Raw genomic sequence first — 57,671 nt, 5'->3', positions numbered from 1 at the left:
GCTATGACATTGTCGTTAACCTGCAAGGCGACGCGCCCCTGACACCCGCCTGGTTCATCAGCGATCTGGTCGCGGGCCTGCGCGCCAATCCACAGGCCGATGTGGCCACGCCTGTCCTGCGCACCGAAGGGCAGATGCTGACTGCTCTGCTACAGGACCGGCGCGAGGGGCGCGTCGGTGGCACCACGGCCGTGTTCGGTGCGGATCACAACGCGCTTTATTTCTCGAAAGAGGTGATCCCGTTCACCGGCCGCAGCTATGCGCCAACCGATCAAACACCCGTTTTTCACCATGTGGGTGTTTACGCTTATCGGCCGGACGCTTTGCGCGACTATGCCCGCTGGCCACAAGGCCCGCTGGAACAGCTGGAAGGGCTGGAACAACTGCGTTTTCTTGAACGCGGTGTGTCGATGCTCTGCGTCGAGGTTGCGGCGAAAGGGCGCGAATTCTGGGAACTCAACAACCCTGAAGACGTTGTTCGAATAGAAACAATGTTGCGCCAAATGGCCCGTCCCTGAGGGGAAAGGCACTCGATTGTTGCAATTTCGACTTATTATAGCCCCGAAAACGGGGTAACTTCGGCCCGTTCGCGGGTCAGCAAAGGCACCAAGATGAAACGTAGAGTTACCAAAGCCATTTTTCCGGTCGCAGGGCTGGGCACAAGGTTCCTGCCCGCGACGAAATCGGTTCCCAAGGAAATCATGACTTTGGTGGATCAGCCGTTGATCCAATACGCCATCGACGAGGCCCGCGCCGCGGGGATCGAGGATTTCATCTTTGTCACCTCGCGGGGGAAATCCGCGCTTGAGGATTATTTCGACCATGCGCCCGATCTGGAAAACGCCCTGCGCGATGGCGGCAAGGATGAGTTGCTGCAAATCCTGCGCAATACCTACATGGAAAGCGGTGCCATCGCCTATATCCGCCAGCACAAACCGCTGGGGCTGGGCCATGCCGTGTCCTGCGCCAGCAAGCTGATCGGCGATGAACCCTTCGCCGTGATCCTGCCTGATGATGTGATCGCCGCCGACAAGCCCTGCCTGCAGCAGATGGTCGAGGCGTATCAGGAAACCGGCGGGTCGATGGTCGCCACGATGGAAGTGCCGCCCGCGAAAACGTCGTCTTACGGCGTGCTGGATATCGCCAGCCAGAAGGGCCAGATCGTGCAGGTCAAGGGCATGGTGGAAAAACCCGCCCAAGGGACGGCTCCGTCCAACCTTGCGGTGATCGGGCGCTACATCTTGACACCCGATGTGATGCAAAGCCTGGACAGCGTCGACCGTGGCGCGGGCGGGGAAATCCAGCTGACCGATGCGATCGCAAAGGAAATCAGCGCGGGCCGCGATGTGTTCGGCTACCGATTCGACGGGCAGCGTTTCGATTGCGGGTCTAAAGCAGGCTTTTTGCAGGCAACCGTTGCCTTTGCGCTGGCGCGCAGCGACCTGCGCGACGAATTGTCTGCTTTCCTTGCCGATATGCAGGCCAGCCGCAACGCGGCCCAATAACCGGCGGCGCAGGATCACCTTCATGCCGCTTGGCGATTTGTGGATGGCATACCGGATGCGCTGGAAACGGCGCCGGTTTCTGTTCCGCATCTGGCGCAAGCGGCGGCAGATCGCGCCGTTGCAGGACAGGACGGCGGCGATCCGACCCGATACCATCCTGTGCTTTGCGACCGTTCGCAACGAAATGGCGCGCCTGCCGCATTTCCTGCAGCATTACCGCAAACTGGGGGTCGGGCATTTCCTGATCGTCGACAACCACAGCGACGACGGCACCGCCGCCTATCTGGCGGCCCAGTCCGACGTGTCCCTTTGGTCGACGCAGCACAGCTACCGGCTGGCGCGGTTCGGGATGGATTGGCTGGGCTGGCTGCAATGGCAATACGGCCACCGGCACTGGTGCCTGACGGTCGATGCCGATGAACTGCTGACATTTCCCCATGCCGACAGCCGTGATCTGGGCGACCTGACGCGCCATCTGGACGCGCGCGGGATCACATCTTTTGGCGCGATCATGCTGGAGATGTATCCGAAGGGGCCCATCGCGGATGTGCTGCACGATCCGGCGGCTGATCTTTTGGAAACGCTGGCATGGTTCGACGCTGACAACTACCGAGAGAAAACTCACCCCATCTATCAGAACCTCTGGATACAGGGTGGCGTGCGCGACCGTGTGTTTTTCGCCGCAAGGCCGGAACGCGCCCCCACGCTGAGCAAGGTGCCGCTGGTGCGCTGGCATTGGCGGCATGTCTATGTCAGCTCGACCCACCAGATGCTGCCGCGCAGGTTGAACCATGTTTTCGACCGCGTGCAGGACAGGCGGGTTACGGGCGTGTTGCTGCACACGAAATTCTTGCCCGACATCATGCCCAAATCCCAAGAGGAACTGACCCGCCGCCAGCATTTCGAGAACAGCGACCTTTACACGACGTACCATCAGCATCTGGCGCAGGGACCGGACCTTTGGTGCCCGCAATCCCGCCACTATGACGGATGGGAGCAGTTGACGGCGCTTGGCCTCATGTCCAAAGGTGACTGGGATTGATATGACCCTGTTTGAAAAGTAGCCAAAGGCATCACCCGATTGGGATTTCTGACATCATACCGGCTGCGTTTGTACCGCAAACGATGGAAGCTGCGGGCCATGTTGAAGGCGCGCGAACTGCGGGCGGTTCAGAATCGCACCGGCAAAATCCGACAAGACGATGTGCTTTTGTTCTGCACCTTTCGCAACGAAGACCAGCGGCTGCCCTATTTCCTGCAATATTATCGCGATCTGGGCGTTGACCATTTCCTGATGGTCGACAACGACAGTGATGACGGCGGGCAGGACTTTGCGGCCGGACAGCCCGATGTGTCTTTGTGGCACACCAAGGCGGGCTATGGCGCATCGCGATACGGGGTCGATTGGCTGACCTATCTGCAAGACACGTATGCTCATGATCATTGGGCCCTGACGGTCGATGTCGACGAATTCTTTGTCTACCCGTTCTGCGACACCCGTCCGATCCGGGCGCTGGCGGATTGGCTTGATGCGTCGCAGGTTCGGTCGTTCGGGGCATTGCTGCTGGATATGTACCCCAAAGGTCCGGTCAGCGCGCAGCCATATCTGCGTGGCGATGATCCGTTCAAGATCGCAGCATGGTTCGACACCGGCAATTATGTCATCAACCGCAACGGGCTGTTGCGGAACCTGTGGATTCAGGGCGGTCCGCGTGCCCGCATGTTTTTTGCCAACAAACCGCGTCAGGCACCGGCCTTGAACAAGATCCCCTTTGTGAAATGGCAGCGCGCCTATGCCTATGTCAGTTCAACACACATGATGTTGCCGCGCGGTCTGAACCTTGTCTACGATCAGAATGGTGGCGAAAAAACCTCTGGCGTCTTGCTGCATGCCAAATTCATCGACACCTTCAGCGCCCGCGCGTCACAAGAGGCCGCCCGCGCAGAGCATTATGCCAGCGGGCGAGAATACAAATCCTACGAGGCGCGTCACGGTGCCGACCCCGATTTCTGGTGCGAATGGAGCGAGCGCTACGTCAACTGGCGCCAGCTCGAAGGTCTGGGGCTGATGTCCAAGGGGAACTGGGCATGACACTGGGAGTGGTCATGCTGGTGCATACGGCGTTTGACCGTGCCGAACAGATGATCCGGCATTGGTCTGATGCGGGCTGTCCGGTGGTCGTGCATGTCGACAGGAACGTGGGGCAGGCCACATACGATGCCTTTGTCGCGGCGGTCGCCGATCTTGCGACTGTCAGCTTCAGCCCCCGGTTTCGTGGGGAATGGGGGATGTGGGGTCTGATTGCCGCATCGCAGGCGGCGTCCCGGCAACTGCTGGCCCAGTTTCCCGATATCCGTCATGTCTATCTCGCCTCTGGGGCATGCCTGCCGCTGCGTCCGGTCGCTGAATTACAGGCCTATCTTGATGCAAGGCCGGACACCGACTTTATCGAAAGCGTCACCACCGGGGATGTACAGTGGACAATCGGCGGGCTGGACAGCGAACGATTCACACTGCGGTTTCCGTTTTCATGGAAGCGTCAGCGTCGTTTGTTCGATGTCTTTGTGCTGCTGCAGCAGACGCTGCGTCTCCGGCGTCGGCTGCCCAAGGGGATCGTGCCGCATTTGGGGTCGCAATGGTGGTGCCTGACGCGCAGAACGCTGACAGCGATCCTCGATGACCCGCGCCGTGTTGAATTCGACAGGTACTTTCGGCAGGTCTGGATACCCGACGAATGCTATTATCAGACACTTGTTCGCCTGCACGCGCGGCATATCGAAAGCCGGTCGCTGACGCTGGCCAAATTCGATTTTCAGGGCAAACCGCATATTTTCTATGACGATCATGCAGAGCTTCTGGCGCGGTCCGCCTGCTTTGTCGCGCGCAAGGTCTGGCCACGGGCGGACGGGCTTTATGCGAGGTTTCCCCGCCCCCCTGTTGAAGATCAGGCGCAGCCAGAGCCGCATACAGGCACAATCGACCGCATCTTCGCACAAGCGGTGGATCGTCGTACCAACGGTCGGCGTGGTCTTTACATGCAAAGCCGATTTCCCTTCATGGACCGCGAAAACGGGTTCACCGCTATGCCGTATTCCGTCTTGCAGGGGTTCGACGATATCATTCCCGATTTGGCAGATTGGTTGACGGCGCAGACCCGGGTGATCGCCCATGGCCACCTGTTCGCCCCTGACAGGGTCTATTTTGCGGGCGGTGGAACGACGTATCAGGGGGGGCTGTCGGATAACGCCCGTCTGCGTGACTACAATGCCAAGATGTTTCTGACCAACCTGATCTGGAACGCCCGCGACCAGCATCAATGTTTTCAGTTCGGACCGTCCGACAATCAGCCGATAAAGTGGATGCTGACCAAGGACACGCAAGCGAGCGTCTGGGTCGTGACGGGCGCATGGGCGGTGTCGCTTTTCCGATCGGGCCGGTCCGCCAGCGACGTCAGGTCAGAGGCCGCGCGCCTGCAACAGGTCGAAAACCGCTTTCTCAACGCTTTGCGGTCGCCAGAGGCGCGGTCACGGCGGCACATCATGACGCTGGCGGAATTTCTGGAATCGCCGATTGACGTCTTGCAGGGCATCATGGATGACATGGTCGGGCATCGCGCCGCGACCCTGAAAAAACCGCCTGCCATGGTCGATCTGGATGGATTTGCGCAATTCCTTCAGGATCTCAAGAATCAAGGGATGCACCCCTATCTTGCCGGCGAATTTGCCGCCGGAGACGCGATGCAGACCAGCCGACCCCGTCCGCGCAAACCTTATGTGATCGCAAAGAAATGACCCGGTTCGATTATTTCATCATTCTGGCGGATATGCGGACCGGGTCGAATTTTCTGGAATCGAACCTTGAGGCGCTCGACGGCGTGTCCTGTTTCGGAGAGGCATTCAACCCCGCGTTCGTCGGTTATCCAAAGCGCGAGCCCCTTTTCGGAATGTCCCTGCAGGATCGGGAAAACGACCCCCAAGCCCTGATCGACGCAATCAAGGCGGCGGAAGGTCTCTGCGGCTTTCGTTTTTTTCATAACCATGATCCGCGGGCACTGGACATCTGTCTTGCCGATCCGCGCTGCGCCAAGGTCATCCTGACCCGCAATCCGCTGGATGCCTATGTCAGCCTCAAGATCGCCCATGCGACCGGGCAGTGGAAACTGACCAATGCCACGCATGCCAAGACGCAGCAGATTGCCTTTGACCCGGACGAATTCGCCGCGCATCTGCGGGCGATGCAGGATTTCCAGAGGTTGCTGCTGCATCGCTTGCAGACCACCGGACAAACGGCGTTCTTTGTCGGCTATGACGATCTGCAGGATATCGAGGTTCTGAATGGACTGGCGGCATTTCTGGGGTCATCCGCGCGGTTGGCCAATCTCGACAAAAAGCTGAAAAGGCAAAACCCCGCGCTTTTCGCGGACAAAGTCAGCAACGCCGTGGAGATGGAAAACGCCCTGCGCAACCTTGACCTGCTGGATCTTGGACGCACGCCCAATTTTGAACCGCGCAAGGGCCCCGCGATTCCGACCTATGTTGCGGCGGCGCGGACCGGGCTGATCCACATGCCCTTGCGCTCGGGGCCAGAGGCAGATGTGGCGGACTGGCTTGCCGCATTGGACGATGCGCCGCCCATCAGGGATTTTTCGCAGAAGACACTACGCCAATGGCAGGAAGATCATGCGCCCTTTCGGCGTTTCACAGTCCTGCGGCATCCTGTGGCGCGTGCGCATGTCGCGTATTGCGATCGGATTTTGACCAAGGGACCCGGCCATTTCCCGCGCCTGCGCGAATCGCTGCGCAAGATACACAAACTGCCTGTTCCCGCCGTGGCCCCTGATCTTGACGATCCGGGCGATTATGGTGTCGAAGCGCATCGCGCGGGTTTTACCGCATTTCTGCATTTTCTGCGCAACAACCTTGCTGGTCAGACTAGCATTCGCGTCGATGCCGCCTGGGCAAGCCAGTTGACCCTGTTGCAGGGGATGGCGCAATTCAACCTCCCTGACGTGATCCTGCGCGAAGAACATCTGGGACGCGACCTACCGATATTGGCAGCACAGGTTGGCAGGCCGGATGCGCCCGCGCCTCAGCCCGTTCCGCACCGGCATACCGACTGGCTCTCCGCGATCTACGACACGACGATCGAGGCGGTGGCGCGCGACGCCTATGCGCGTGACTATGAAAGTTTCGGTTTCGGTAACTGGCGCTAGGCAGCTTGCGTGGATTCCACTGCCGTCAGGATCGTGAACAAGGTCACGGGATCACTGTTGGCACGCAATTTCGCGCAGACGGACGCATTGCGGAACGTGCGCGACACCAGCGCCAGCGCCTTGAGATGTTCCACGCCGGCGCTTTCGGGCGCGATCAGCGCAAAAACAAGATCGACTGGCTGCCGGTCCACGGCATCGAAGTTGAGCGGTTTTTCAAGCCGCAGGAAAAGCCCCTTGACCTCATCCACCCCGGCCAGCCGCGCATGCGGCAAGGCCACGCCATGCCCGACACCCGTGGGGCCAAGGTTTTCGCGTTCGATCAGCGCGTCGATGACGGCGGATGGTTTCAACCCGTAACAGGTTTCCGCCATCTCGCCGATATCGTGAAAAAGCCGCTTCTTGCTGGTGCAGGATGCAATCGTCTTGACGGCGTTCGACTGCAAGATCTGGCTGAGTTGCATATTGCGTCTTTCTTGTTCTGCCTCAGATCAACCGGCAGCGCGCGGGTCGATCCATCCGATGTTGCCATCGTCTCTTCGGTAGACGACGTTCACGCCGCTATGTTTCTCGTTTCTGAAAACCAGCACGGGCGCATTCGCGATTTCCATCTGCATCACCGCCTCTCCCACCGACAAGGACGGGATTTTGGTTTCCATCTCAGCGATGATCATCGCGTTGACGGTATCGTTCGCGCTTTCTTCAGACTCGTCACTTGGTGCGAGGATATAGGACCCGGCATCCGAAAGTTCAACCGGCGTTGAACGGCCTGCATGATGGTCCTTCAAACGGCGTTTGTAACGGCGCAATTGCTTGTCCATTTTCTCGCCGCTGCTGTCAAAAGCAGCATAAATTTCATTGGCTTTGCCTGTCGCCTGCGCGGTCAGTCCAGTGGACAGATGCACGACCGCTTCGCAGACAAATTCATGGCCCGACTTGGAGAAAACGACATAGGCTTCGGTGGGCCGACCGGCGTATTTGCTCAGGATGGCGTCCATTTCGGTGCGGACATGCGTCTGAAGGGCCTCGCCAATATCGATCTGTTTTCCGCTGATTTGATACCGCATCGTTTCTCCTAGGGTCTGGGCTCGCATGCCGTCCAGCAGGGCTGCCGGATGGCGCAGTGAGCGGATCGCGCTGTGTCAGTGAGTGATGTTAACCGTTTGCGCGCAAAAAGTTTTTTCCAGCAGGCTGACCGCTGTGTCAGCACGTCTGCGGGGAATGAACAAAGGCCAGTCATCCCTTATATTTGGCGGCAAAACCGGACGGCTTGTCAATGATCCTGTCAGTGCCGTGCCAAAAGAATCAATTCACCCGAAAGTTGTTTCCCAGATAGACCCGCCGGACGTTTTCGTCCTGCACCACCTCTTGTGTTGTCCCGCTCATCAGGACCTTGCCGTCATGCAAGATATAGGCGCGGTCCACGATCTGGAGCGTTTCCTGTACGTTGTGATCCGTGATCAGAACGCCGATCCCACGATTCTTGAGATCAGCGACAAGGTGCCGGATTTCAGCCACGGCAATCGGATCGACCCCTGCGAAAGGTTCGTCAAGAAGAACGTATTTCGGCCCGGCCGCAAGGCAGCGGGCTATTTCCACCCGCCGTCGTTCACCGCCTGACAAGGCCATGGCGGATGCGCGGCGCAGGTGTTCGATCGAAAACTCGGATAGCAATTCTTCCAGGCGTTCGCGGCGTTGGTGTCGGTCCTTCAGCGCGATTTCGAGGATCGACATGATGTTGTCTTCGACCGACATACCGCGGAAAATCGACATTTCCTGTGGCAGATAGCCGATGCCAAGCTGTGCGCGGCGATACATCGGCAGGGTGGTGACATCGCGCCCGTCGATGATGACCTTGCCGCCTTCGGGGGTCACAAGGCCGGCGATTGCATAAAAACAGGTCGTCTTTCCAGACCCGTTCGGCCCAAGAAGGGCCACCACCTCGCCCCGGCCCAAGGTGATGCTGACATCGCGGATCACCGGGCGTTTGCGATAGCTTTTGCGCAGGCTGATGATCTGCAAGCCGACATCGCCCGGCTGGATCGTGAGGGTGGGTGGCGGGGCCATCAATTTCCGCCTTGTTGCAGCACTGTCCGCACGCGCCCCTGCATCGTGGCGGTGCCGTCGGTGACGTTCACCACCATGCTTTCAGCGGAAATCGCGCTGGCCCCCTGCGTCAGCAACACATCTCCCGTCAGCGTCAGCAGGCCGGTGGTGATGTCGTAATCAGCGGTTTCCGCTTCTGCTGCTTCCTCGGCGGTCACGAACGTCACGTCGCCCGTGGCGATCAGCCGTGCGATCTGGCTCGTGTCGGTGCCGTAGATCACCTGCACCCTTGCCGCAGCAAGGCGGAGGTCACCCTGGGCGATCAGAACGTCGCCTTCGAAAACGGCGATCCCGGTTTCCTGATCGACTGACAGCGAATCCGACGTCACCTCGATCGCGGCGGCGGTATCGACCGCGATGCCGCCCAGATTGATATTGGTCTGTGCGCTGGCGGCACCGCCGATCATCGCCAGAAACACCGTGCAGAGGGCAAGAAATCGAAACACGTGATCGTATCCTTTTGCGGCAGGTCGCCTAGCCTTGGGGCATGTATATCAGCCGCACCCCGTCAGTGAACAGCATCTGATGGCGAGTATTGCTGTCATCTACCTGGAATGTCACCTGCCCTGCGGTCAGATTTCCCAGCGGGGCGCGGATTTCAAGCGATCCATCCGACACGACCATGCCGGTGTCCAGCGTGACGGTCAGGCCATTCGTTTCCATCGTATACCCGGTCGAGGTCTGGAGCCGCACCAGCCCGGAAAACAGGGCCGTCCGCGACCGCCCGTCGATTTCGCCGGTCACGCCCGTGACCACGAGGGTGCTGCCACCGGGGTTGTCCATCCGCAGGCGAAGATCTTCGATCCCGGCGGTGTCGAGACGGTCGGGCAGTGGCCGCGCGCTGCGCGCGGAAATCACGAGAACGGCGCCGGTATCGGTGACGCCGGAAAATTCCGGTGCGGTCAATTGTTGATCGCGCGCCAGCTCGACCACCTGCGCCATCGGAATGTCGGTTCCGTCACTTGGGCTGCGCGCGAACAGAAACAACGTGGACAAAAGAGCGAGCCCAAACAGCGGCAGCAGGATCTTGGCCCAACCGACCCATTGTGAATACAGATTATCGTTGGCACTCATGCCTATACGATACCAGCGCGCAGGCAGTCGTGGATATGCAAAACACCGGCGACCTGTCCGGGATTGGCGGGATCCAGCGCAAAAAGGCAGGTGATCTTGCGGTTGTTCATGAGATTGACGGCTTCTTCGGCAAGGGCCTGCGGCGACACCGTTGTCGGATCGGATGTCATCACTTCGCCTGCGGTGTGATCAAGCAGGCCTTTCATATGGCGGCGCAGGTCGCCGTCTGTGACGATGCCGACAAGCGTGTCATCCGATCCAAGCACGGCCGCGACGCCGAACCCTTTCTGGCTGATCACCAGCAACACCTCTGACATCGGGGTATCGACATGTACCAGCGGGATTGCGCTGTCGCGGTGCATCAGGTCCGCGACCTTGGACAATTGCGCACCCAGCTTGCCGCCGGGGTGGAAGTCGCGGAAGTTTTCAGGCGTAAAGGCGCGGTGTTCCATCAGCGCGATCGCCAGCGCATCGCCCAGCGCCAATGTCATCGTCGTCGAGATCGTCGGCACGATCCCCGTGCCGCACGCCTCTCCCAGCTGGGGAATGATGATCCCGACGTCAGCCTGCTGGATGAGGGTGCTTTCGGCGCGACTGGCCACGCCGATCATCGGGATGCCAAAGCGGCGGGTATAGGCGACAAGATCCGCCAGTTCGGGTGTTTCGCCGGAATTCGAAAGGACGAGCACGACATCGCCGCGCGTCATCATGCCCAGATCACCATGGCTCGCCTCGGCCGGGTGCACGAAATGCGCAGGTGTGCCGGTGCTGGCGAATGTCGCGGCGATCTTGCGCGCGATATGGCCGGATTTGCCCATGCCGGATACGATCACGCGGCCCTTGGCATTCAGCAAAAGCGCGACGGCGTCGGCAAAGGCATCATCGAGGCTGGCGGACAAGTCCCGCAGCGCGTCCGCCTCTTGCAGGATCACGCGCCGGGCGGTGGCGAGAAAGGGAACAGGATCAGCCATCAATGCGCAAACACGTCGGTTTCGGGCCAGCCGTTCAGATCAAGTGCCGCACGCGTGGGAAGAAAATCGAAACAAGCCTGCGCCAGCGCTGTGCGGTCTTCACGCGCCAGCAGCAGATCAAAGGCGGCCTTGAGTTGATGCAGATACAAAACGTCCGATGCGGCGTAATCCAGTTGGGCCGCGGTCAGCTTGGGTGCGCCCCAGTCGCTTTGCTGTTGGTGTTTGGAAATGTCGATGCCCAACATGTCCTGTAACAGAACCTTGAGCCCGTGACGGTCGGTGTAGGTGCGCACCAGCTTGGACGCGATTTTCGTGCAATAAACGGGGGCTGTGACCACACCGAAAGCGTTCAAGAGCGCCGCAATGTCGAACCGGCCGAAATGAAACAGTTTGAGAACATCGGGATTGGTGAGCATCGCGCAAAGGTTCGGGGCACCTGCTTGTCCCTTGCTGACCTGCACGAGATGGCAATCGCCGTCGCCGCCGGACATCTGGATCAGGCACAGCCGGTCACGATGCGGGTTCAGCCCCATCGTTTCGCAATCGATGGCCACGACCGGCCCAAGATCCAGCCCGTCCGGCAGATCGTTGTGGTAAAGAAAGTTCGCCATCTGTCTTCCAATCAGCGGGTTTCGTCGTTCCAGATACGAGGTAAGTCAGCAATGCTCAAGCTTCGTTGGCGAAAGCCAGCCCTTCGTCGATGATCCGGACCGGGCTTTTGGCATGCAGGAAAAGCCATCTCTCGAACTCCTTGGGGGGCATGGGCCGCGCAAAGCCGTAGCCCTGCCCCACCGCACAGCCCCGGTCCAGCAGGTGCTGCGCCTGGCCAGTCTCTTCGATGCCCTCCGCCACGACATGCAGCCCCAGTTCGGCCGTCAGCGCCAGGATGGCGCGCACGACACTGTCGGCACCCTGATCCGGCAAGGGCGCAACCAGCGACTTGTCCAGCTTGATCCCGGACAGCGGCAATTGCGTCAGCCTGCACAGCGATGCATAGCCGGTGCCGAAATCATCAAGCTCCAGCGCGATTCCGCATTCCGACAGGCTGTCGATATTGATCGCAGCCATATCGCCTGCGCCGTCGATCAACGTGGTTTCCAGAACCTCGACGATCACCTGATCCGGGCTCAGCCCCGAATTGCGCAGCCCCAGAAGAAAGCGTTCGATCAGATATGGATCGGCAATCGTTTCCGGCGCGGCGTTAAGCGACAGGACCGGATGCCAAAGACCCGCCGTCTGCCAGTGCATCGCGTGCGCCATGGCGGCCTGCCATATGGCGTGATCCATCTCGACAATCATACCGGCCCTTTCGACGGCGGGAAAAAACCGGTCGGGGTTCAACAGCCCGCGTGTGGGATGACGCCATCTTGCCAGTACTTCGACGCCATGCAGCGCCCCGTCGATCAAACGTATCTGCGGCTGAAACCAAGGCTCGAGTTCGCCATTGTGGATCGCATCGTGCACTTCCATCTGGAGCCGTTGTATCTGCCCGGCATTTTCGCGCAGCGCCGGTGTGAATTGTTGCGCCCGGTTGCCACCGTCGTTCTTGGCAATCTGCAAGGCCATGGCCCCATCGGCAAGCACGGCCAGAGGATCGGTCTGGCTGTGATCCATGACCAGAAAGCCGATGCTTGCCCGGACTTTGAGCCGTCTGCCGCGTACGTCGACTGGGTCCGCCAGCGCGGCCATCACCCGGCGCAGCATCTGTGCGGCGGGTTCATCCGTCATGATGACGAATTCGTCGCCGCCGATCCGTGCGACGATCTGGTCGTCGTCGACACAACTGCGCAGCGCCTGACCGATGGCGATCAGAACTGCGTCGCCGCAATCATGTCCGGCGGAATCATTGATCGACTTGAAACCGTCCAAACCGATGAAAAGAAAAGTCTGTTCCGCCGTTTTTCTGCGCGCCATTGCATCTGCCATCACCGCGATCAGGTGGCCACGGTTCGGCAATCCGGTCAGCACGTCGTGGTTGGTCAAATGCAACAACTGGGCGTTCGCCCGTTCCAGTTCGGCTTTGGAGTCCAGCAGGCAGGCCGCCTGTTCGCGCAAAGCGCGGATATGGGCCTGAACGGCCAGATGCGCAGGATAAAAGATGACAGCCGCCTCGGCCAACAAGACAAGCACCGCCGCACCAAGGATGACCCATTGCACCCGCCGCAGATAGGCCATGTCGTCCGGCGTGGCGGCCAGCCCGCTGCGCGTGAATATCTGCTGATTGACGCTGTGCATGATCACCAGCAGACCAAGAATGATGGTCAGCGCAACGATGTAATGCATCCAGAGCCGGTCCGGGCTGACGCGGATCAGGCGCGCTTTCACGCGGTCCGTTAGCTGCTGCAACATGATCATCCGACGAATCCCGCGGGTCTGGTCGGGTGAACTTGGTCCAGATTGATTAAGTTTGCGTTTAGCGCGGTCACATGACCGGGATCACATCGCCTGCATCAGATCGTGGCAACGGTTGGTATACTCGTCGCGCACCTCCATCGGCGGTCTGAGGCGGATCGAAAAGGCTGTCAGCAAATCCGGATCCTGCTTGCCGAAAAACCTGTCCGCCTCGGTGCGGGTGAAACCGGCGATCTGCACTGCCTCCAGCCATGCGGACAGTTTGTCGGCCTTCTTGATCTGGCGCTTGATCTGCACCGGCAATTGCGCGGGCAGGCCGAACCGCAGGTGGATCGCGGCGGTCAGGCGTTCATCCAGCGCGCCATAGCCAGGGCCAACCGCTGCCTTGACCGGGCTGATCATGTCGCCGATCACATATTCGGGCGCGTCATGCAGCAGGGCCGCCAGATGCCAGCGCACATCCGTCTTTGGGTTCTGCTGGATAAAGATATCCGTCACCAGCAGCGAATGTTCGGCCACGGTATAGGCGAAATCGCCTTTGGTCTGTCCGTTCCAGCGCGCAACGAAGGCAAGGCCATGCGCGATGTCGCCGATCTCGATGTCCATTGGCGTGGGGTCCAGCAGGTCCAGCCTGCGCCCCGACAGCATCCGTTGCCATGCTCTTGGTTGCTTCATCGCCGCTGCGCCTTAATTGGTTGTTGAGCGTTCTGCATAATACGCGACTTTGGATTGTGGCAACCCGGTCGCGATGCTATGGACCGCCAACCTTTTTTGCTGAAAGAGAAACCACATGTCGCTGGATTACATCGTCAAGGATATCGCGCTGGCCGCCTATGGCCGCAAGGAACTGGACATCGCCGAAACCGAAATGCCCGGCCTGATGGCGCTGCGCGAGGAATATGGCGCGGCCAAACCGCTGGCCGGTGCGCGGATCGTCGGTTCGCTGCACATGACGATCCAGACCGCCGTGCTGATCGAAACGCTGACCGCGCTGGGTGCCGATGTGCGCTGGGCGTCGTGCAATATCTTTTCCACACAAGATCACGCCGCTGCGGCGATTGCCGCCGGTGGCACGCCGGTGTTCGCGATCAAGGGCCAGACGCTGGAAGAGCATTGGGATTATCTGGATAAATCCTTCCAGTTTCCCGACGGCGCGAACATGATTCTCGACGATGGTGGCGATGCGACGCTTTACGTCCTGCTGGGTGCGCGCGCCGAAGCGGGCGAGGAAATCATCCCGGTCCCTGAATCCGAAGAAGAAGTCGTGATCAAGGCCCAGATCAAGAAGCGCATGGCGCAAAGCCCCGGCTGGTTCACAAAGACCCGCGACGCCATCAAGGGCGTGTCCGAGGAAACGACGACCGGCGTGCATCGCCTGTATGATTTGCACAAGAAGGGGCTCTTGCCCTTCCCCGCGATCAACGTGAACGACAGCGTCACCAAGTCGAAGTTCGACAACAAATACGGCTGCAAGGAATCGCTGGTCGACGGTATCCGTCGCGCGACCGACACGATGATGGCGGGCAAGGTCGCCGTGGTCTGCGGGTACGGCGATGTCGGCAAAGGGTCCGCCGCATCGCTGCAAGGGGCCGGTGCCCGCGTGAAGGTGACCGAGGTCGATCCGATCTGCGCGTTGCAAGCCGCGATGGACGGGTTCGAGGTCGTGTTGCTGGAGGATGTTCTGGACACAGCCGACATCTTTATCACCACCACCGGCAACCGCGACGTCATTCGCATCGAGCACATGCGCGAGATGAAGGATATGGCAATTGTGGGCAATATTGGCCATTTCGATAACGAAATTCAGGTCGCCGCGTTGAAAAACCACAAGTGGACGAACATCAAGGAACAGGTCGACATGATCGAGATGCCGTCCGGCAACCGCTTGATCCTGTTGTCCGAAGGTCGTCTGCTGAACCTTGGCAACGCGACTGGTCACCCGTCCTTCGTGATGTCCGCATCCTTCACCAATCAGGTGCTGGCGCAGATCGAGCTTTGGACCAAAGGTGAAGATTATCAGCCCGGCGTTTATATCCTGCCCAAGGCGCTGGATGAAAAGGTCGCGCGCCTGCACCTGAAGCGGATCGGCGTGAAGCTGACCGAACTGCGCAAGGATCAGGCGGACTATATCGGCGTCACGGTCGACGGGCCGTTCAAGCCGGAACATTACCGCTACTAAGCGCAATCATGAAAAAGCCGCCAGCCCGCGTGGGGTGGCGGCTTTCCGCGATGGCATTGCGCCAATCGCTGGTTCAGAACGTGTAGCCCACGCGCAGACGCAGGGTCGTGACTTCGACGTTCAGCGCGTCATCGTCGAATTCGTGATACAGAACCTCTGCACCGGCAATCAGATTGTCGCCGAACTTCATGTCATAGCCCGCACCGACAAGATAACCCACACCGTCCTCGACAGCGAAATTGCTGACCGGGCCCAGCCCGTCAGGCAGGACAGAATTGGTCGACGCCCCGACGACACCCGCGACACCATAGATCAGCCCGTTGCCGACGGGCGCGCCAATCCGCGCCTTCAGCCGTGCTGTCGATTCCACAAGCACAAGGTCAGAAACGTTATAGTTCGTTGCATCAAAGTCGAATTCCGCACCATAGACGATCCCGCCGACCTGATAGTTGTACCCTGCAAAGATACCTGTCGAGTTTCCGTCGCCGGGCAGTTTGGTGTTGTCCAACGGCTTGACTGTCGCCTCGATGTCCGAGCCGCCAAAGCTGATCCCACCATAAGCGCCGGTCCAGTCCTGTGCCATGGCTGCGGCGGGGGTCAGGGCGACGGCTGCGACGGTCAGTAGTTTTTTCACTGTCATGTTAAATCCTCGTGTTGCACCTGGCGCGACATGCGCCGAGGCAGCAGACACGCGGGCGCGGCCAACCGAGTTGCACGGGATGACGTTTTTGTGATCCCCGCCCGTGGAACTTGTTTCGACCGAGCCGCAGACGGAATGCAACGGATTGTAGAATATCCCCGCCTTGCCGCTTTTTTCTTTACCGATAGCGACAGCCCACCTTAACCTGCGTCCAGCGTGGCGGTGGGCCATTGCGTTTTAACAAGTAAACAAACACGGGGGACAATCTCATGGGTAAAAGAGACGATTTGATTGCGAAGTATGCGGAAGATCTCAAGAACAAATGCGGCATGACGCCCGACATGGCCTTGCTGACGAAAGTCACGATCGGCTGTGGTCCTGCGATCTATAACGCGGATTCGTCCACGGTTGCCGGGTCTCAGGCCGCAGAGATTGAAACCGTCAAAAACAATTTCCTGATCAAGAAGCTGGGCTTGAAAGACAGCCCCGAACTCGACACCGCGATCAATGCTGTCCTGACGACCTATGGCCAATCGGAACGCAACAAGTACCGCGCAGTCGTCTATTACATGCTGACCAAGCATTTCGGCAAAGAGGCCGTGTACGGCTAAAATTTGACTCGAAAAGTCAGCGCATCGCGTTTGGTCCGATTGGCAAGCCATGGTATAGCAAGCCCAGGCCAGTATGGCCCGGACCTGATATTCAATTGCGTGTGGTGGCTTGGGAGCACGCGGGGTGAAAGAGGGTTCGGCGCATGCCGGGCCCTCTTTTTCGTGGCTCAGGGCTGAGTTTCGCCCAAGGCACAGATGATTTTCCATTCTTTATCCGTGACAGGCTGCACCGACAGACGCGAATTGTTCACCAGAACCATGTCTTTCAGCCGCGCGTCCGCCTTGATCTGTTCCAGCGTGACAGCTTTGCCGAATGGCCGCACCGCCCGGATGTCGACGCAATCCCAGCGCGGATCATCCGTGGTACTGTCGGGGTGGCTTTCGGCGCAGACCTCGACGATGCCGACAATCTCCAACCCGCTGCGGGAATGGTAAAAGAACCCCAGATCCCCGTTTTTCATCGCACGCATGTTGTTGCGTGCCTGATAGTTGCGCACGCCGCCCCATTCTTCGCCCACGGCACCTTTGGCTGTCTGCTGATCCCAGCCCCAGACATCGGGTTCGGATTTGAACAGCCAATAGGCCATCAGCCGATCACCTTTTTCCACGCGCTCAGCGTGACATCCCCAAACAGTCCCGCCTTGGCATAGGGGTCGTTGGCGGCCCAATCCTGCGCTGCGGTAAGATCCGGCAATTCCAGAATGATCAGCGACCCGCACATCTGCCCGTCCGCATCCAGGATCGGCCCCGCGATTTCGACGACGCCGGTTTCGGCGACATAGGCCAGATGCGCGTCGCGGTTGTCCATCCTGGTTTGCAGGGCACCGGGTTTGTCTTTGGCAAGCAGGGCGAAACGCATCTATTCTTCTTTCAAAGGGCGCGACAGCAGGGCGTGCAGCGCGGTTTTCACATCGGTCCGACCTGTCGTAAGGTCAGCGACCACCGTGCATATTGGTAGGTCGATGTCCAGATCAAGCGCCAGTTGCCGCAGCGCGCGGGCGGTTGCGGCGCCTTCGACGGTGGTGCCGGCGTCGAAATCCTGCCCAGACCCCAGCGCCATCCCGTAACGGTAATTGCGCGACTGGTCGGATGTGCAGGTCAGCACCAGATCACCAAGGCCGGACAATCCGCCCAGCGTCTCGGCCTGTCCGCCCAGTTGCGTGACCAGCCGCTGCATTTCCGCGAACCCCCGCGTGATGAGGGCGGCACGCGCACTGTCACCAAGCCCCGCGCCGATCGTGACGCCTGCTGCAATGGCCATCACGTTCTTTAACGCGCCGCCCAGTTCCGCGGCGGTCACGTCGGTCGTGCGGTACAGTCGCAAGGTCGGGGTCGACAGCAGATGTTGCAGCGCGGCACCCGTGACGTCATCCGCACAGGCGATGGTCAGCGCCGTGGGCAAGCCGCGCGCGATGTCGGCGGCAAAGCTGGGTCCGGTCAGGATCGCGGCCGTTGCGTCGGGCACCAGATCGCGGATCGTGCTGGCCGGGCCTGTCATACGGCCAAGGTCGATGCCTTTGCAGCAGGCGACCAGCGCCTTGCCCGACAACCGCGCGCCATGCGCTTGCAGAAACGTCGTCAGCGCCTGTGCGGGGATCGCCAACAGCAGCGTGTCGCAGGCAAAAAGCGGCTCTAACGCTGCGGAAATCGCGATAGTGTCCGGAAGCGGGACGCCCGGCAATCGGGCGTTCTTGCGGCTATCTTGCATCTGTGTCACCGCCGCCGCGTCCCGCGCCCAAAGCTGTACATCGCGCCCGTCGCGTGTCAAAGCCACCGCCAAGGCCGTTCCAAAAGCCCCGGCGCCTGCGATCCCGATGGTCATGCCTTGGCCCCTTTCTTGCCGGACCCCAGCATCGGGGCGGCTGTTTTGTCCAAAGGCCAGCGCGGACGGGCCGACAAGGTCAGATCATCGCGCCGCCCAAGGGCCAGCAATTCCGCCCCCGCATAGGCGATCATCGCGGCATTGTCGGTGCATAGCGCCAGGGGCGGTGCCACGAAATCAGTGTCTAATCTGGCGCAAAGCTGCATCAGCTTGCCTCTGATCGTCTGGTTCGCGGCGACCCCGCCTGCGATGGCAAAGAAAGGGTGTGCGGGGTTCATCGCCAGATAGACCGCCAGCGCACGGCGCGTTTTTTCGACCAGCACATCGGCGATGGCCGCTTGGAAAGACGCGCTCAGATCCGCCTGATCCTGCCGCGTCAGCCCGCCCTTGGCGGCGACAACCCCGTCGCGCGCGCGCAGCATCGCGGTCTTCAGGCCGGAAAACGACATGTCGCAGCCCGGTTGGTTCAGCAAGGGGCGCGGCAGATCGAACGCGCGCGGATCGCCATCCGCTCCGGCGGTTTCAACCGCAGGCCCACCAGGCTGCGGCAGCCCAAGGATACGCGCGGTCTTGTCGAATGCCTCGCCTGGGGCGTCGTCGATGGTGCCGCCAAGGCGGTGGTAGTCATCCGGTCCCGCGACGATCAGAAACTGGCAATGCCCACCCGACACCAGCAGCATCAGATAAGGATAGGCGACGCGGTCCGTCAGGCGCGGCGTCAGGGCATGGCCCGCCAGATGGTTGACGCCGATCAGCGGCAGGCCAGTTGCCGCGGCCAAGCCCTTGGCGCACATGACACCGGACAGCACCCCGCCGATCAGGCCGGGGCCTGCCGTGACGGAGATGGCGTCCAGATCGGCAAGGCCTAGACCCGCGACGGCCAAAGCCTCCTCGATGCAGAAATCCAGCTTTTCGGCATGGGCGCGGGCTGCGACCTCTGGCACGACACCGCCGAAATCGGCGTGCAGCGCGGTCTGGCCGTAGACGACCGAGGACAGCACGTCATGCCCGCGCACCACGGCAGCGGCGGTATCGTCGCAGCTGCTTTCGATGCCAAGAACGGTCAGCGCGCGCGCCATGCATTGATCCTGTTGCGTGTTCGTCAAACGCAGGTAACATCGCGGCAGGCTGCAAACAATGGGATCCCGATGACACCTGTGCTGATCCTGACCCGCCCGGCCCCGCAGGCCGAGGCCTTCGCTGCCGATATTTCGGCGCGCTGGGCAGGGGCCGTGCGGATCATCCTGTCGCCGCTTTTGCAGATCATTCCTGTGCCGATCAACGCTGATCTGGCGGGGGCCAAAGGGGTTGTCTTTACCTCTGCGCATGGTGTCGCGGCGTCACGGACTGCAGACCTGCCGCGCGGTCTGCCCGCATGGTGCGTGGGCGAAAAAACCGCACAGCTGGCCGCCGACGCCGGTTTCGACGCTATCGCAGGGCCCGGCGATGCGGCGCGTCTTGCCGACAAGATCATCAACCGTCGTCCAACTGGCCCACTTGTCCATCTGCACGGCTTTCACACCCGTGGCGGGCTGTCTGAAAAGCTGACGAGCGCCGGAATCGCCTGCATCGACGTGATCGCCTATGATCAGATTGCCCAAGCGCTGACGGCTGACGCTTTTGAGGCGCTCCGCGGTGATGCGCCGGTGATATTGCCCTTGTTTTCCCCGCGGACCGCCACCATTCTCGAAGGCCAGAGCCCGTTCTCAGCGCCGGTGCATCTGATCGTGATGAGCACGGCCGTGCAAAGCGCCGCTGCGGCGATCGGCGTCCGAAGCCTGACCGTCGCGGCCACGCCCGATGCCGACGCCGTGGTTGCAGCAACGCTGAAGCGGCTCAGTGCGGTGGCCGAACCGGCGGCCTAGGGACCCTTGCTTGAGGATGGGTGAGAGGTCAGCTAGTCTGGCTGCAACCGCCACGCGTGCGCAAGGTAATGGAAAAGGGCGTTAAATGGTCAAACAACCTGCCAAAAGGCCCAGAGCCACCGCCAAACCGAAAAATATCCCAACGGGCAAGCCATCGGACGACGAATCGCATCGCGCCGCAGCGCCGGTCGCCGACACGATCCCGCCCGAAGTTTACCCCCGAACCGTGATGCCGTCGGAACCGGAAACGGCCGCCGAACCATCGTCTGCGGCAGTGAAAGCACCGGCGCCGGCCCCGGAACCCGCAACGGTCGCGCGTTCCGGCAGCGGGTTTGTGCCGATGCTGCTGGGCGGGGTGGTCGCCGGGGCCATCGGGTTTGCTGTCGCCAGCTTGACCACGCCTTCCGCCCAGACGGACCTTCAGGATACGCTGGCCGCGCAAAACGCGCGTATCGACGCCTTGCAACAACAGGTTGGTGGGCAGGCGAATATCGATCTTGCCCCGCTGGAATCCGGTCAGGCGGATCTCGCTACGCAGATCACCCGCCTGCAAGATGATCTGTCTGCGACTGTCGAAGCGCTTGAAGGACGGATCGCCACCCTCGAAAACCGGCCGGTTGCAGATGGCGCTGGTGGTACTTCCGCCACTGTTACTGCGGAATTCGAGTCCGAAGTCGCCGCGTTACGGGCGGAACTGACTGAACTTACGGATATGGCGCGCACCGAACTCGATACGGCCCGCGCCGAAGCTGCCGCGATTGAAGAAAACGCCGCCGCTGCGGCCCGTGCCGCCGCCGGGCGTGCGGCATTGGCGCGATTGCAGACCGCGATCGAAAGCGGGGCGCCCTTGGGGGCAGCGCTTGGCGATCTGGAACAGGTGCTGGGTGAACCTGCGCCCGATGCCCTGCTGGCCGCGCAGGACGGCGTGCCGACCCTGGCCGCCTTGCAGGACAGTTTCCCCGATTATGCCCGCGCCGCGCTGACGACCGCGCGCGCCGAAGGTGTGGCGGGCGAGGATGTGTCCGGTGTCGGGGCCTTCCTGCGCAACCAGTTTCAGGTCCGGTCCGTCAATCCGCGCGACGGCGACGATGTCGACGCGATCCTGTCGCGCGCACAAGCCGCATTGCGGGGCGGCCTGCTGAACGACACGCTGGCTGAAATCGCGCAATTGCCAGAGGTGGCACGCGCGGAATTGTCCGACTGGCTTGCCCTTGCCGAAGCGCGCGCCGATTCCATTGCAGCCATTGACGGGCTTGCCACATCCCTGAGTGATAATTGAAAGCGACACATATGCTCTGGTCATTGATTAAAATCACCGCTTTCATTCTGATCGTCACTGCGCTGACCTATGGCGCGACGATGCTGTACGAGGTTGATGGTGGGGCGACCATTGCCGTCGCGGGCATCGAATTCAGACTGACGACCCTGGAAATGGTGTTCCTTCTGGTGGCGCTTGTCGCGCTTGTCTGGCTTGGCCTGCGATTGCTGGCGTTTCTGGTGGCGACCTATCATTTCCTCAACGGGGACGAGACCGCGATTTCACGCTATTTCGACCGTAACCGCGAACGCAAGGGATACGAGGCGCTGTCCGAAGGCATGATGGCGCTGGCCTCGGGCGAGGGGCACCTGGCGATGACCAAAGCCGCGCGTGCCGAAAAATATCTGAACCAGCCGCAGCTGACCAACCTTCTGACGGCGCAGGCTGCCGAAATGACAGGCGACCGGCGCAAGGCGGAAGAGACCTATAAGAAACTGCTGGCCGATGACCGCACCCGCTTTGTCGGGGTGCGCGGCATCATGAAACAGAAACTGGCAGAGGGTGACACGGACCTTGCGCTCAAACTCGCGAAAAAGGCGTTTGCCCTGAAGCCGAAACATCCCGAAACGCAGGATGTGCTGTTGCAGTTGCAGGCGGACAAGGCCGATTGGAAAGGCGCGCGCGAGACGCTGGGCGCCAAGCTGAGATCCGGCACCTTGCCGCGCGATGTGCATAAACGCCGCGACGCCGTGCTGGCCCTGTCAGAGGCGCGCGACATTCTGGACGACGGCAATTCCATCGAGGCGCGTGAAGCCGCGATCGAGGCGAACCGCCTGTCGCCCGACCTGATCCCTGCCGCCGTGATGGCCGCGCGCAGCTATATCGCGCAGGGCAGCCCGCGTTACGCGTCACGTGTCCTTGTCAAGACATGGACGGCGCAGCCGCACCCCGATATCGCAACCGCATTTGCCGAAATCGTGCCTGACGAAACGCCCGAGGCCCGGCTGAAACGGTTCAAGACGCTGACGAAAGCCACGTCCGATCATCCCGAAACAAAGATGTTGATGGCCGAATTGCATATCGCAGCAGAGGATTTTCCATCCGCAAGGCGCGACATTGCCGATCTGGTCGACACTGATCCGACGGCGCGCAGTCTGGCCTTGATGGCGGCGATCGAACGGGGTGTCGGCGCTGACGACTTTGTGGTGCGTGGTTGGCTGACCCGGGCGCTGACGGCCCCCCGCGGCCCGCAATGGATTTGCGACAAATGCCAGCACATCCATCCACAATGGGGTCCGGTGTGCCAGAATTGCGGCGCGTTCGATACGATGTCCTGGAAGCGTCCGCCTGCGGGTGAAGTCTCGATGCCTGCCGGCACCGAGATGCTGCCGCTGATCGTCGGTGCGCAACCCGCGCCGGCAGACGCCCTGCCCGACGATGCCGAGACAATCATCGACGACACAAAATAGCGCTTTTCGGCGCCGGAACAGGATGCTATCACCCGCCCCGGTACGCCGCTGTAGCTCAGCTGGTAGAGCACGTCATTCGTAATGATGGGGTCGGGGGTTCGAGTCCCTTCAGCGGCACCACTTCGACTATCCCGAAAGGCGCAGCGATGCGATCGCATTGCCGAATGGCTAATCGCGCCGGGTCGTCATTTTCACAAAATGGTCATTGTTGACGTCAGCGCTGCAATCGGATCGTTTTGGCGTTTTGATTGATCAAGACTCACCTAGTCTTTTCCTGATTGCGCGAAACGCATCGGTTGATGCTACCGTGCGGTGTGTCGCAGAACAGGTCGTTTTGGGCCAGAAAGAAGTTTGTTTTCATATGGTTGCGTCGATTTTTTGCGCATATCGCGGGGCGACATTCCGCAAGACGTGGCTTTTTTCAATCCAAGGCAGAATAATGACTTTTATTTGTTCCAATAATTTATCACTACCTAAAAGGACAGGTTTACTGCTGACTTCGAAACCACTACTCACTCAACTTGACTGAAGTTGTACGCCATCCCGGATGATGGCGTTTTGTGTGAGTAACGAGTATGCTGATTTTGCGCCGTCTGGTTGCAGCTTCTCTGCTGTCCATTTTTGCTGTCACGACATCCGCCGAAAACGCGCAAGCTCAAGAAACCCAATGGGATTGGCTGGTCGATATCGACGAGGTCGTCGATGGGGTCGCGTATGACCCATCGCCCGCCGGGTCAGTCGTGCGTATCGCGGTGACAGTGTCCAACGACAGCACACTCGACGCGCCGGGGACGACCCTCTCGATCGTCGTGCCAAATCCGACTGTGCCCGTGGATGCGATCGGGTCTGTGTCCCTTGTCGGGGCAAGTGGCACGATCACAAACTGCCAACCTTCATCGTTTCCGGTCGCGGGCGGCACGGTCATTTCCTGTGATGTTCCTGCTATTCCCGGCAGGGAGACGTTTGAAAGCCCGGCAAATTCCGCACAGGTCATTTTCGACTTTCAGACACGGGCTGCGACTGTCCTGATATTGGAACCGACAGTGCCGAACGATCAGGGTGACGCCAATGACGACAACAATTCACTGACGGAAACCCTGACGATCAATCAAGGGATCGATCTTGAGATTGATGTGTCGACACCCTCGCCCAGTGTTTCGGCAGGCGCGACCTTTGACTGGTTCGTGGATATACGGAACATCGGCCCGAACACCGCAACCAGCTATACGGTGACACTTCCCGCACCGGCGGGCGTCATCAATATCGCTGCCCCTGCAGGATGCAACCTGTCCGGGGGCAATTATATTTGCCAGATCAACACACCGATCCCGTCGCAAGGCGCGGCGACCCGATTGACGTTTCGTGGCCAGGTTGCCGTCAGTGGTCCGTCCGAGATCACCATTAGCGGGCAGGTGTCGGGTACGTCACCTCTGGATCCAAACGCCGACAATGACGACGATCTGCTGAACATCGTGGTGACGGCGGGAACGGATACGTTCATCACCAAATCGCGCAGCCCTCAGACAGCGACATTGCTGGTTGGTGACACCGTCACATTCACCCTTGCGACGGGGTTTGTGGGCAATCCGCCCACGGATATCGTCGTCACCGACACGCTGCCTGCCAATTATGAAATCATCTCGGTCAGCAGCGCGACCTATGGCTGTACCGATGCACCTTTCACCACCCAGACCGTGACATGTACACAGCCGGGCGGAGGCACCAACGACGACTCACAGGCGCAAAGTCTCGGCAATATCAGCATCGTCGCGCGGCTTGTGGCACCGGGGTCGAACATCCGGAACACTGCAACGATTGCGACGAGCGGTCAGGACATCAACCTCGCCAACAATACCAGCAGCGACACCGCACTGACTGCGCAGGCACCTGTCGTCGATCTGCAGGCGCGCAAGACCGGACCGAGCCCCGCGCTTGCGGTGGTTGGCAACACCTATCAGTTCAACATCAGCGCACGAAACGGCGGGAACGCGGCATTCACAGGTGCGTTGACCCTCACCGACACGATCCCTGCTGGCCTGACGGTCACCAGCCTGAACACGCGGGGTGCCGTTTGCACCGTCAACGGTGCGAGCCCGGCATTTCCCGTTGCAGGTCCAGCCGTTTTCGTCTGCGTTTTCAATTATGCGACAACGCCTCTGGCAGCGGCGACAAATACGCCGAACATCAGCTTCAACACCCTCGTGACCGCCGCAGGTAGCCCGAGGAACACGGTTGTGGTGTCGTCCGGCGTTCCGGAAATCGACGATACCGAGGTTCCCAACAACACTGCAAGTGTGACGGTAACGGCTGTCGCCAATGGTGATTCTGCGGATATTCAGGCCATCAAGTCGCTTGCCGCAGGGTCAGAGGCGATTGCCGGGCAGCCTTTTAGCTTCAATATCGAAATCCGCAATAACGGCCCGCAAGCTGCGGGTGACGTGCGCGTGACCGACGTTGTCGACAACCTGCAAAACGGCGCGAATGCCTTTGTGGTCACCTATGCAAACACGCCATCCGGCACCTGCACCCAATCGGGCAGCGGGTCTTCGCGGACGCTGACATGTAACGTTGTCTCGGTGCCACCTTGTGGGCCAACGGGAAATCCATCGGTTGCTTGTCCGGTCATCGGACTGACCATCGTGCCCGGGCGCGACGGCGCAAATACGAATCCGATCGCCCGCAGCAACACGGCACGCGCGATTTCGCAAACCACGCCCGACCCCAACCTTGTGAACAACGACAGCACCGTCAATTACACGATGGAACGCCGCGCCGATGTCACCGTCACCAAGACGGCCGTGGGCACCGTCGCGGCAGGGCAAAATCTGCAGTATACCGTGTCGGCGCGCAACGCCAACGTCGGGCTGAGCCGGGCAGAGAACGTCACCATCACTGACCGTCTGCCGCCGAATGTCCGTTTTGTCTCGGCGACCGCTGTCAACGGCGGGTCCTGCACCACGCCGCAGCCTGGCACGGTGACGTCCGATCCAAGCACCACCGAGATCGTCTGCAACCTTGGCACAATTCAGCCCAATGCCCAGCGCAACGTGAATATCGTCGTGCAACCGACCAACGCAGCGATTGGACAAACGTTGGTCAATGCGGTCACGGTCGCAACAACAACGATCGAGACAAATCTTGACAACAATGCCGCGCAGGTGGCGACGAATGTCCGCATTCCTGACGTCGATCTGCTTGTCAACAAGTCGGATGATCGTGATCCGCTGACCGTCGGCGACAATGTCGTCTATAGAGTCACAGTCACCAATGATGGCCCATCGGCATCCGAAAATATCGTCGTCACCGATACCTGGCCCGCCAGCCTGATCAGCCTGCGCGCCGTCACGCCACCTGCCGGCGGCACCTGCGATCCGGTGCCGGGTATTCAGGTTGCGGACACGGATCCACGGTCATTCGGCGCAACCATCATTTGCCGTTTCCCAAATTTGCCGGCAGGGCAGAGCTTTGACATCCTTTATACAGGGACGGGCACAGCCAAGGGCACGGTTCGCAACGGCGTGTCGATCCGGTCGTTCGAGATTGACAACGGTTACGACCGTCTTGCCGCCAACAACGCCACCGAAGACGGAACGACGGTCCGCACCCGCACGGATGTCTTCGTATCCAAGCGGGCAGAGCCGGCTGTCGTCAACGTGCGCGATGTGTTCAACTGGATCGTCCGGGTCGGGGTCGCACCCGCATCGCCACAGGTCTCGGAGGCTGACGGCGTCCGCTTTACCGATACACTGCCTGTCGGCATGGAACTCGTGTCCACGCCTGTCGCTGCATCAGCCCTCGGTGCGGCGCCTGGGCTCAATTCCTGCACAGGTGCGCCGGGCACGCGCGCCATCGCCTGCGACTTTGGCACGATGCAGCCGGGGAGTGCGGTGGACATCACGATTCCTGTCCGTGTGAACAGTGTCACGTCCGAGCCCCAGAGGTTCGCAAATACGGCGCAGGTGAGGACGACATCGTTCGATTCCGTATCGGGCAATAACCAGAACACTGCGACCGTCGACGTTCTGTCCTCGTCCATCTCGGGCAATGTGTTCCGCGATTTCGAGGACGATAGCCAGCCCACAACCGGTGACACGCCGATCGCTGGGGTGCCCGTCAGGTTGACGGGGGCTTCGACCGATGGGTTGCAGACCTTTGACCGCACTTTCAACACCAATACAAATGGCGATTTTCTGTTCCCGTTCCTGCCTGCTGGCACCTATGCCCTGACGCGCGGGGCGGTGAATGAAGCCTATCTTGTTGATGGCACGATCACGCCCGGCAACAATGGCGGCGTGCAGACCGGCACGACCGGCCCCGGCAATGCGATCAGCGCCATCAGCCTTCCCGGCAACACCGACAACGTAGACAACCTGTTTCCCGTGATCCCGCAGGCGCGCATCGGCATCGCCAAATCGGGGGCGATCACCAGCCAGAACATCGACGGCACCTTCAATGCGACCTTCGACATGGTGGTCGAGAATTTCAGCCTTGAGCCGCTGAACAGCGTCACTGTGACCGACCCACTTGCAGGGGGCGCACCTTTGTTCGGCACCTACGTCGCGCTTGCCAATCCGCTGACCGATCCCATGCAGCAGGGGCAATACACGATCACGGCCGTGCCTTCCGGCTCTTGTGGCACGCTCAATAGCGTCTTCAACGGCAGCGGCGACCTGACGCTGACCTCGGGTGGCACGCTGGCGATCGGGGCGACCTGCACTGTGTCGTTCGGGCTGCGGGTCTATCCGACCACGGCGCAGCAAGCGGGCGGGTTCGAGAATCAGGCGACCGTGATCGGCGTGGGCGAGATCTCTGGCCAGACCTCGGTCGACAATGCGCTCTTGCGTGATCTGTCCGACAACGGCGTGAACCCTGATCCGAATGGCAACGACCGCGCCGACGATGCGCGCGAGAACGATCCGACCCCGCTCAATCCGATGGTGGCCCCTGGCATCGCGCTGATCAAGATTGCCGACCTGTCGGCCCTTGATACCCCCGTCGAGACGGACGATGTCGTCACCTACCGCTTTACCGTGCGCAACACGGGCGATGTGACCCTGACCAACATCACGGTCGAGGAATTGCTGATCGGCGCGACCGTTGCCGGCAGCATCGCCTCGCTTGACCCCGGCCAAGAGAACAGCACCGACATCACCGCCACCTATCCGCTGACCCTTGGGGATGTGGACGCAGGCGAGGTGGAAAACAGCGCCCGCGTCACCGGCACCGATCCGTTCGGGGAGGTTGTGACCGACCTCAGCGGGACGGCTTTCAACAACGATACGCCGACGCAGACTGCTCTGGTGCCGGAACCCGCCATTACCTTGATCAAGACGGCTGATCTGACAGAGGTCCAATCCCCGACCCAGATCGGTGACACGATCCGGTACAGCTTTACCATCCAGAACACCGGCAACGTGACGCTGCGCGATGTGACCCTGACGGACGATGTGGCCGGGGTCGTTCTTGTCGGCGATCCGATTGCCGTGATGGAACCCGGTGCCATCAACACCGATGCCTATTCGGCCAGCTATGTCATCACCGGCGATGACATCGTCGTGGGCGAAGTGCGCAACACCGCACTGGTGACCGGGACCGACCCGAATGATACGGTCGTCACCGACACCAGCGGCACGACCGGCACCACGGACGACGAAACCGTGACCGAGCTTGAACGCGCACCTGCGATCCGCACGGTCAAGACACTGGAATTCGTCAACAATCCCGACACCCCTGACAGCATCGGCGAAGAGGTGGTCTATACGATCACCGTCGAAAACACCGGCAACGTACCCCTGACCGAGGTGCGCGTGGTCGATACGCTGACCGACCTGAACGGCGCGCCGCTGACCCTGACAACAGGCCCCGATTTCGTATCGGCGGACCAATCCTCGCCCGAGGGCCGTCTTTTGGTCGGTGAAATCGCCACCTATACGGCGACTTTCGTGATCGACGTGCAGGCCGTGAACGCGGGTGGCGTTTCCAACACCGCCATCGCTTTCGGGACCGGACTGTCCGGGTCCGGCCCGAACGGCACACCGCGTGAGGTATCGGACATCTCCGACAGCGCGAATCCGCTTGGTGATGATCCGACGGTCCTGATCCTTGATCCGGCTATCGGACTTGAGGGCGTGACGCTGACCAAGACGACACCGAATGCGGTCGTGCAGCGCGGTAGCGCGGTGCCCTACACGATCACCGTCACGAACGACAACATCTTTACCGTCGGGCCGGTCGATATCGTCGACACCCTGCCCAGCGGGCTGGTCTTTATCCCCGGCAGCGCCACGATCGACGGCGAGGCGGTGGATGTGATCTTTACCGCAGGGCGCGTCACCTGGTCGGATGTCATCGTGCCGGCACTTGGCACGACCGAAGTCACCTTGTCCGCGCGCATCCTCAACAGTGCCAGCGGCGGGGAATTCGTGAACCGCGTTTCCTTGATCGACCCCGAAACGGGCCGCGCTATCGTCCCTGATGCCACGGCGACCGTGACCGTGCCGGTGGATGCCCTGTTCCAATGCGTCGACATCATCGGAAAGGTTTTCGATGACGTGAACGGCAACGGCTATCAGGAGGCACCAAGCGAGGTGGACCGGATCGCCATCACCGACCAGACCTATAACGGCGGCAAGGGCAAGGTGGATACGATCGCCGCCGAGATCCGCCCCGAGGCCGGTATCCCCGGCGTGCGTCTGGCGACCGTCGACGGCACGATCATCACGACCGATGAAAACGGGCTTTATTCCGTGCCTTGCGCAGCCCTGCCCGCAAACGGCGGCGAGAATTTCATTCTCAAGGTGGATGACCGGTCCTTGCCTGCGGGCTACCGGATGACCACGGAAAATCCCCGTGTCATGCGTGTCACCCCCGGCATGATGACAGAAATGAACTTTGGCGCCACCGCCACCTTGCCGGTCGTGCGTGTCGATCTGACCACCGCGTCCTTTGTGCAGGGCGCCGAGGGGATGACGATGTCGATACCGCTCCGTGACGGTCTGCGCGCGGCCCTGCAACAGATTGCCGGCACGCCAAGCACGATGGTGCTGGCCTTCCATCTGCCGCAATCGGCGCAATCCGCAGACGTGGCGCTGGCGCGCGACCTGTCAGACCTTGTCGAGGAACAGGTCACGCGCGACTGGCGCGAGATCGGACAGGTCCGCTTGCGGATCGAACAGACAATCGTGCGCGCGGGCGAGTAAGGAACCTTTAGATGAAGGCGTATTTTTCAATGGTGAACGGTCTTTCGCGCCGTCCCGGGTTGCTGCAGACGACTGCGCTTGCCGGATTCGCGTCGCTTGCTCTGGGTGCTTTGCCGGTTGCGGCACAGGTTTGCGACCCTACAATTGTCCCGCTTGCCGCCGGATGTGTCGCACCGAATGCCGGTGTGTCGGTCGCCGTGCCGGTGCAGGCGAATACCGAAATCCTGCGCAATGTGCCTGTGGGCGGGTTCGGTGCCGAAGGGTTCTCGATCTCGATCGACAACCGCACCATCGCAGGTGCGCCGGTGATCAACGTGCCCCAACGCACCAGTGATCTGGTCAATACGCTGGCCGATATCGACGTCAGGTTCGACGGGCTCGATACCCGCCGTCTGCTGAACCTCGGCATCCCCGACGGCCGTAGCACCTTCCGCGCGGGCGAGACGGTGACGTTCCGGTCCTCGACCAATTATCCCGGCTATATCACCCGTGCCGAAATCGTGGTCCGCGACCGCAGCCGCAGCGGCGCGCCGGTCGTGGCGCAGCTGCCGGTAGCACCCAATGGTACGGCGGATTTCGTCATGCCTGCTGACACCGGCAGCGACCTGACCTATGCGCTGCGCGTCTATGATGCAGCGGGCCGGTTCGACGAAACCCGCCCCTTGATCCTGTCCCGCACTGAAAGCAGCGTGATCGCCGACACAACGGGTGCTGCGCCGTTTCCCGCGATCGGCGAAGGCGACGACAACACCGGACGGCGCGGCATCCCCGTGCGGGGCGGCGTGATCACGACGTCGGGCACCGCCACACCCGGCAGCCGCGTGACCGTGATGGGCGAAGCCGTGCCGGTCGATCCGAACGGCCGCTTTGTCGTCAGCCGCGTCGTGCCGCCGGGCGACCAGATCGTGACGGTGAACGTCAACGGCCGCGATTACGTGCGCGACGTGGAAATTCCGCGGTCCGAATGGTTCTATGTCGGCATCGCCGATCTGACACTTGGCCTGCGCGAAGGCGGGGCCAATGACGAGGATTGGCAAAGCTATACCAACGGCCGCCTTGCCTTCTATGCCAAGGGCACGACCGAACGCGGCTGGACGATCACCTCTTCGGCCGATACCCGCAACGGCCCGATCGAGGACATGTTCTCGCGGCTGAATGACAAGGACCCGCGCCGCGTGATCGACCGGATCCGGTCCGATGGCACCGACCTGTTCCCGACCTATGGCGACGACAGCAGCTATTACGACGACACGCCCACATCGGGCGCGATCTATCTGCGCGCCGAAAACGAAACCTCGCGGTTCACGCTGGGCAATTTCCGCACCGGCATCGCCGGGCCCGGCCTGATCAACAACGCGCGTGATCTTTACGGCGTCGAGGCGCAGTACCGCTCGCCCGACGTGACCAGCCACGGAGAGCCGCGTCTCAGCGCGATGGCCTATGCCGCCCAGCTCGAAACTGCCGCACAGCGGGATATCCTGCGCGGCACCGGCGGGTCGGTCTATTTCCTGACGCGGCAGGATATCACCGGCGGTTCGACGACGGTGACGGTGCAGGAAATCGACCCCGACACAGGCTTTGTCATTGGCACCCGCCTGTTGACCGAAGGCACGGATTACCGTGTCGACCACATTCAGGGCGTGATCATCCTGACGGCCCCCCTGACAGGCAGCGCAGGCGATGGCGGTCTGGTCAATAGCGGCGCAGGCGACAACAATGTCAATCTGGTGGTCCAGTACGAATACACCCCAACGGACGGTCTGAGCGATGCCAACGCCTTTGGCGGCCGTGCCGAGGTCTGGGTCACCGACGATCTGCGCCTTGGTGGCAGCGTGATGTCCGAAACCGCCTCGGGTGGCGCGGATCAGCGCGTTGCCGCGATCGACCTGCGCTATCGGCTGGGCGAGACCAGCCATGCGGAACTGGAGATCGCCCGCACTGACGGTCCGGGCTTCACGCGGTCGGTGTCGCAGGATGGCGGCCTGACCATCGCCTCGACGGGCGGTGCCACGAATGATGCAGCGCAGGCGGTGCGGTTCACTTCGCTGCTTGACCTGCGCGAACTTGGGATGGACCGCGACGGCGCGATCGGCCTGCGCTATGAACAAAAAGACGCAGGCTTTAGCACGCTGAACGAAGACATCACCGAGGATCAGACCCTTCTTGGCCTGGACGCGCGTGTCGATGTGACCGACCGGCTTTCGCTGGCGCTTGATACGACCCACTTCACAAAAGACGGCGGCGAGGAAAAGACCGAAGCCGAAGTCTCGGTCGGTTATGCATTGACCGATGTCTGGACCGTCGAAGCAGGCGTGCAGGTCACTGACAAGGCGACCCCCGGCGATCCGGCTGAAACTGGCGACCGGACCGATCTGGGGCTGAAACTGTCCTATAGCCCGTCCGACGACCTGTCGGTCTATGTCTTTGGGCAGGCGACTGTCGATGTGGGTGGCGGGCTGTCCGACAACAACCGCCTTGGCTTTGGCGCTGATCTGCGGGTCACCGACAATCTCACGATGGCGGGCGAAATCTCGGACGGCGACACAGGTGTCGCGGGCAAGCTGCAACTGTCCTATACGCCAAGCGCCGATAACGAGATCTATCTGGGCTACACGCTGGACCCGACGCGCGCGAATGCGGGCGATGCGCTGTCCGATCATGGCCGCGTGGTGCTGGGTGGTCGGTTCCGGCAGTCCGATACCGTTTCCACCTATGCCGAAAACATCTATGACATGCCCGGCAACCAGCGGTCGCTGACGCAGGCCTACGGCGTGACCTACAGCCCGACTGACGTGCTGACCTACAGTCTTGGCATGGAAACCGGCACGATCCGCGACAGCGCGACAGGCGATTTCGACCGCACCGCGTTTTCTATCGGCGCGGCCTATTCTCGCGACGAGGATCTGTCGATCCGTGGTCGTCTGGAATACCGCACCGAAGACGGGGCCGGCGATGCGCAGGACCGTGAGACGATCGGCCTGACGGCAGGCTACAGCAACAAGGTCGCGCAGGACTGGCGCGTTCTGGCCAATCTTGACGCGCTTTATTCCGACAGCGCGACAGGCGATTTCCGCGATGGCGAATATCTGCGCGCCTCGCTGGGCTATGCCTACCGGCCGATCGACAACGAACGGCTGAACCTGCTGGTCCGCGTCACCGCGCTGAACGATCTACCCGGCGAGGATCAGGTCGATGCAAATGGCAACAGCGAAGGGCCGCAGCAGCGCAGCGCCGTGCTGGCCGTGTCGGGCAGCTATGACCTGAACCGGCACCTGACCCTTGGCGGCAAGTTCGCGCATCGCGTCAGCGAAATCGCAGACCGCGGGTCGGATGATTTCACGGCCAATACCGCCAGCCTCGCGATCCTGCGCGCCGATTGGCATGTCGTGGATCAGTGGGACATCATGGCCGAAGGCCGCGTGTCCTTTACCGCCGAAACCGACATCGCCGAAACCGGGGCCTTGCTGGGCGTCTACCGCCACATCAACGACAACGTCAAAGTCGGTGTGGGGTATGAATGGGGTGCAGTGTCCGCCGAAGAGACGGATCTGGACTATGACGGCCAGGGGGTTTTCCTGAACCTTGTCGGAAAATTCTGAAAATGGGGTGCAGGCCGCGCGTTGACGCGGCCTGATCACCCAATGTTGACGCCAGCAGATGCGTGTTCAACATCAAGTGCTTGCACGTCTTGCATGAAGTTTCCTGGAACAATTCCGCTCACGTCGAATTGACCTTCCGTATGTGCGGCAATTTTGCAGCAAAAAGGCGGGACAATGACAATGACACGAAGAGAGCTGCTGGGAGCGGTCGGTATGACGGCCGGATCCGCAGCGATGTATTACGCGATGGCGAGCTTGGGCCATGCGCAGGACTCCACCTATCAGGGCCGCATCTCGCTGACAGGTGAACCGACCAACGGTCGCCGCGTGCTGGTGCTGGGGGCGGGGCTTGCGGGCATGACCGCCGCGCTGGAACTGCGCGATGCCGGCTATGACGTGCAGGTGCTGGAATATCGCGAAAAGGCTGGGGGCCGGTGCTGGACCCTGCGCAGCGGCGATACCTATACCGACATCGACGGTGTAACCCAGAACGTCGATTTCGAGGATGGCAATTACATCAACCCCGGCCCGTGGCGGATTCCGTATAACCACCATGGTGTTCTGGATTATTGCAAGCGGTTGGGCGTCAGGCTCGAACCTTTCATCCAGAAGAACCACAATGCCTATCTGCACCGGTCGGATGCTTTTGGCGGTGAACCACAGCGCTTTCGCCATGTTGCCACCGACTACCGCGGTCATGTTGCCGAATTGCTGGCCAAGGCCACCAACCAGGGGATGCTGGACGCCGAAGTCACCGAAGCCGACCGCGAGACTCTGATCAATTCGCTGCGCACTTTCGGCCATCTGAACGACGACAACGCCTATGTCGAAAGCGACCGCACCAGCCAGTATCGCGGCTATGCGCGCGAGGCTGGCGGCGGCCGCGACGGCGCGCCTGTTCCATCCGAGCCGATGGATTTCGAGACGCTGCTGCAATCCGATCTGTGGCGCTGGCTGAGCGAGGCTGAAACCACCAGCCATCAGAACGCCATTTTCCAGCCTGTCGGCGGGATGGACATGATCGCGCAGGCCTTTGCGCGTGAAGTTGATGATCTGATCACCTACAACGCCCGTGTCATTTCGATGATCCAGAACGGGGATACCGTGACGGTGCAATACGAGGACCGCGAAAACGGCGGCGATCCTGTGGAAATGACCGCCGATTGGTGCGTCTGCACGATCCCGTTCTCGATCCTTGGCCAGATGGACCACAACCTGCCGTCCGCAAAGGCGCAGGTCGTCGATACGATGTATTACGAGGGCGCGATCAAGTTCGGGCTCGAATTCAACCGTCGGTTCTGGGAAGAGGATGACAGCATCTATGGCGGCATCACCTATACCGATCTGCCGATTTCGTTGATCAGCTATCCGTCGACGGATTACTTTTCGGACGGCAAGGGCGTGCTGCTGGGCGGCTATGTCTGGGGCGCCAACGCCTATCAGTTCAACGCGATGCAGCCCGACGAGGCGGTGCGCTGGGCCGTCGAATACGGATCGCGCATCCACCCGCAATACCCGGAAGAATTTTCCAGTGGCGTCTGCGTCAGCTGGCACAAGGTGCCGTGGACTTTGGGCTGCTACGGCATCTGGCAGGACAAGGAACGTGACTATGCCGGTGTGGTCGAAATGGGCCCCGACGACCGGATCGTGCTGGCGGGCGAACACTTGTCCTATCTGCCCGCATGGATGGAAGGCGCGATCCTGTCCTCGCTTGACGCCATCGCACAATTGCACGTCCGCGCGACCGACAGCGGAGCAGGAGAATGACCATGATCAGCAAAACGACAACATTGGTGGCCGGTGTGGCCATCGCCATGACGGGTCTTGCCGCAATCGCGCAAGAGCCAGATCAGGATGGCACATCCGAATTCCGCACATTCGACCCTGTCGCGGGTGAGCTGTTGAACTTTGCAGGTTCCGGCGACCTTGCGCAGACGGGTGGCGAAGCGGTTTACGGTGCCGTCTGCGCTGGCTGCCACATGCCGGATGGTGCAGGCGCGCAGGGCGCGGGTGTCTATCCGTCGTTGGTGGAAAACGACCTTCTCGCGGCGCCGTCCTATCCGATCTATCTGATCCTCGAAGGTCAGGGCGCCATGCCGCCCTTGGGCGGGATCATGGACGACCAGCAGGTCGCGGATGTGGTCAACTATATCCGGTCCAGTTTCGGCAATGATTTCAACGGTGAATGGGGCGAAGCCACAGCCGAGGATGTCGGGGAGACCCGCCAATGATGCGCGGGGTCGCAACATACGGCATGGTCGCGGGCCTGATGGCCCTAGCCTTGGGCGCGCAGGCGCAAGAGGTGGTGCGCCACGCCATCCCTGGGTCCAGCTTTCCCATCGCGCGGGCGGTTGAAATCCCGCCTGATGCGACGGTCGTCTATCTCAGCGGTGCCGTGCCATCGGTGATCGACGAAACCGCCGAACAGGGATCACCCGACGCCTATGGCAATACGGAAGCACAGACAGTGTCGGTGCTGCAATCTATCGGAACCACGCTGGCCGATCTGGGCCTGACGATGGGCGATGTGTTCAAGATGCAGGTCTATCTTGTCGCGCCGGACGGCGCAGAGGGCATGGATTTCGCGGGTTTCATGGATGGTTACACCCGGTTCTTCGGGACTGAGGACCAGCCGAACCTGCCGGTGCGGTCGGTGTTCGAGGTTGCGGGGCTGGTCAGCCCGGCATGGCTGGTCGAGATCGAGGTCACGGCCGTCAGACCCCCGGAATAACGTATTATCGCCGGCATCCGCCGGTTCCGGCTGCATGGCGCGCCCATGCGGCCACAACGTGATTAAGAGGTCATTCATTGAAAAATCTTGCTGACAGACTCGGCCTGCGGGTCGATCCCACAATCTTTTTCTTCTCGGCAGGGCTGAGCCTTGTTTTCGTCGTGGCCCTGACCGCCGCGCCCCAGACCATCGGGGATGCCTTTGCGCAGGGGCGGGCTTGGATCGTCACCAACCTTGGCTGGTTCTTCATTCTTGGGGTGAATGTCTGGTTGGGGTTCCTGATCTATGCCGCGATGTCGCGCCACGGGCATATCCGGCTGGGGGCTAAGGATTCGCGGCCTGAATACTCCAACATGTCGTGGTTCACGATGCTGTTCGCGGGCGGGATCGGCACGGTGCTGATGTTCTGGGGGGTCGCCGAACCGATCAGCCATTACAGCAATCCGCCCCTGCCCGGCGTCGATCCCTTCACGCTGGAGGCGGCGCAGGACGCGGTGTCGATCTCGCTTTACCACCTTGCACTGCACACATGGACGATCTTTGCGCTGCCCGGACTGGCATTCGCCTATTTCATCAACCGCTATGACCTGCCGGTGCGGGTCAGTTCGGTGTTCTATCCGTTGTTGCGCGACCGCATTTATGGCCCCATCGGCAAGGCCATCGACATTGCCGCGATCATCGGGACGCTGTTCGGCGTGGCGGTATCGCTGGGGCTGGGGTCGTCGCAGGTGGCGGCGGGGCTGTCGGCCCTGTTCGGCTGGTCGAACGACACGGGCCTGCGGCTTGCCATTCTTGGCACGCTGACCATCGTCGCCACGATTTCGATTGTCGCGGGTCTGGATAAAGGCGTGCGGGTCCTGTCCAACATCAATATCGGCATGGCGGTCGGGCTGATGATCTTTGTGCTTGTCACCGGATCGACCCTGTTCCTGCTGCGCGGCATCGTGGAAACATTCGGCCTGTATCTATCGAACCTGCCCCGACTGGCGTTCTGGAACGACATGCTGCACGGCAGCGAGATGGGCACCGGCGACTGGGGATGGCAGGGCGACTGGACGGTGTTCTACTGGGCCTGGACCGTGACGTGGTCACCGTTCATCGGGCTGTTCGTCGCGCGGATTTCGCGGGGGCGGACGGTCCGCGAATTTGTTTTCGGCGTGCTGCTGGCCCCGTCGCTGTTCACGATCATCTGGTTCGCGATCTTCGGCTGGCAGGCCATCGCACTTGACGGTTTGGGTCAGGCGCAGCGCCTTGCCATGGGCGCAGAGGCGGGGATGATCAGTCAGGCGGTCGCGGATTCGGTCCCGCTTGCCATGTTTGCTTTTTTCGCAGAACTGCCTTGGGCCACGTTCATGCAGGGGCTTGCCGTGCTCGTCGTCGCGATCTTTTTCGCGACCTCGTCGGATTCCGCGTCACTGGTCGTCGACATGCTGTGCACGGGCACGCAAAAGCCCGGCCCCGTGCGCCAGCGCGTGTTCTGGGGGCTGGCCGAAGGTGCGATTGCCGCGACGCTGATCCTGCTCGCGGGAGAGGCGGGGCTGGTCGCGTTGCAACAGGTGATTACCGTGGTCGGGCTGCCGATCTTTGTGCTGGTCTGCATGATGATCCCTGCGCTGATCAAAGGCTTTGCCGCCGAAGATATCGCCCATATCAGCATCGGCAAACGGCCAGAACTGAGCGAGTTCGAAACGGAAGACCCTGCGACACCGGGCGAGGGGCAACATCGGCACACCTAAGGTCGCCTGCCGCTTGGCAGCCATGCCTGCAACGCGATCTGTCTGTCAGCGCGTTCCAGGGTGACCGTCTGGACTGGTCCAATCCCCGTTAAATGGGGGCATCGCGCGCAGGTTGTAGGAACATCGCGCGCATGTTGTGGGAAAACGTGATTCCCACGTCGCACAAAACACGGCATCTGCCCCGCGCACGGGGCAGACATCGCATGGATCAGGAGATCGCGACGCTTTCGTCGGCGAGGTATTCGGTGCCATCCTCATGCGTCCAGACAAAGCTGAAATCGCCCGGAGCCGCCGCACGCACGTAAAAGGTAAACGTCGGGTTGGCGGCGCTGCCATTCCCGAAATCATAGGTAAAAACGGTTTCGCCGTTCATCGTGACAGCGAATGTCGCCAGCATGTCGCGCGGATCGGACGTCGATACAGCCGTGATCATCGGATGGTCGATCAGCGTGCGGACCTCGATTTCTTCGCCTTCACTGGCGGAACGGGGCAGGCGGATACGGGGTGTAGCCATGATCTTTCTCCCTTATGTCGCGCAGCCGCCGACGGATACGATGATGCTGGCGGTCTGCTGGAACACACGACCGTCCGACAGTTCGGCCAGAACAAGGATTTCCTGTTCCTCGGCAACGCGGATGCGCGTCATGACCTCGGCACGGGTCATTTGCGGCGTCAGCCGGAACGTCCCGATCTGCGGTGCGGGGTTGCGGGTCGCGATGATGTGGATCGCGCTGACATGATCATCCGCCGTCATCGGGCTGTCGATCTGCACCGTCAGCGGTACCTGCGCGCCGTTCTCTGCGACAGCGGGCAGGTCAAGCGTGATCGTCCCTTCGGATAGCTCGCGCCCCGCCAAAAGCTGGTCGCGCCAGCCTTGCCAGCCGTTGTGATTGTCCGCCCGCAGGGGTGCCCCGCCGACCAGAACGAGCGCGGCAGATGCTGCCGCGCCCTTGATCAATGTACGCCGTTCAACAGTCATTAGCGTCCTTTCTTTGGCATCAGGAGAACATGTCCCGTGTGATGCTTTCATACCATGCATCTGCATAGCCCGATTCGAGCCTGCGGTTTTCTGCCAGTTCCGACAACGGACCGCGCGGCGATATCCCGCCCGAGTCAGGCGTTTCGACGAAACCCTCGTCCGTGGTGCGGTAGATGCCCACGACCGAGAAACTGTAATCTTCCCCGCCGTGACTGTAGCAGGTGTTGAAATAGACCGGATCGCTGGGTGCCTCAGGCCCGGTGACATCGGCCAAGGCCGCCGCAACGGCCGTCTTTGACGTCGAATTTGCGACATAGCCCGATTTCGGCAAAGGCGAGGCAATATTCGCATCCCCGATCACATGCACGTCAGCGGCGGCAGCGGATTCGAACGTCCGCGCATTGACGGGTACCCAGCCGGTTTCATTCGCAAGCCCGGTGTCGCGCACGATGGACGCCGCATATTGCGGTGGCACGACATTGCCGACATCGACGCGGTGTTCTTCGCCGAAATCGCTGATGAACAGCTTGTTTTCGACATCGACGCGCACGATCTGGCCGTCCGCGCTGAGTGGGATCCATTCGATCATGTCGCCGTACAACTCGCCCCAGGCATCCTGAAACAGGCCTTGTTTGGAAAAACCGTCCTTGGCATCGAAAGCGAGGATCTTTGCCGTCGGGTTGTTCTGCTTGAGATACTGCGCGACCATCGAAATCCGCTCGTATGGTCCGGGGGGGCAGCGGAACGGGTTGCCGGGGATCGAAATGCCGAACACGCCGCCTTGGGGCATCGCTTCGAGTTGCTGGCGCAGCAGCGTGATCTGCGATCCGTCGCCACCCATCCAGGCATGCGGGAACACTTGCGATGCGGCTTCGTCATAGCCTTCGATCGCGTCCCAGCGGAACCCGATGCCCGGCGATACGATCAGCTTGTCGTAGTCCAGAACCGTCCCCGATTCGAGAGACACAGTCTTGGCCACCGGGTCGATATCGGCAGCGCGATCCTGCACGACGTTGACGCCGCGCGCGCGCAGGCCGTCATAGGAATGGGTGATCTCCGGCAGGGTGCGGTTGCCCCCAAGGATCAGGTTGCCATAGGGGCAGGTGACGAAGGTGGGCCAGGGTTCGACCAGCGTTACCTCGACCTCGGGGTAGTTGATGCGGGCGAAACGCGTGGCGGATGCCCCGCCAAAACCACCCCCGACGATGACAAGACGCCCGGCGGTCTGGGCGCGGACAAGGCCCGGTGCGGCAAGGGTTGCGCCGATCAGGGCGCCAAAACTGCGACGTGTGAATGTTGTCATGGCAGGCTCCTATTCGATCGATGCAAAATAATCGGCGAGAATCGCGACGTCTTCGGGGGTATAGCCGGGCGCGATGCGGTTCATGATCGTGGCAGGGCGTTCATTGTTGCGGAATTCTTCCCAGACGGTGATGAACGCATCGCGGTCATAGCCCGCAATCCGTGCGATGGACCCCGCACCTTCGCCGGCTTGCCCGTGGCAACCTGCACAGCTTAGCGCCACTTGTGGCGCGCCTTCTTGCGCAAACGCGGTACTCGATATCATCCCCGCGAATAGCAGGAATGTCATTGGTCTCATCAATTTCATATGCGTGCTCCACCGATTTGCAGGTCAATACGAAGATTGATAAAGGCTCCTTTCTTTTTTTGCAATTTTCTTAACGCGAGATTAACGAGAATCTTGATCTACGACGCAACCTTGGTTTGCAGTGCAAAGAGCGGGCGCAACCATATTCCGACGATGTTTCCCGGAATGGCCGCTGCGATCCAGACCCAGCCATGCACGCTTCCCGATGCGACTCCTGAAAAGAAGGCACTGATATTGCAGCCAAATGCCATGCGCGCGCCATAGCCAAGCAGCAATCCTCCGATCACGGCCGCAAGCAGGGGCCGCAGCCCGACGCGCCAGTCAGGGGCAAATCGTCCGGCCAGACCTGCGGCCAGAAAAGCGCCCAGAACCAGACCGACGTTCATCAGATGTGTCGCATCCTGTGCCAAGGATCGGTGCAACAGATCAATGCGCGTCGGGTCTTCCCAATAGATCCAGAAAACCGGATCAGCCCAGCCGACTGATTCCGCGAACCGCGACCCCCAGGTTGCAAACGCCTGTGTAATGCCCCAAGGCCTTCCAGCGATCAGCAATGTCGCGAAGTTGAGGAGCGCCAGCGCCAGCGCGGCCCATGCCAATGGCCACGGACCCGACAGGAAAGACGCCTTTGGCCTGCGGAACAATGGCTCTACCTGTCCGGTGCGGCGCTTTTCTCGCTGTGTCAACAGCCACGCAATCCCGGCAAGAACCGCAAGGTTCAATGCCAGTGCAGGCCACAATCCCAACGTCCCGGGCAATGATATCGGGGGTAGCGCCGGCAGCGTTTCCCAGCGTTCGATATCCCATGCGCCCAGTGTCATGCCGGTCACGAAAAACACCAGTGTAATGACAGAGCGTGTGTCACCGCCGCCGGTTGTGTACAAAGTCCCCGATGCGCATCCGCCGCCCAACTGCATCCCGATGCCGAACAGGAAGGCGCCGATCACGACCTCCCAGCCAGCAGGAAAGACGAAACCGCGGACCGGCTGGCCAAAGACGCTGCCGGCCGCCAAGGCCGGAAAAAACAGCAGCACGGCTACTGCCAGCATCAACATTTGCGCCCGGACCGCGCCGCTGCGTCCCGAAACGATGCAGGTCCGATAGGCTCCCGTGAAACCGAAAGCCGCATGATAAAGCGCGAACCCCAGGCCTGCACCCACCAGCCACAAGGCCGCCAGCCGCCCTGATCCGTTCACGACCACATACACCGCACCGATCAGCAGCGCCGCAACGGCAAGCATGAAGACCGGACGCTGTGCGCCATGTGAAAGAAAAAGTCCCGTGGTGCGGTCCTGCATCCTGCTATTTCCCTGTTTTGCAATGCGACTTTGATATCGGCTGGGCCCCGACCCATCAAGAACGAAAGGACCCTGCGCCAGCATAAGCGCCGTGTGTTGACGACGCTGTCTAGACCTGCGGGGCGTGCCGCAATATGGAAAGGAGGTACAGAGTTCTGACACCGTCAGGAAAGGCGTGATTGCGATGAAGATTGCCATGATCGGCACAGGATATGTCGGGCTGGTGTCGGGGGTCTGCCTTGCGGAGTTCGGGCATGAGGTGGTTTGCATCGACAAGGACGAAGCCAAGCTTGCGCTGTTGCGCGACGGCAAGACGCCGATTTTCGAACCGGGACTCGATGCCTTGCTGGCTGGGAACATGGCAGCGGGTCGTCTGACCTTTCGTAGTGATCTTCACGCCGCGATCAGCGGAGCGCAGGCGGTTTTCATCGCCGTCGGCACGCCAAGCAGGCGCGGCGATGGCCATGCGGACCTTAGTTATGTGTTCGCCGCGGTTCAGGAGCTTGCCCTCGCGCTGACAGATCATGTCGTCATCGTCACCAAATCCACTGTGCCTGTCGGCACCAGCCGCAAGGTGGCAGATCTGATCAAGGGCGTTAATCCGACGCTGGATTTCGACGTGGTCTCGAACCCTGAATTCCTGCGCGAAGGTGCAGCGATTGACGATTTCATGCATCCGGACCGCGTTGTGGTCGGCACGCAGTCGGACCGCGCCACCGCGATCATGCAAGCCATCTACAAGCCGCTGACCGACCGGGGCTATCCTGTGCTGGTTGCCGATCTTGAAACCGCCGAGATGGTGAAATACGCCGCCAACGCCTTTCTTGCGACCAAGGTGACGTTCATCAATGAAATGGCGCTGTTGTGTGAAAGAACAGGGGCCGATGTCAGGGCCGTCGCCAATGGCATGGGCTTTGATCAACGCATCGGGCCGAAATTCCTGCAAGCCGGGCCCGGCTATGGCGGGTCGTGTTTTCCCAAGGATACGCGCGCGCTGGCGCGGATCGGGCAGGACCATGCCTCGCCTTTGCAGATCGTGGAAACGGTCATCAAGGTGAATGAAGAGGTCAAGCGCGTGATGATCGACAAGATCATTGATCTTTGCGACGGCCATCTGCGCAAAAAGTCGATTGCGGTGTTGGGGCTGACCTTCAAGCCCGGCACCGATGACATGCGCGACGCGCCTTCATTGACCATTGTGCCCGCGCTTGTCGGCCAGGGTGCCGATGTGCGCGTGGTGGACCCGCAGGGTTTCCGCGAAGCAGAGCAAGTGTTGCCGGGGGTCACATGGCATGATGATGCGTATTCTGCCGTGCAGGACGCGCATCTGGTCGTGATCCTGACGGAATGGGACGATTTCCGAACGCTCGATTTGCGCCGACTGGCGGGGAGTATGGCGGAACCGCGCATGGCTGACCTGCGCAACGTCTATGGCTGTGACGACGCGCTGGGCGCAGGCTTTGCTTATTACACCGGCGTCGGACGCAAGAGCGTGATGCCGCCTGCCTAGGTCCGCGCCTTTTCAAACGCGGCCCATGCGGTTTCGAACGTCGCAAAGTCAAAGCCGGGGCTGCGTGCGGGGTCAAGGATCAACCGTTCTGTCTGTTGCAGTGTTGCTATCGCTGTGGCCAGTGACGGGATCACGTCACGCGGGACGACCAGCGCGCCATGCCTGTCAGCATGAACCAGATCGCCCTGACAGACCTTCATCCCGAAAATACGGACAGGTTCGTTGATCGACACGACATGCACGAAACCGTGGCTGGGGCCGATACTGCCTGCAATAACCGGAAACCCGGATGGCAGATCGCCCAGATCGCGGACGACACCGTTGGTCAACGCGCCCGACAGCCCGAAACCCTTGTGGATCGACGTGTTGATTTCGCCCCAATAGGCGCCGATACATCCGGGAAAATCCATGTCCTCGACCACAGCGACCGAAGGTTTCTGGGCGTCATGCATCGCGCGGTAATAGTCCATGCGCCGGGTGCGGATCACCGACGGGGGTTCTGTTGGTGGGGCAAGTGCGGAGATCTGCGCCGTCACGGCATAGCCGACAACGGCGCGCCCCGGTTCCGTACAGATCATCGTCCCGCGCGTGAAGGCGTCGAACCCCCGCCGCCCCTGAACGGTTTCGATGGCGTTGCACACGGTCGGTGTGTCGACGGCATGCAACAGGGTCAAAAGCTCCTTGTCCATTCAAGTCTCCAGCCAGCGCCGCAGGGCAGCGGCGGTTGCAACGGGTTGCTCCAGCGGCGGCACATGGCCTGCGCCGTCGATGATGACCAGATCGGATTGCGGCATCAGCGCATGCATCAGATCGTGCCGGTCGCGTGGGCAGAGCCGGTCTTGCGCGCCGGTCAACACCAAGGCAGGGCCGGTAAAGCCGCGGAGCGCGTCTTGCTGATCAGGGCGGTCCCGCAACGCGATGGACTGGTCACGAAACACCTGCGGGCCTGCATCGAGCGCCATGTCGAGGCAAAGCGCTTCGATCGCGGGGTCGGGTGCTGCTAGGTAATGAGGGATCATGTCGTCGCGCAGCACGCCTGCCAAATCGCCACGCGCGGCGCGATCAATCTGTGGCTGACGACGGGCCTGCACCTGCGGCGTTTCGGCCCGTGGATTGGTGTCCAGCAAGGCCAGCCGCAGCACGCGTTCGGGGGCCAATGCCGCCATCGCCATGGCGACGATCCCGCCCATCGACAATCCGGCCAGCGCAAAGCGATCGGGCAGATCGCGCAGCAACAATGCCGCCAGATCGGCGATCGTATCCGCGCCGACCGGGCATGCGTGATGCACCGGCACCGCCAGGCCATCGGGCACAGCGCCCCACATGCGGGCGTCGCACATCATGCCGGGGATCAGGACCAGCGGGGTCATCACGCGGCCTTGGTTGGACCGGCCGGATCATCTGTCGCGATGACACGGTAAAGGCTCGCTTCACCTGCCATCGACGGCGCCAGGCGATGGGCCAGTCCCGGCGGGATCGCAGCCGTATCGCCGGGGTTCAGCACCGTCGTGCCGCCTGCCCATGTCAGCCGCCAATGCCCGCGCATCGGCATCAGCACCTCGTGGCGGTCAAGCATGTAATCGGCATCCGGCAGCGACCCGCGCGTCAGCAGCTCCACCTCGAAACCTGGACGGTCCCGCAGGCGGGCATCGGCGCCGATGACCTTGGCGGGCTGCCTGTCGGCAAGCGCCACAAGATCCCAATAGCGCGCAACATGGCGCGGGACGACATCCGCCGTCGTCGGTTCGGGGAAACGGGCCAGCTCGGCTGCATCCAGCAGCGGCATGGGCGTCATCCCGTCGGGCAGTGTTTCGCCTTTCTTGCTGTCGTAAAGCCGACCGTTGCGTCCCAGCACCAGCCCATGCGCGCTTGCGTCCTCGATCACCTGGGGTGCCCAGATCACGCCGCCGCCGGCATCGTCGCCGCCAAGGATCGCCATGATCATGCCATAGTCGGTGCCGATATTCTCGAATCCGCGAAAGATGCCGGTCGGGATGTTGAAGATGTCGCCTTCTTCCACAACGACTTCGCCCGCCGTGCCCCAACGTCCCCAGAAAAACCGCCAGCGGCCTTTGAGAACAAAGAAAACCTCGGCGGTGCGATGACTGTGCAGCGAGTTGCGGCATTTGGGCGGCTGTCCGGCAGCGCCAATGTTGAAACCCGGTGTTTCCGTCAGATGCACATGCTGATCGGGGCTTTCCGACACGCCGCCACCGATGATGGTGAAATTCTCCTTCTGGTCGCTGCCTGGCGTGTGAGCGTCGATAAAGGCGGTCTTGCATGGGCGCAGATCGCCATAACGCACAATCCGCGCGTCCATTTCCTGGGGGGTCATATGTCACCTGTGTGAAGCAGAATCTGTTGCCAGATCGCGATTTCATCGAAAAGCACGTATTCGCGGCGGATGCTCGAACCTTCCTTGCCGAAGGGTCCGTAATCGGCGTGCGCGATCCCCATGACATGGACCGGCGCGCCGGTGGGTGCGCCGAACATGCCCCATCCGTCATGCATGCCGTCCAGCGACCAGCGCACCGCGGCGCGAGGTGGCATCAACGGGTCTTCGCGCCCGATCACATGATGCAGCTTGAATTCCGCCGATGGAAAAGCGGCGCGCAGTCCCAGCCACGCATCGCCCACCGCGCGATGCCCCGTCAGGCTGCGCGCGCCTGCATGTTCCGCGATCACCGCGCGGTCATAGGCCGTCGTGACATGGGCGAAATCCGCCCGCATCAGGCGCCCGAGCGTGTCGGCATAGCGGGCACCCCATGGATCATCGTTGCCGTGCCCCGTATAGGGCCCCGCGATGTCGCCGGCGGGCGTGAACGGCGGGTTTGCGCCCGCCCGCGCGATCAGTCCACGTGCGAAACCGCGCGGCTCCTGGCCCAGCTGCCGCACCAGCCCGCCATTGTCGCGCACCAGCCATTCGTCATCGATGACGTGGTTTCTTGCCGCACAATCGGCGATGACCCGGATCTGGAACCGTCGTCCGGTGGCGGGGCCGAAGTACCCGTCGCCCGTATGCGTCCCGGTCGAGATGATCCGGTGCGACGACAGATAGCCTGTCTGCGCGCTGCCGGACCAGATCACATCCTCGGCCAGCAATTCGCGGTCGGGAAATTCCTGCAATGTCGCCATCGTCGCCGCGATCACGCCCGCGTTGCCGCGCGCCACGCCCATCGGCGTCCGCACCGGAATGTCGGCGCTGTAATGATCGTGAAGGGTCGCGATGCCGCGTCCTTCCCAGATTTCCTGCGTGATTCCGATGATGTAGTCAGGAAAATCGCGCCAGCGGTTGCTTGTCTGTGTCACGTCGCTTGTCCTTGTGGGAGTCTTGCCGACCCACGCACCATCAGCGGTGCGCCGATCTCGATCTTCTGGGCCGGGCGGTCCGGGTCGGCGATCTGGGCCAGCAACGTGTCCACGGTTGCCTCGACCATCCGGTTCATCGGTTGTCGGACGGTCGTAAGGTCATAGGCGGGCCAGGCCGAGATCGGCACGTCGTCATAGCCGACGACCGAGATATCCTGCGGCACGCGCAGGCCGTTCTGACGCAGCGTGTCGATTACAACGAAAGCCATATGGTCGTTGCCCACGAAGATCGCATCCGGCACGACGGCCGACCGCAGCAGCGTCTCGGTCGCGGCAAGGGCGGAGGCGCGGTCATACATGCCGTCGATGATCATCAGGGGTGCCGCGTCCAGCGCTGCCAACCCTTCCTCGAACCCTTGCTGGCGTTCGCGTCCCGTCAACGACCCTTGCCAGCCGCTGATATGCGCGATTTGTTTGTGCCCGCCCTGATGCAGGAACGCGGCCACCTTGCGCCCGCCTTCGACATTCGCCGATGTGACCGATGACAACCCGGACCCGGGCTGGCCACGGTTGAACAGGACGACCGGAATGCCCGCATCTGCGCAGCGGCGGGTCATGTCGTTGGTGATGGCGACCGAGGCCGTGATGATCCCGTCCACGCGGTAGGCCAGCAGGTCGGTCACGACTTTTTCGATCTCGCCTTCTGAATTTGACGCCATGAACAGCAACACGTGGTAGCCTTCGGCCTGCAACGCATGGCTCAGGCGTTCAATGGCAAGCGGATAGAACTGGTTGTCCAGATAGGCGACGACGAGACCGATGATGCGGCTTTTGCCGGTAATCATCGCGCGGGCCAGCGGATTGGGGCTATAGCCCAGCTCGGCCGCAGCGCGCCGTACCTTTTCAGTCATGTCGGCCGATACGCTTGCCCCTGGCGTGAAAACGCGGCTGACGGCGGATTGACTGACCCCCGCACGGCGCGCGACATCGACCGAGGTGACCTTTTGCGCGTTCCTCATTCCGCCGTCCATCCGCCATCGATCCGCAAGGCGGTGCCGGTGACAAGCGCGCTTGCCTCAGAGGCCAGATAGACGACGGCGCCCATGATGTCCTCGACCTCGCCCGGCCGTCCCAGCTTGATCTTGTCGGTGATCCATGCGCGGCGGACGGGGTCGGCGAATGTCGCCTGCGTCAGCGGTGTCAGAATGAAGGTCGGGCAGATCGTGTTGACACGAATCCCCGCCGCGCCCCATTCGATCGCCATGGATTTGGTCATGCCTTCCAGCGCGTGTTTCGTCGCGGCATAGACTGCGCGGTCCGGGCCGCCGACATGGCCCATCTGGCTGGAAATCTGGATGATCGACCCGGTCTTGCCCGCCTGGACCAACCCCCGTGCGACGGACTGGGCCGCAAAATAAGCGGCCTTGATGTTGACCGTTGCGACAGCGTCGAAATCATCCTCTGTCGTGTCGAGCGCGGGGGTATGACGGGCCATGCCCGCTGCATTCACCAAAACGTCGAATGGTCCTTCTTGCGCGATCATCGCCTGCAGTCCGGAAATGTCGGTGATGTCATGTGCGATGGCGCGCGCCTTGCCGTCGGCCTTCACGATATCGGCACAGGTGGCGGTCAGGCGGTCAGCGCTCCGGGCGATCATCACGACCTCTGCCCCGGCTTGTGCGAGGGCCACCGCAGCCCCAAAGCCGATTCCCGATGATGCGCCCGTCACAAGCGCAACCTTGCCATCCAACCTAAAAGAGGGAGTGCGCGGCAGGTCGGTCATGTGCCCGCCAATAACGGTGGCTCAGCGCGGCCTTCGTCGAAAGCCTCCCAGCCTTGGCCGCCGAAAACGTCCTGGCCCAGTTGGAAAAGGACGTCGGCAAGATCGACAAAGACAGGATTGTCGGCGATGCGCCCGTCTTCGATCCGCCAGAAGTCCATATAGGGGATACGGACGCGCTGTCCGGTCGCCGCGATTCCCATGAACGTGCCGGAATGCGTCGCCTCGATATGTCCGAAACAGGCCGCCCAATCCCCGTCGGCGATCATCTTTTCGGTCAGGTAAGTCCGGTCGCTGAACGCCGCGCGCAACGGGCGCTGCCAGTTCCGGCGGAATTCATCGACCCCGCGCTTGGTCCCTGACCCACGGTTTCCGCGCCACAGGAAACCCGGCGTGAAATAAGGTGACATGTCGGTTTCACCACGGCCCAGCGCGTCTTCCATCCGCTGGACCGCCGCGAGCGATGCGCGGCTTTGCGCCCTGTGGTCTTCTGCCTCGCTCACTCTGCGGCCACCCCGTATGGCACGTTGCGTCCGCCATAGCGACGGACACGGATGTTGCATTGCTCGGCATGGCCGACAAAGCCTTCGAGCATGCAAAGCCTGCTGCCATGTTCGCCGATCATCGCTGCAGCGGCGTCGGTCGTCACCCGCTGATAGCTGTGTGTCTTGAGAAACTTGCCGACCCAAAGCCCGCCTGTATACCGCCCCGCCTTGCGCGTGGGCAGCGTATGGTTGGTGCCGATCACCTTGTCGCCATTTGCGACATTCGTGCGGGGTCCAAGAAACAGGGCGCCATAGCTGTGCATCTTTTCGAGATACCAATCGTCACGGTCTGTCATCACCTGCACATGTTCGTAGGCCATGTCATTGGCGACGGCCAGCATTTCGTCATGCGTATCACACAGGATCACCTCGCCATAGTCGCGCCAACTGACAGCGGCGGTGTCGCGTGTCGGCAGGATATTCAGCAGGCGGTCGATTTCGATCAGGGTCCATTCGGCCAGCTTGCGTGATGTCGTGATCAGGCAGGCCGGACTGTTATAGCCATGCTCTGCCTGCCCCAGCAGGTCGGTGGCGCAAAGCTCTGCATCGACGGTGTCGTCGACGATCAGCATCGTTTCGGTCGGGCCGGCAAACAGATCGATCCCGACCCTGCCGAAAAGCTGGCGCTTGGCTTCGGCAACAAAGGCGTTCCCCGGCCCGACGAGCATATGGACAGGGTCGATTGTCGGTGTGCCGATTGCCATGGCACCCACCGCCTGCATGCCTCCGAGCAGGTAAATCTCATGCGCGCCACCCAGATGCATGGCGGCAACGATGGCAGGATGCGGCGCGCCGTTGACGGGGGGTGCCGATGCCACGATGCGCGGCACGCCCGCGACCTGCGCGGTCAACACCGACATATGCGCGCTGGCGACCATGGGAAACTTGCCGCCGGGCACATAGCAGCCAACAGACTGCACCGGGATGTTCTTGTGGCCAAGGATCACGCCGGGCAGCGTTTCGACCTCGATGTCGCGCAAGGAGGCGCGTTGTTCCTGCGCGAACCGGCGGATCTGGGTCTGCGCAAAGCGGATGTCCTCCATGTCGCGCGGCGCGACCTGCTGGATCGCCGCTTCGACCTCGGACGGGGTCAGGCGAAATGACGGGCGGCTGACACGGTCGAATTTCAGGCTTAGATCGGCGATGGCGGCATCGCCGCGCGTCTCGATATCCGTCAGCGTCTGTTCCACTGTGCGTCGCACAACGGCGTCATCTTCGGCGCGTTCTGCTTCCGGCTTGGCGGTTTTCAGGTAAGTGACTGTCATTCTGTGGTTCTTTCGCGGGATGCTATCAATGCGACGGGCTGGAATGTCCGATCCGCAGGCCGCTTGCCGCGTCGAAAAGATGCACGGCCGACAGCGGGATCTGTGCTGCGAAATCCGCACCTATCGCGGCACGGAAATCCTTGCTGCACTTGATCGAGACGATCGCACCGCCCGCGCGGACCGTCGCCATGGTCGCGTCGCCCAAAAGTTCCAGCGAATAGACCTGTCCGTTGATCTGGCCGCCGGTGGGCACCATCTGCGCATCCTCGGCCCGAAAACCAAGCGTGACAGGCCCATCGGGTGCCGCAATGCCAGCAATCGTGACGTTCTCGCCGGTAAAGACGCCGTCGTCGATGCGGCCTTCCATCAGGTTCATCGCGGGTGTGCCGATAAAGCTGGCAACAAAGGTATTCGCGGGCCAGTCGTAGATATCCGTGGGCGTACCGACCTGCTGGACGACACCTGCGTTCATGACGACCACGCGGTCGGCAAGCGTCATCGCCTCGATCTGGTCGTGGGTGACGTAGATCGTGGTCACACCAAGTTCATGGCTCAGGTGCTTGATCTGCGCGCGCGTCGACACGCGCAGCTTGGCATCCAGATTGGACAGCGGTTCATCCATCAAGAACAGGTTGGGTTCGCGCACGATCGCCCTGGCGAGCGCGACCCGCTGCCGCTGCCCGCCTGACAGTTCCGCCGGGCGACGTTTGAGGAACGGCACAAGTTCCACCATCTCGGCGGCGCGCATCACCTTGGCATCGTGGTCGGCAGCAGGCACGCCGCGCACCTTCAGCGGAAAGCGGATGTTGTCGTAGACATTCATGTTCGGATAAAGCGCGTAAGACTGGAACACCATCGCGATGTCGCGGTCCTTGGGGTCAAGATCGTTGACGCGGCGTCCGTCGATCAAAACCTCGCCTTCCGAGATATCCTCGAGTCCTGCGATCATGCGCATCGTCGTCGTCTTGCCGCAGCCTGACGGACCCAGCAGCACCAGAAACTCCCGATCCGCGATCGTCAGGTCGAACTTATGGACCCCGACGAAGGTGCCCCACCGTTTGGAGATATCGCGCAGTTCGATCTGGGCCATCGCATCCCTCCCGGTTGAGTCGGTGAAGTGAATATGTATGCAACATACGATGGCAGTCATTATCGCGCCATACAAGATTAAAATATGGGCGTCATGTGAACGTTCTTGCCAATAAAAGTTGTTTTTTTTGCTGCGATTATGTGATCGAATGAATTCGTATGCAGCAGCGAATCTCGGTCATTTGCCTGTTTGCAACCAATCCCGCCGCAGCGGGTAACAGGGAGAAAACAATGACCAAAGCTTTCAGAACGACGATTTGTGCCTCCGTTCTCGCTGTCGGCGGGGCGGGCGCGGCATTGGCCGATTGCGGGACAGGCAATGTGTCGATCCTCGGCAACGACTTTCCGGCTCTGCAAGCCGTTGTCGCAGGTGCAAGTGCCTGTGAGGGTCCGAACGTGACCGCCAACCTGACCAGCGACCACCGGGACCTTCAGGTGGCCGCGCTGACCGCCAATCCGTCGCAATACAGTGTTGCAGTCGTTGCAAACGGGTCGATCGTCCCGCTTTTGAACGAGGGTCTGATCCGGCCGCTGGATGATCTTGTCGCGGAACATGGCGCAAGCCTTGATCCGACCCAGCTGGTCCGTATCGAGGGGCAGATCATGGCCGTGGCCTTCATGGCGAACGCCCAGCACATGTTCTATCGGTCCGACATTCTTGAACAGGCCGGTGTCGATGCGCCCCAGACGACAGCCGATGTGCTGGCCGCCGCAGAGGCGATCCGGTCACAGGGTATCATGGAATATCCCGTCGCCATCGTGTCCGGCGCGGGCTGGGATCTGGCGCAGGAATTCGTGAACCTTTACCTGGGTCATGGCCGTGCTTTCTTCGAACCCGGATCAGCGGCACCTGCCATCAACAACGACGCGGGTATCGCTACGCTCGAGACGCTGAAGGCGCTGACATCCTATTCCAATCCCGACTACCTGACCTTCGGATCGAACTCCGTACAGGCGCTTTGGGAAGCGGGCGAGGTGGGTATCATGATGCTGTGGGGATCGCGCGGTGCGGGTATCCTCGCAGGCGAGAATTCGACCCCCGAGATTGTCGAATCCACCGTGCTGGCTGCAGCGCCCTATGTCGAAGGGCAGACGCGCCCTGCAACGACATTGTGGTGGGACGGTTTCACCATTGCCGCGAATACGTCTGACGAGGATGCCGAGGCCAGTTTCCTCGCCATGCTCAACGGCCTCACCCCGGAACGTATCGCAGCGAATTCCGCGCTGGCCGTGTGGCTGGCTGATGGCTATGAACCCACCCCGGCATCGGCCGGTGTGGTGGCCAGTGCTCAGGCCGGCGCGGCGCCTTATCCGATGCAACCCTACATGGGGCTGATGCATACGGCGCTGGGTGAAAATCTTGCGGCCTACCTGCAAGGCTCTGCAAGCGCGCAAGAAACTCTTGAAACCATCGAAGCGGCCTATGAAACCGCTGCACGCACACAGGGCTTTCTGAACTGATCCTGCGCGCCGGGCGGTCAAGATCGCCCGCCCGGCACCTTTTCAGCCGCAGGAGCATGATTGATGAAACACCGCACATTCTTTTGGTTCATCCTGCCGTCGCTGTCGGCGATGATCCTCTTCATCGCCTTGCCGGTGGGGTCGGTGTTCATCCAGTCGCTGCACGTCGAACACGAACAGGTGCTGCGTGTGGTCGAAAACTGCGGCCCGTTCGGCTGTGCCGAAGAAACCATCGTCGATCGCGAAGCCACGGCAGAGTTACGCGAAAACCAGCCTCTGGGGCGATTTGCCGGTGTCAGCAACTATCTTGACCGCAACCATCTTGCTGTGGCCGAATTGCGCAGCATGTGGGAGCGGTCAGATAGCTTTGCCGATTTTGCACGCCGCGCGATGACCCTGCCATTCTGGCGCGCGCTGGCTTTCACGCTGACCTTCACTTTTGTCGTGACGCCGCTGGTGATCGTGCTGGGTCTGGCGATCGCGCTGGGCGTCAATTCCCTTCCGCGCCTGTTTCGGGGGCCGACGATCTTTGTCTCGCTCCTGCCCATGATCGTGACGCCATTGATCGGGTCGCTGATCCTGTTCTGGATGGTCGACAGTCGCGGCGTGCTGGGGTCGAGCCTGCAAATTCTGATGGGTGATCCTGACCTGTCTCTCAAGGCGTCGCCGGTGCTGACGTGGATCATGCTGATGGTCTACGGCGTGTGGTCATCGGCACCTTTCGCGTTCATCGTCTTTTACGCGGGTCTGCAAACTGTCCCCGAAGAACCCATGGAAGCCGCGATGATCGATGGTGCAAGCCGCTGGCAGCGCGTCCGCTATGTTGTCATTCCGCATCTGATGCCGCTGGCCGTCTTTATCACGTTGATGCAGCTGATGGACAATTTCCGGGTTTTCGAACCGATCGTCGGCTTTCAGGCGCAGGCCAATGCTACGTCACTCAGCTACAATATCTACAACTATCTGCGTGGTGATGCGGCACAGTTCGGCGCGGCAGCGACGACGTCGATGCTGACGATCTTTGGTATCGTGGTGCTGCTGACGCCGGTGCTGATCCGCACATGGCGCGATTTCAACCGCAAAAGGACCTGATCCATGGCCGCAGCACAAAGACGTTCGCCTTTGCTTGTCGGCATCTCGACGGCGCTGGTCCTGCTATGGGTCGTGGTCGCGGCGTTTCCATTCCTCTGGACGCTCTGGGGGTCGTTCAAGGTGCAGGCTGATTTCTTCAGCCTCGCAGATTGGCGCAACGCATGGACGGGGACGTTCACCACCGAGCAAACCGGTGCGGCATTTACCGGCCAGGGGTATGAAGGCGCATGGATACAAGAGGAATTCTGGCGGGCGGCATTGAACACAATGATCGTGGTCGTCAGTGTCGTGGTCATTTCACTGACCTTGGGAACGCTGGGCGGTTACGCGCTCGCGCGGTCGGGGTTCCGCTATACGTTCTGGCTCTTGATGATTGCGCTGGTGTTTCGGGCCATGCCACATATCACGCTGGTGTCGGGGTATCTGCTGCCGTTCTTCGAATGGAACGTCTGGGGGCATCTGCCGACGGCGATCATCGTGTTGGTGGCCATCAACCAGCCGTTCACGCTCTGGATGTTGCATTCCTTCTTTCTCAACATTCCCAAAGACCTGGACGAAAGCGCGATGGTCGATGGCTGCACCCGGTTTCAGGCATTCCGGCATGTGATCGTGCCTGTGATGTGGCCGGGCGTCATCACGACAGGGCTGTTCAGCTTTCTGTTGGCCTACAACGATTTTGCGGTCACGGCGATGCTGCTGTCCCAGCAAAACCAGACGATGATCCCGAAGATCGCGTCGTTCCTTGGATCGACGCAACAGGAAGGCAATGTCATGTTCGCGGTCGCAGCGGTCGTGTCGGCGACTGCACCCTTGTTCGTGCTCATCCTGTTCTTTCAGCGTCAGATCGTGTCGGGGCTGACGTCGGGCGCAGTCAAAGGATAAGACAAACATGACTTTCGGGACCGAAAAGGCCGTTGTACGGGCCCATCACGCCAGCCAATCTGCCGCGACCGTCGATACGATCGGCGCGGCACTGGCACAGCACACCGCGCCGGACTGGCATTGGCGCGGAATGCATCCGTTCCACGAGCAGACCGCGGCAGAGGCTGTGGCGCAGACGTTCTGGCAACCGTTCCTGCGGGCCATGGCCCATGTGCAGCGGCGTGAGGACGTCTTCTTTGCCGGGCGCAACCAGATCGACGATTTCACCTCGGTCTGGGTCGTGTCGATGGGGCATTTGATGGCACTGTTCGACGCGCCGTTTCTGGGCATCCAGCCAACCCGGCGGATCGTCATGCTACGCTATGCCGAGTTTCACCGTGTCCAAGACGGGCGGATTGTCGAAACCGCGTTTTTCTGCGATCTGCTGCATCTGCTGCGGCAGGCCGGGCATACGGTCTTTCCGAACCAGACCGCCGCGCATCTGGTGCAGCCCGGCCCGATGACGCATGACGGTTTGCTCTATGCCGACCAGCCCGTTTCCGAGGGGGCGCAGACGCTCGACCTGATCTGCCGGATGATCGGCGCGATCAACGCAAGCAAGACCTATCCGTCCCCCGAGGCCGAGATGGCCGAATGCTGGCACGACGACATGCTCTGGTGGGGACCTGAGGGGATCGGCGCGACCTATACGATCGCGCGTTATATCGAACAGCATCAGCGCCCGTTTCGCACTCTGCTGAAGGACAGGGCCTTCAACGGGCACGTCGCCCGTCTGGCCGAAGGCACTCTGGGCGGCTTTTTCGGGTGGCCCAATCTGTCGCTGACGCCCACGGGTGGGTTTATGGGCCTGCCTGCGGGGCCAAGGGCGGATATGCGCGTGGTCGATATCTATCGGCGCGATGGCGACAAACTGGCCGAGAACTGGATTTTCATCGACATGCTGCATTTCCTCAAGATGCAGGGGATCGACGTATTGGCCGGCATTTCCGGTTAGGGCACATCAAAATCGGGCATCACGTCAAGAATATCAAGTATCGGCGTACCATCCGCCTTGCGCGGACCGCGCCCTTCGATCAGCAGCCAGGCGTAGCCATGCACGATGGTCCAGAGCATCATCTCGGTGCGCAGGTTTTCCATCTCCGGGCCAAAGCCCGGCGCCGGGCGCGGCCACTCAAGACCGGCCGCGACGCTGCGCAAGACGCCATAGCTCTGCGCACCTGCGGCCGCGAGATCGGGATCGGCCTGATCCCGAAGTTTTGGTGAAAACATCAGCCGAAACAACGCCGGGTTCTGTTGGGCAAACCGGACGTAGCCTGCGGCAGCCGCGCGCATCCGGTCCCTTCCGGGGGGTAAACCTTCGACGCCGCGCTGCATTTCGGCCGCGTGCCGCCGGAAGCCTTCGGTCGCAATTGCGGCGAGAAGCCCGTCGAAGCTGTCAAAGTGATTCTTCGGTGCGGTGTGGCTGACGCCGACGCGCGCGGCAATCGCCCGCAATGACAGGTTTTCAAGTCCGTCCTGTTCCAGAATATCAAGTCCTGCTTTGATCAAGGCCGGCTTCAGGTCGCCGTAATGGTAACTTTTCTTTTGATTTTTCACTAGAACCCACCCCCTTCATCTTACCAGCGTAAATTTTACCTGTTGACTATTCAAGTGCCAGCATTCAGGAGTAAAATAGACACTGGAAATATACAGCGGAGATATTGGCGATGACAGCCGAATACTTGTTCTCTCAGGCCAGCAGCGCCGCCATGCTTGGATGGGCCTTGTTGATCCTTGGTCCCCGGCGATTTGGCTGGTTCAGCGCCATTCCGCTCTGGATCATCCCATCGGCCTTGTCGGCGATCTATGCGGCGTTGGTCTTCAGCCGGTTTTCCGGCACGGGCGGCGGCTTTGACAGCCTTGAGTCAGTCGCGCTGCTGATGGCGGATGACTGGGTTCTGTTGGCGGGCTGGGTCCATTTTCTTGCCTTTGATCTGTTCGTGGGTGCGATCATGGCCGCACGGATGGATCGCGCGGCAGTGGGGCGTCTGGTACAGGCACCGATCCTTGGGGCCATCTTCATGCTCGGGCCGCTTGGCTTTTTGATCGCTGCGCTGACTGAACTCGGGCTGCGCATTTTTACTCAAAAGCCGCCATTTTTCTTGATGAAAGGACAGCACCATGTCTTGGACTGACATTGCACCCCGCACCGTTCCGTCGACCAAACCGACCCAATTCCAGACATTGACAGTGGTCGCCGTCGTCCTGAGGTGGTCCCCGAAAACTGGACAATGACGTAAGCTCGGATTTGCTGTCTGCTGATCTTCACCACGAAGGAGATCGAAGATGTCGAAACGAAAGCAGCATGCCCCTGAGTTCAAAGCGAAGGTGGCGCTGGAAGCGCTGAAAGGCGAGGCGACCGTGTCGGAGTTGGCGAGCCGGTTCGGCGTGCATCCAACAATGATCAACCAATGGAAACGTGCGCTGCTGGATGGCGCATCGGGCGTTTTTGAGCGCGGCAGCCGCAAAGCGCCGTTGATCGATGA

At 61.1% G+C, this 57,671-nt stretch carries 53 protein-coding genes and 1 tRNA gene (1 of these 54 running past the window's edge); 25 read left to right on the top strand and 29 right to left on the bottom strand.

Going from position 1 to position 57,671, the window contains the following annotated elements; genetic code table 11:
* From H147_RS0104965 to H147_RS0104940, 6 genes are all read left to right on the top strand, one after another.
* Window positions 1-518, top strand: the 3' portion of a protein-coding gene (locus tag H147_RS0104965) for a 3-deoxy-manno-octulosonate cytidylyltransferase (protein ID WP_019954246.1). The gene continues 283 nt to the left of window position 1, outside the view; the window shows 518 of its 801 coding nt (coding positions 284-801); the start codon falls outside the window, past its left edge; the stop codon is at window positions 516-518.
* 93 nt (window positions 519-611) lie between these two features.
* Window positions 612-1,505, top strand: a complete 894-nt coding sequence (gene galU / locus H147_RS0104960; RefSeq protein ID WP_026352260.1) for a UTP--glucose-1-phosphate uridylyltransferase GalU — start codon at window positions 612-614, stop codon at window positions 1,503-1,505.
* A gap of 22 nt (window positions 1,506-1,527) precedes the next feature.
* Complete coding sequence (locus H147_RS0104955) at window positions 1,528-2,547, top strand: glycosyltransferase family 2 protein (RefSeq protein WP_019954244.1); 1,020 nt, start codon at window positions 1,528-1,530, stop codon at window positions 2,545-2,547.
* A 99-nt stretch (window positions 2,548-2,646) separates the two neighbouring features.
* Window positions 2,647-3,597 (top strand): glycosyltransferase family 2 protein, encoded by a 951-nt coding sequence (locus H147_RS0104950; protein WP_019954243.1) that lies wholly within the window; start codon window positions 2,647-2,649, stop codon window positions 3,595-3,597.
* A complete protein-coding gene (locus H147_RS0104945; RefSeq protein WP_026352258.1) occupies window positions 3,594-5,297 on the top strand; it encodes a DUF5927 domain-containing protein in 1,704 nt (567 codons plus the stop codon). Before H147_RS0104950 ends, H147_RS0104945 begins: the two co-directional genes overlap by 4 nt.
* Window positions 5,294-6,718 (top strand): sulfotransferase family 2 domain-containing protein, encoded by a 1,425-nt coding sequence (locus tag H147_RS0104940; protein WP_019954241.1) that lies wholly within the window; start codon window positions 5,294-5,296, stop codon window positions 6,716-6,718. Before H147_RS0104945 ends, H147_RS0104940 begins: the two co-directional genes overlap by 4 nt.
* Here the strand turns inward: H147_RS0104940 and H147_RS0104935 are convergent.
* The 9 genes from H147_RS0104935 to H147_RS0104895 form a co-directional block, all read right to left on the bottom strand.
* Window positions 6,715-7,179: a PTS sugar transporter subunit IIA gene (locus tag H147_RS0104935; protein WP_019954240.1), complete on the bottom strand. Its 465-nt coding sequence runs from the start codon at window positions 7,177-7,179 to the stop codon at window positions 6,715-6,717. The two genes, H147_RS0104940 and H147_RS0104935, sit on opposite strands and share 4 nt — an antisense overlap.
* 27 nt (window positions 7,180-7,206) lie before the next feature.
* Window positions 7,207-7,782 (bottom strand): ribosome hibernation-promoting factor, HPF/YfiA family, encoded by a 576-nt coding sequence (hpf, locus tag H147_RS0104930; protein ID WP_019954239.1) that lies wholly within the window; start codon window positions 7,780-7,782, stop codon window positions 7,207-7,209.
* 238 nt (window positions 7,783-8,020) lie between these two features.
* Window positions 8,021-8,782 carry an LPS export ABC transporter ATP-binding protein gene (lptB, locus tag H147_RS0104925; RefSeq protein ID WP_019954238.1) on the bottom strand — a complete coding sequence of 254 codons (762 nt, stop codon included), beginning with the start codon at window positions 8,780-8,782 and terminating at the stop codon, window positions 8,021-8,023.
* The gene (lptA, locus tag H147_RS0104920; RefSeq protein WP_051108185.1) at window positions 8,782-9,228 is read right to left on the bottom strand and encodes a lipopolysaccharide transport periplasmic protein LptA; all 447 of its coding nucleotides are present in this window, start codon (window positions 9,226-9,228) and stop codon (window positions 8,782-8,784) included. Before lptA ends, lptB begins: the two co-directional genes overlap by 1 nt.
* Before the next feature lie 67 nt (window positions 9,229-9,295).
* Complete coding sequence (gene lptC, locus H147_RS0104915) at window positions 9,296-9,895, bottom strand: LPS export ABC transporter periplasmic protein LptC (protein ID WP_019954236.1); 600 nt, start codon at window positions 9,893-9,895, stop codon at window positions 9,296-9,298.
* 2 nt (window positions 9,896-9,897) lie between these two features.
* Window positions 9,898-10,866, bottom strand: coding sequence for a KpsF/GutQ family sugar-phosphate isomerase (locus tag H147_RS0104910; RefSeq protein ID WP_019954235.1), 969 nt, complete (start codon window positions 10,864-10,866; stop codon window positions 9,898-9,900).
* Window positions 10,866-11,477: a ribonuclease D gene (locus H147_RS0104905; RefSeq protein ID WP_019954234.1), complete on the bottom strand. Its 612-nt coding sequence runs from the start codon at window positions 11,475-11,477 to the stop codon at window positions 10,866-10,868. Before H147_RS0104905 ends, H147_RS0104910 begins: the two co-directional genes overlap by 1 nt.
* A gap of 55 nt (window positions 11,478-11,532) precedes the next feature.
* Window positions 11,533-13,221, bottom strand: coding sequence for a putative bifunctional diguanylate cyclase/phosphodiesterase (locus tag H147_RS0104900; protein WP_019954233.1), 1,689 nt, complete (start codon window positions 13,219-13,221; stop codon window positions 11,533-11,535).
* Between the two features lie 81 nt (window positions 13,222-13,302).
* Window positions 13,303-13,893: an HD domain-containing protein gene (locus tag H147_RS0104895; protein ID WP_026352257.1), complete on the bottom strand. Its 591-nt coding sequence runs from the start codon at window positions 13,891-13,893 to the stop codon at window positions 13,303-13,305.
* Between the two features lie 115 nt (window positions 13,894-14,008).
* On the opposite strand from H147_RS0104895, the gene ahcY reads away from it, so the two are divergent.
* Window positions 14,009-15,397: an adenosylhomocysteinase gene (gene ahcY, locus H147_RS0104890; RefSeq protein WP_019954231.1), complete on the top strand. Its 1,389-nt coding sequence runs from the start codon at window positions 14,009-14,011 to the stop codon at window positions 15,395-15,397.
* 73 nt (window positions 15,398-15,470) lie between these two features.
* On the opposite strand, the gene H147_RS0104885 is transcribed toward ahcY, so the two are convergent.
* Window positions 15,471-16,037, bottom strand: a complete 567-nt coding sequence (locus H147_RS0104885) for an outer membrane protein (RefSeq protein WP_019954230.1) — start codon at window positions 16,035-16,037, stop codon at window positions 15,471-15,473.
* A 269-nt stretch (window positions 16,038-16,306) separates the two neighbouring features.
* Between H147_RS0104885 and H147_RS0104880 the strand changes: the two genes are divergently transcribed.
* On the top strand, window positions 16,307-16,648 hold the full coding sequence (locus H147_RS0104880) for a DUF2853 family protein (RefSeq protein ID WP_019954229.1): 342 nt from the start codon (window positions 16,307-16,309) through the stop codon (window positions 16,646-16,648).
* Between the two features lie 167 nt (window positions 16,649-16,815).
* Here H147_RS0104880 and H147_RS0104875 read toward each other — a convergent pair whose 3' ends face one another.
* From H147_RS0104875 to tsaD, 4 genes are read right to left on the bottom strand one after another with little or no spacing between them, the layout of a single operon-like run.
* Window positions 16,816-17,235: an EVE domain-containing protein gene (locus tag H147_RS0104875; RefSeq protein WP_019954228.1), complete on the bottom strand. Its 420-nt coding sequence runs from the start codon at window positions 17,233-17,235 to the stop codon at window positions 16,816-16,818.
* Window positions 17,235-17,507, bottom strand: coding sequence for a YciI family protein (locus H147_RS0104870; RefSeq protein ID WP_019954227.1), 273 nt, complete (start codon window positions 17,505-17,507; stop codon window positions 17,235-17,237). The genes H147_RS0104875 and H147_RS0104870 overlap by 1 nt, the downstream gene beginning before the upstream one ends.
* On the bottom strand, window positions 17,508-18,470 hold the full coding sequence (locus tag H147_RS0104865) for an NAD(P)H-dependent glycerol-3-phosphate dehydrogenase (RefSeq protein WP_019954226.1): 963 nt from the start codon (window positions 18,468-18,470) through the stop codon (window positions 17,508-17,510).
* A complete protein-coding gene (gene tsaD / locus H147_RS0104860) occupies window positions 18,467-19,549 on the bottom strand; it encodes a tRNA (adenosine(37)-N6)-threonylcarbamoyltransferase complex transferase subunit TsaD (RefSeq protein ID WP_019954225.1) in 1,083 nt (360 codons plus the stop codon). Before tsaD ends, H147_RS0104865 begins: the two co-directional genes overlap by 4 nt.
* 69 nt (window positions 19,550-19,618) lie before the next feature.
* Between tsaD and H147_RS0104855 the strand changes: the two genes are divergently transcribed.
* From H147_RS0104855 to H147_RS0104810, 10 genes are all read left to right on the top strand, one after another.
* A complete protein-coding gene (locus H147_RS0104855; protein ID WP_026352256.1) occupies window positions 19,619-20,335 on the top strand; it encodes a uroporphyrinogen-III synthase in 717 nt (238 codons plus the stop codon).
* A gap of 85 nt (window positions 20,336-20,420) precedes the next feature.
* Window positions 20,421-21,614, top strand: coding sequence for a COG4223 family protein (locus tag H147_RS0104850; protein WP_019954223.1), 1,194 nt, complete (start codon window positions 20,421-20,423; stop codon window positions 21,612-21,614).
* A gap of 11 nt (window positions 21,615-21,625) precedes the next feature.
* Window positions 21,626-23,062: a heme biosynthesis protein HemY gene (locus tag H147_RS0104845; protein WP_019954222.1), complete on the top strand. Its 1,437-nt coding sequence runs from the start codon at window positions 21,626-21,628 to the stop codon at window positions 23,060-23,062.
* 44 nt (window positions 23,063-23,106) lie between these two features.
* Window positions 23,107-23,182: transfer RNA gene (locus H147_RS0104840), tRNA-Thr, on the top strand.
* 455 nt (window positions 23,183-23,637) lie between these two features.
* A complete protein-coding gene (locus tag H147_RS0104835; RefSeq protein WP_019954221.1) occupies window positions 23,638-30,261 on the top strand; it encodes a CLIPPER-2 domain-containing protein in 6,624 nt (2,207 codons plus the stop codon).
* Between the two features lie 11 nt (window positions 30,262-30,272).
* Window positions 30,273-33,860 (top strand): hypothetical protein, encoded by a 3,588-nt coding sequence (locus H147_RS19355; RefSeq protein WP_162561632.1) that lies wholly within the window; start codon window positions 30,273-30,275, stop codon window positions 33,858-33,860.
* Window positions 33,861-34,073: 213 nt separating this feature from the next.
* The gene (locus H147_RS0104825) at window positions 34,074-35,627 is read left to right on the top strand and encodes a flavin monoamine oxidase family protein (protein WP_245541104.1); all 1,554 of its coding nucleotides are present in this window, start codon (window positions 34,074-34,076) and stop codon (window positions 35,625-35,627) included.
* Window positions 35,624-36,091 (top strand): c-type cytochrome, encoded by a 468-nt coding sequence (locus H147_RS19350; RefSeq protein ID WP_019954218.1) that lies wholly within the window; start codon window positions 35,624-35,626, stop codon window positions 36,089-36,091. Before H147_RS0104825 ends, H147_RS19350 begins: the two co-directional genes overlap by 4 nt.
* A complete protein-coding gene (locus H147_RS0104815) occupies window positions 36,088-36,591 on the top strand; it encodes a RidA family protein (protein WP_019954217.1) in 504 nt (167 codons plus the stop codon). The genes H147_RS19350 and H147_RS0104815 overlap by 4 nt, the downstream gene beginning before the upstream one ends.
* 77 nt (window positions 36,592-36,668) lie before the next feature.
* Entirely contained in the window at window positions 36,669-38,327 is a 1,659-nt protein-coding gene (locus tag H147_RS0104810) for a BCCT family transporter (protein ID WP_019954216.1), read from the top strand.
* A 208-nt stretch (window positions 38,328-38,535) separates the two neighbouring features.
* Here the strand turns inward: H147_RS0104810 and H147_RS19345 are convergent, their stop codons facing one another.
* The 5 genes from H147_RS19345 to H147_RS0104785 all read right to left on the bottom strand — a co-directional run bounded on the left by H147_RS19345 (window position 38,536) and on the right by H147_RS0104785 (window position 42,213).
* A complete protein-coding gene (locus tag H147_RS19345) occupies window positions 38,536-38,841 on the bottom strand; it encodes a thiosulfate oxidation carrier complex protein SoxZ (protein WP_019954215.1) in 306 nt (101 codons plus the stop codon).
* 12 nt (window positions 38,842-38,853) lie between these two features.
* Window positions 38,854-39,306 (bottom strand): thiosulfate oxidation carrier protein SoxY, encoded by a 453-nt coding sequence (locus H147_RS0104800; protein ID WP_019954214.1) that lies wholly within the window; start codon window positions 39,304-39,306, stop codon window positions 38,854-38,856.
* A 19-nt stretch (window positions 39,307-39,325) separates the two neighbouring features.
* A complete protein-coding gene (locus H147_RS0104795; protein ID WP_019954213.1) occupies window positions 39,326-40,609 on the bottom strand; it encodes an NAD(P)/FAD-dependent oxidoreductase in 1,284 nt (427 codons plus the stop codon).
* Window positions 40,610-40,618: 9 nt separating this feature from the next.
* On the bottom strand, window positions 40,619-40,897 hold the full coding sequence (locus H147_RS0104790) for a c-type cytochrome (protein WP_019954212.1): 279 nt from the start codon (window positions 40,895-40,897) through the stop codon (window positions 40,619-40,621).
* Between the two features lie 116 nt (window positions 40,898-41,013).
* Window positions 41,014-42,213, bottom strand: a complete 1,200-nt coding sequence (locus H147_RS0104785; RefSeq protein ID WP_019954211.1) for a YeeE/YedE family protein — start codon at window positions 42,211-42,213, stop codon at window positions 41,014-41,016.
* 184 nt (window positions 42,214-42,397) lie between these two features.
* On the opposite strand from H147_RS0104785, the gene H147_RS0104780 reads away from it, so the two are divergent.
* On the top strand, window positions 42,398-43,723 hold the full coding sequence (locus H147_RS0104780) for a UDP-glucose dehydrogenase family protein (protein WP_019954210.1): 1,326 nt from the start codon (window positions 42,398-42,400) through the stop codon (window positions 43,721-43,723).
* On the opposite strand, the gene H147_RS0104775 is transcribed toward H147_RS0104780, so the two are convergent.
* Genes H147_RS0104775 through H147_RS0104735 form a run of 9 tightly spaced genes read right to left on the bottom strand, consistent with a single transcriptional unit; the run spans window position 43,720 to window position 51,712 of the window.
* A complete protein-coding gene (locus tag H147_RS0104775) occupies window positions 43,720-44,412 on the bottom strand; it encodes an RraA family protein (protein ID WP_019954209.1) in 693 nt (230 codons plus the stop codon). The genes H147_RS0104780 and H147_RS0104775 overlap by 4 nt on opposite strands.
* Window positions 44,413-45,093, bottom strand: coding sequence for an alpha/beta fold hydrolase (locus tag H147_RS0104770; RefSeq protein WP_019954208.1), 681 nt, complete (start codon window positions 45,091-45,093; stop codon window positions 44,413-44,415).
* Window positions 45,093-46,058: a cupin domain-containing protein gene (locus H147_RS0104765; protein WP_019954207.1), complete on the bottom strand. Its 966-nt coding sequence runs from the start codon at window positions 46,056-46,058 to the stop codon at window positions 45,093-45,095. Before H147_RS0104765 ends, H147_RS0104770 begins: the two co-directional genes overlap by 1 nt.
* Window positions 46,055-47,032, bottom strand: a complete 978-nt coding sequence (locus H147_RS0104760) for a nuclear transport factor 2 family protein (RefSeq protein ID WP_019954206.1) — start codon at window positions 47,030-47,032, stop codon at window positions 46,055-46,057. Before H147_RS0104760 ends, H147_RS0104765 begins: the two co-directional genes overlap by 4 nt.
* Complete coding sequence (locus H147_RS0104755; RefSeq protein WP_043699389.1) at window positions 47,029-48,051, bottom strand: LacI family DNA-binding transcriptional regulator; 1,023 nt, start codon at window positions 48,049-48,051, stop codon at window positions 47,029-47,031. The genes H147_RS0104760 and H147_RS0104755 overlap by 4 nt, the downstream gene beginning before the upstream one ends.
* Window positions 48,048-48,815, bottom strand: coding sequence for an SDR family NAD(P)-dependent oxidoreductase (locus H147_RS0104750; protein ID WP_026352254.1), 768 nt, complete (start codon window positions 48,813-48,815; stop codon window positions 48,048-48,050). The genes H147_RS0104755 and H147_RS0104750 overlap by 4 nt, the downstream gene beginning before the upstream one ends.
* Window positions 48,812-49,315, bottom strand: coding sequence for an ester cyclase (locus H147_RS0104745; protein ID WP_019954203.1), 504 nt, complete (start codon window positions 49,313-49,315; stop codon window positions 48,812-48,814). The genes H147_RS0104750 and H147_RS0104745 overlap by 4 nt, the downstream gene beginning before the upstream one ends.
* On the bottom strand, window positions 49,312-50,622 hold the full coding sequence (hisD, locus tag H147_RS0104740) for a histidinol dehydrogenase (RefSeq protein ID WP_019954202.1): 1,311 nt from the start codon (window positions 50,620-50,622) through the stop codon (window positions 49,312-49,314). The genes H147_RS0104745 and hisD overlap by 4 nt, the downstream gene beginning before the upstream one ends.
* Window positions 50,623-50,647: 25 nt before the next feature.
* The gene (locus tag H147_RS0104735) at window positions 50,648-51,712 is read right to left on the bottom strand and encodes an ABC transporter ATP-binding protein (RefSeq protein ID WP_019954201.1); all 1,065 of its coding nucleotides are present in this window, start codon (window positions 51,710-51,712) and stop codon (window positions 50,648-50,650) included.
* Between the two features lie 230 nt (window positions 51,713-51,942).
* Here H147_RS0104735 and H147_RS0104730 point away from each other — a divergent pair, with 230 nt between their 5' ends.
* The 4 genes from H147_RS0104730 to H147_RS0104715 all read left to right on the top strand — a co-directional run bounded on the left by H147_RS0104730 (window position 51,943) and on the right by H147_RS0104715 (window position 56,140).
* The gene (locus H147_RS0104730; protein ID WP_026352253.1) at window positions 51,943-53,172 is read left to right on the top strand and encodes an ABC transporter substrate-binding protein; all 1,230 of its coding nucleotides are present in this window, start codon (window positions 51,943-51,945) and stop codon (window positions 53,170-53,172) included.
* Window positions 53,173-53,235: 63 nt separating this feature from the next.
* Window positions 53,236-54,264, top strand: coding sequence for a carbohydrate ABC transporter permease (locus H147_RS0104725; protein ID WP_019954199.1), 1,029 nt, complete (start codon window positions 53,236-53,238; stop codon window positions 54,262-54,264).
* Between the two features lie 3 nt (window positions 54,265-54,267).
* Window positions 54,268-55,146, top strand: a complete 879-nt coding sequence (locus H147_RS0104720) for a carbohydrate ABC transporter permease (protein WP_019954198.1) — start codon at window positions 54,268-54,270, stop codon at window positions 55,144-55,146.
* Window positions 55,147-55,153: 7 nt separating this feature from the next.
* On the top strand, window positions 55,154-56,140 hold the full coding sequence (locus H147_RS0104715; protein WP_019954197.1) for a nuclear transport factor 2 family protein: 987 nt from the start codon (window positions 55,154-55,156) through the stop codon (window positions 56,138-56,140).
* Here H147_RS0104715 and H147_RS0104710 read toward each other — a convergent pair.
* A complete protein-coding gene (locus tag H147_RS0104710) occupies window positions 56,137-56,742 on the bottom strand; it encodes a TetR/AcrR family transcriptional regulator (protein ID WP_019954196.1) in 606 nt (201 codons plus the stop codon). The genes H147_RS0104715 and H147_RS0104710 overlap by 4 nt on opposite strands.
* Before the next feature lie 110 nt (window positions 56,743-56,852).
* Between H147_RS0104710 and H147_RS19340 the strand changes: the two genes are divergently transcribed.
* Together H147_RS19340 and H147_RS21315 are read left to right on the top strand one after the other, a co-directional pair.
* Window positions 56,853-57,320 (top strand): abscisic acid-deficient protein Aba4 family protein, encoded by a 468-nt coding sequence (locus H147_RS19340; protein ID WP_019954195.1) that lies wholly within the window; start codon window positions 56,853-56,855, stop codon window positions 57,318-57,320.
* A gap of 151 nt (window positions 57,321-57,471) precedes the next feature.
* Window positions 57,472-57,671: transposase (locus tag H147_RS21315; RefSeq protein WP_019954194.1), on the top strand; the 200-nt coding region annotated here is incomplete at its 3' end.

This window comes from Yoonia vestfoldensis DSM 16212 (genome assembly GCF_000382265.1).
Classification (GTDB): Bacteria; Pseudomonadota; Alphaproteobacteria; order Rhodobacterales; family Rhodobacteraceae; genus Yoonia; species Yoonia vestfoldensis.
Note: the sequence above shows the minus strand (reverse complement) of the source record. Positions and strands in the feature narration are given on the sequence as shown.

Excerpts from the sequence above, each read along its gene's own strand:
- galU (WP_026352260.1), top strand. The coding sequence starts at position 612 with ATGAAACGTAGAGTTACCAAAGCCATTTTTCCGGTCGCAGGGCTGGGC.
- H147_RS0104955 (WP_019954244.1), top strand. The coding sequence starts at position 1,528 with ATGCCGCTTGGCGATTTGTGGATGGCATACCGGATGCGCTGGAAACGG.
- H147_RS0104950 (WP_019954243.1), top strand. The coding sequence starts at position 2,647 with ATGTTGAAGGCGCGCGAACTGCGGGCGGTTCAGAATCGCACCGGCAAA.
- H147_RS0104945 (WP_026352258.1), top strand. The coding sequence starts at position 3,594 with ATGACACTGGGAGTGGTCATGCTGGTGCATACGGCGTTTGACCGTGCC.
- H147_RS0104940 (WP_019954241.1), top strand. The coding sequence starts at position 5,294 with ATGACCCGGTTCGATTATTTCATCATTCTGGCGGATATGCGGACCGGG.
- H147_RS0104935 (WP_019954240.1), bottom strand. The coding sequence starts at position 7,179 with ATGCAACTCAGCCAGATCTTGCAGTCGAACGCCGTCAAGACGATTGCA.
- hpf (WP_019954239.1), bottom strand. The coding sequence starts at position 7,782 with ATGCGGTATCAAATCAGCGGAAAACAGATCGATATTGGCGAGGCCCTT.
- lptB (WP_019954238.1), bottom strand. The coding sequence starts at position 8,782 with ATGGCCCCGCCACCCACCCTCACGATCCAGCCGGGCGATGTCGGCTTG.
- lptA (WP_051108185.1), bottom strand. The coding sequence starts at position 9,228 with ATGATCGGCGGTGCCGCCAGCGCACAGACCAATATCAATCTGGGCGGC.
- lptC (WP_019954236.1), bottom strand. The coding sequence starts at position 9,895 with ATGAGTGCCAACGATAATCTGTATTCACAATGGGTCGGTTGGGCCAAG.
- H147_RS0104910 (WP_019954235.1), bottom strand. The coding sequence starts at position 10,866 with ATGGCTGATCCTGTTCCCTTTCTCGCCACCGCCCGGCGCGTGATCCTG.
- H147_RS0104905 (WP_019954234.1), bottom strand. The coding sequence starts at position 11,477 with ATGGCGAACTTTCTTTACCACAACGATCTGCCGGACGGGCTGGATCTT.
- H147_RS0104900 (WP_019954233.1), bottom strand. The coding sequence starts at position 13,221 with ATGATCATGTTGCAGCAGCTAACGGACCGCGTGAAAGCGCGCCTGATC.
- H147_RS0104895 (WP_026352257.1), bottom strand. The coding sequence starts at position 13,893 with ATGAAGCAACCAAGAGCATGGCAACGGATGCTGTCGGGGCGCAGGCTG.
- ahcY (WP_019954231.1), top strand. The coding sequence starts at position 14,009 with ATGTCGCTGGATTACATCGTCAAGGATATCGCGCTGGCCGCCTATGGC.
- H147_RS0104885 (WP_019954230.1), bottom strand. The coding sequence starts at position 16,037 with ATGACAGTGAAAAAACTACTGACCGTCGCAGCCGTCGCCCTGACCCCC.
- H147_RS0104880 (WP_019954229.1), top strand. The coding sequence starts at position 16,307 with ATGGGTAAAAGAGACGATTTGATTGCGAAGTATGCGGAAGATCTCAAG.
- H147_RS0104875 (WP_019954228.1), bottom strand. The coding sequence starts at position 17,235 with ATGGCCTATTGGCTGTTCAAATCCGAACCCGATGTCTGGGGCTGGGAT.
- H147_RS0104870 (WP_019954227.1), bottom strand. The coding sequence starts at position 17,507 with ATGCGTTTCGCCCTGCTTGCCAAAGACAAACCCGGTGCCCTGCAAACC.
- H147_RS0104865 (WP_019954226.1), bottom strand. The coding sequence starts at position 18,470 with ATGACCATCGGGATCGCAGGCGCCGGGGCTTTTGGAACGGCCTTGGCG.
- tsaD (WP_019954225.1), bottom strand. The coding sequence starts at position 19,549 with ATGGCGCGCGCGCTGACCGTTCTTGGCATCGAAAGCAGCTGCGACGAT.
- H147_RS0104855 (WP_026352256.1), top strand. The coding sequence starts at position 19,619 with ATGACACCTGTGCTGATCCTGACCCGCCCGGCCCCGCAGGCCGAGGCC.
- H147_RS0104850 (WP_019954223.1), top strand. The coding sequence starts at position 20,421 with ATGGTCAAACAACCTGCCAAAAGGCCCAGAGCCACCGCCAAACCGAAA.
- H147_RS0104845 (WP_019954222.1), top strand. The coding sequence starts at position 21,626 with ATGCTCTGGTCATTGATTAAAATCACCGCTTTCATTCTGATCGTCACT.
- H147_RS0104835 (WP_019954221.1), top strand. The coding sequence starts at position 23,638 with ATGCTGATTTTGCGCCGTCTGGTTGCAGCTTCTCTGCTGTCCATTTTT.
- H147_RS19355 (WP_162561632.1), top strand. The coding sequence starts at position 30,273 with ATGAAGGCGTATTTTTCAATGGTGAACGGTCTTTCGCGCCGTCCCGGG.
- H147_RS0104825 (WP_245541104.1), top strand. The coding sequence starts at position 34,074 with ATGACGGCCGGATCCGCAGCGATGTATTACGCGATGGCGAGCTTGGGC.
- H147_RS19350 (WP_019954218.1), top strand. The coding sequence starts at position 35,624 with ATGACCATGATCAGCAAAACGACAACATTGGTGGCCGGTGTGGCCATC.
- H147_RS0104815 (WP_019954217.1), top strand. The coding sequence starts at position 36,088 with ATGATGCGCGGGGTCGCAACATACGGCATGGTCGCGGGCCTGATGGCC.
- H147_RS19345 (WP_019954215.1), bottom strand. The coding sequence starts at position 38,841 with ATGGCTACACCCCGTATCCGCCTGCCCCGTTCCGCCAGTGAAGGCGAA.
- H147_RS0104800 (WP_019954214.1), bottom strand. The coding sequence starts at position 39,306 with ATGACTGTTGAACGGCGTACATTGATCAAGGGCGCGGCAGCATCTGCC.
- H147_RS0104795 (WP_019954213.1), bottom strand. The coding sequence starts at position 40,609 with ATGACAACATTCACACGTCGCAGTTTTGGCGCCCTGATCGGCGCAACC.
- H147_RS0104790 (WP_019954212.1), bottom strand. The coding sequence starts at position 40,897 with ATGACATTCCTGCTATTCGCGGGGATGATATCGAGTACCGCGTTTGCG.
- H147_RS0104785 (WP_019954211.1), bottom strand. The coding sequence starts at position 42,213 with ATGCAGGACCGCACCACGGGACTTTTTCTTTCACATGGCGCACAGCGT.
- H147_RS0104780 (WP_019954210.1), top strand. The coding sequence starts at position 42,398 with ATGAAGATTGCCATGATCGGCACAGGATATGTCGGGCTGGTGTCGGGG.
- H147_RS0104775 (WP_019954209.1), bottom strand. The coding sequence starts at position 44,412 with ATGGACAAGGAGCTTTTGACCCTGTTGCATGCCGTCGACACACCGACC.
- H147_RS0104770 (WP_019954208.1), bottom strand. The coding sequence starts at position 45,093 with ATGACCCCGCTGGTCCTGATCCCCGGCATGATGTGCGACGCCCGCATG.
- H147_RS0104765 (WP_019954207.1), bottom strand. The coding sequence starts at position 46,058 with ATGACCCCCCAGGAAATGGACGCGCGGATTGTGCGTTATGGCGATCTG.
- H147_RS0104755 (WP_043699389.1), bottom strand. The coding sequence starts at position 48,051 with ATGAGGAACGCGCAAAAGGTCACCTCGGTCGATGTCGCGCGCCGTGCG.
- H147_RS0104750 (WP_026352254.1), bottom strand. The coding sequence starts at position 48,815 with ATGACCGACCTGCCGCGCACTCCCTCTTTTAGGTTGGATGGCAAGGTT.
- hisD (WP_019954202.1), bottom strand. The coding sequence starts at position 50,622 with ATGACAGTCACTTACCTGAAAACCGCCAAGCCGGAAGCAGAACGCGCC.
- H147_RS0104735 (WP_019954201.1), bottom strand. The coding sequence starts at position 51,712 with ATGGCCCAGATCGAACTGCGCGATATCTCCAAACGGTGGGGCACCTTC.
- H147_RS0104730 (WP_026352253.1), top strand. The coding sequence starts at position 51,943 with ATGACCAAAGCTTTCAGAACGACGATTTGTGCCTCCGTTCTCGCTGTC.
- H147_RS0104725 (WP_019954199.1), top strand. The coding sequence starts at position 53,236 with ATGAAACACCGCACATTCTTTTGGTTCATCCTGCCGTCGCTGTCGGCG.
- H147_RS0104720 (WP_019954198.1), top strand. The coding sequence starts at position 54,268 with ATGGCCGCAGCACAAAGACGTTCGCCTTTGCTTGTCGGCATCTCGACG.
- H147_RS0104715 (WP_019954197.1), top strand. The coding sequence starts at position 55,154 with ATGACTTTCGGGACCGAAAAGGCCGTTGTACGGGCCCATCACGCCAGC.
- H147_RS19340 (WP_019954195.1), top strand. The coding sequence starts at position 56,853 with ATGACAGCCGAATACTTGTTCTCTCAGGCCAGCAGCGCCGCCATGCTT.